Genomic DNA, 56,870 nt, shown 5'->3' on the forward strand with positions numbered 1-56,870 from the left:
CAACGGCCCGATCACCGCCCAAGCCTGATCAGTCACTTCATGACGACGCACCACGAACGGACCAACGACCCACCGACATTGCGGACACGCCCTAGGGGCCGTTGTCCGCGTGCCCGGTCCCGCCGCGGGCCGCCGCCACGACCGGTGACTCGCGGAGCGCGATGGACATACGGACGAGATCGCGCGGGCCCTCGCCGTGCACGGACGAGGCGTCGGAGCCGCCCGGGACGGTCGCCGTGTTCGCCGAGCTGATGACCCGGCCCTCGGGGTCGGCCGCCTTGGCGCGCACCGCCGCCGTCACCATCGCGGCGTCCGCCTCGGCCTGCGCGTCCCCGGGCGAGGAACCGGCGGCGACGGCGGCGTCGTAGGCCCGGGAACGCAGCGCGGAGTCGAAGTAGGGGTAGAGACTGAGCATGCCGTCGTGGATGTCGGACTCCCGCTGGGTGACCTGGAGTTCGACGGGCGACCACCAGGAGATGCGCACCGCCCGCTCCTCCGGCGCGGCGACCGGGCGCAGTTCACGCCACAGCGGCCCGAGCCGGCGGTACGTCGACCAGGTGTGCCAGGTGTCCCCGATGCGCTGGCAGGCCGGCGGCACGCAGAAGCCGACGGCGGTGAACTGGGCCCCGACCGAGGCCAGTACGGGCGCCACGTCGGTGCTCAGCACGTCCAGGTCGGCGCCGTGCCAGCGGGCCACCACCGCCGTGAACTTGGCCGCCGAGTAAGGGATGTTGAACAGCGAGCCGAGCGCGATGATCACCAGCCCGGCGCGCAGCCGGCCGCGGACCTGCGCCGCCCAGCGCCAGCACATGACGTTCATCGCGATGCCCGCGACGGACAGCGAGGCGAGGTAGAGCACGATCATCTCGCGGATGTACGGGGTGTTGGCGTAGTAGGTGTCGAGGTCCCGCAGCCGTTCGACGGGGGTCTCCCCGAGGGCGAACAGCGCGATCAGGGTGACGCCCACGACCGTGTACCCGAGGATCCAGCGGCGGGCGAGGCGCCGGGTCACCTCGGACGGGCCGTCGCGCCAGTTGATGATCAGCACCAGGCAGGAGGCGCTGAAGGCGCTCAACAGGCAGTAGACGATGGGCGCGGAGACGTTCCGTATCCCGGTGGCCCTGTTCACGGCGGCGATGGTCGGCGGGGCCGCGAAGAGGAAGACCAGGCCCGCGAGGGTGAGCAGGGCGCCCACGGAGCGCAGCAGGGGATCGCGCCGTCCGCGCAGCAGCGCGGGCGCCTTGAAGGCCATCGCGGCGCCCATGGCGGCGGCAGGGATGTAGTAGCTGGACCCGTCCATGGTCGCCGGACCTTCAGCGCCGCGGTCCGTGGCAGCCCAGGGAGGCCTCGATGCGGCCGGCCAGACCGTCGCGCCGTACCGGGCCGCGCCGCGACGAACCGGCCAGCCAGGTACGGCACTTGCTGGCGAGGAGCAGGCCGAAGCTCTCGGCCTCCTTCTCGTCGGCGAGCCGGAAGCGGGTGCGGGCGGCCACGGCGAGGACGGTCGCAGGGAGGTCGGCGCCGTCGCTCAGTAAGCGGGCCGCGACGGCGGCGCCCGCCACGTCGTGGCCGCGGTGGCCTGCCTTCATGTGCCACAGCTCGTGGCCGAGGATGACCAACTGGTGGTCGGGCGCGGTGCGTTCCTCGATGACGACGAGGTCCTGTTCGGCCATGTCCAGCCACAGGCCGCTGGCGGTGCCGGGCGGGAAGGCAGCCGTACGGAAGCGGACGGGACGGCCCCGGCGTCTGCTCATCGCGCCGCACAGGGCCGCGTACAGCTCGTCGGGCTGCGCCGGTGCCGGCAGCGACAGCTCCGCGACCAGTTCGCCGCACAGACGGCGCATGTCCCTTCGGATGCCCACGGCTTTCCCCCGGCTCACGACTCGGGCCGTTTGACGCTCTCCAGGAGCATGTCCAGCCACTCGGCGACCTTGTCCCGGTGCTGGTCGGTGGGCAACTGGGCGGCCCGCCAGGCGATTCCGCGCACCCCGTGGTCGAGGAGCAGCCGGTCCAGCGGATCGTCGTCGGCGGGGGTGGCCGCCGCGCGTTCGCGGTCGGCGAGTCGTTGCAGGAGTTCCTGCTCGGAGCGCTGGAGGGCGCCCACGAGGGCCTCGGAGTCCTCGGCGGTCAGGAATCCGGCGTGCACCCGGAAGAAGCGCTGGATGGCGTCGCAGTGCTCCATGGTGGGGCGCCGGTCGCCGTTGATGAGGGCGCCCGCCTGCTGGCGGGACATGCCGGCGCCGTCCGCGATCTCCTGCTGGGTGTAGCGGCGCCCGTTGGGCTTGAGCCGGGTGCGGCGCAGCAGGTCGAGACGTTGCAGGAAGCGGGCCTGCAAGTCGTGTTCACCGGCCGGGCGGCCGGCGAGCAGGGTCTTGACCACGGGCTCGGGGACACCGGATTCGGCCGACAGCCGCCGGACGTCGAAGACCTCGGCGTGCCGTACGCCGAGCCGGTCCGCGAGTGTGGTGACCCGGGCCACGACGGCCTGCAGCAGAACCGTCGCCGTGGCGCCCGGAACCTCGAAGCCATCCGTCACCGACAGATCTCCTACGTCTCTCTCAGGTCGCTCTCACGAAGGTCGGGAACCAGTCCGGACGCGAAGGCCGGGACGCGTCCCGGCGCGAAGACCGGGGACCATCCGGAGCGTAGCCCGTCGCTCGAACTCACATCCAGGTCTCGCCACAACTGTGGCGAGATTCAGCCGTCAACAAGCGCCAAATGCCACGATAGTTGACACGCGAGTGCGCTGGGCAGCAGGATCGGTCCGCCGCGTGAAGGCCGCAGAGGCAAGAGGGGTGACCTCCCGATGGCGTACCAGGCAGGAAGGCAGCGGTCCCAGCCGCGACCTGTCCCCGAGAGCCTCGAAGCTCAGGCGTACCTCCAGGACTACGCGACCCTGATCGAGGCCGTCCCGTTCCCCTCCGTGGTGTTCGACCACCGCTGGGACGTCGTGCTGTCCAACGTCGCGTTCGAGACACTTTTCGGCGGCGTCGGCGCGCACCCCACCGCCATGCCGGGGGACAACTTCCTGCGCTTCGTCCTCTTCCACCCCGACGCGGCCACCGTCCTCGGCGAGCACGAGTCGAGCTGGTGCCTGCCCATGCTCGCGCACTTCGCGGCGGCCGTCGAGCGGCATGGCCAGGACCGCGGACTGGCGTCGATCCGCCGGGACATCGCCCAGGACCCGATCATGGACGCCGCCTATCGGCACGGTCTGCCGCACTGGATCCGCGCGGTCGGCCCGGGCGCGGTGGAGCACGACGGCGCGGTGCGCCAGGTCGTCCACCCGGACCCGCGCTGGGGCAGCACCGAGTGTCGTATCGTCGACGACACCCCCAAGACCCTCCAGGACATGGGCTACACGCGGCTCACCCTCGTCCTGCGCGAGGCGGCCCGCCCGGCCCCCGGCGGCCCCGGCAAGGCCCGCACCACCCGCAACGGCGCCGCGGAACTCCGCGCGGTCTGACCCGCCGGCCCCCGCGTTCACCTCGGCTCTCCGGTCACCGGCGGCCAACTGGAGATCTTTGACGAGTCCACCGAACTCCGGTTCGTCCCGCCCGAAGAGATCGGGCGGTTGTCGATGCGCCACACCCAACGACTCAGGCTCCAGCACTTCCCGGAACACCGCGAGAAGCCGTACCTGGGCTGAGCCGGCCCAGCGGCTGTCCGCGGACACCGCGGCCGAGAGCGGGATCTGACCGGGGCGGGGTCCGCCGCCGCTGATCACCGGTGCTGTGGCTGCTGCCCCGGCCGGCCGGGGCCCGCCCCGTTCGAGGCGGGGGAACCGGGGGCCGCCGGTGTCGTGGCGAGGAGGTCCCGCATACGCAGCAGCCCGCGCCGGCCGCGCTGCCCGGCGATGACCGCCCAGGTCAGGAAAGCGGCCGTGAGCAGTCCGAACCCGAGCGTCCGCCACGGTCCTGCCGTCAGCGCGGTCAGCACCACCACACCACCGAAGAGCAGGAAGAGGAAGACCAGAGCCGCCCCACGGTGCCGCGTCCGGTGCAGTCTGCGGTCCACCAGCTCCCGCATGGCCTCCCGCCGCTCCGGGTCCGCCGGCACCTCACCCCGGCGCAACTGCCCCTCCAGGGTGACCAGCGCATCGGTCGAACCGCCAACCGCCCGTTTCTCCCGGGAACGCGCGCGCAGGGTGAGCCAGACGGCACCGACGGACGTGGCCGCGACCCGGATCAGTACGGAGGCCACGGAACGCCCCGGATAGAGCAGCAGCACGACGGCGGTGGCCGCCAGCCACGACAGGACGAACTGGAGCCACAGGTGCCGGGCCAGGACGTCGGAGAGCTTCGCCAGCATCGGTCTCCCCTTCCCGCGCCGGCCTCCCTCGGAGCCCGGGCGCTCCGCGCACAGGGTGTGCGCCGAGCATTCCGGCTACCCCCGGAAAGAACCCGTATGCGGGCGAACTGCCTTACCTGGGAGGCCTATTGGCGACGCGGGTCCTGCCTCGCCGTGGCTGTTTCCCCGCACAGAAGCATGTGACATAGTACTGGCGTGAGCAAGCCCCTTACCTGCGATGTCGTGGTCGTCGGCGCCGGGATGGTGGGCGCCGCCTGTGCCCTGTACGCGGCCCGCGCCGGTCTCGACGTGGCCGTGGTGGACCGTGGCCCGGTGGCCGGCGGCACGACCGGCGCGGGGGAGGGGAACCTGCTGGTCTCCGACAAGGAGCCAGGACCCGAACTCGAACTCGCCCTGCTCTCCGCGCGGCTGTGGACCCAACTCGCCGAGGAACGGGCGGAGTCGATCGAGTACGAGGCGAAGGGCGGGGTCGTCGTGGCCGCCACGCCTGACGGGCTCGCCGCGCTGGAGCGGTTCGCGGCGGGCCAGCGCGCGGCGGGAGTCCTGGCCGAACCCGTCGCCGCCGACCGCCTGCACGACCTCGAACCGCACCTGGCCCCCGGCCTCGCGGGCGCCGTGCACTACCCCCAGGACAGCCAGGTGATGCCCGCCCTGGCCGCCGCCCATCTCCTACGGGCCTCGGGCGCACGGCTGTTCACCGGACACGCCGTCACCGAGGTGCTGCGCGCCCGGGACGGATCGGTGCGCGGGGTGCGCACCGACCGGGGCGATCTGCACGCCCCGGCCGTCGTCAACGCGGCCGGCACCTGGGGCGCCGAGATCGCCGCGCGCGCCGGCGTCGGCCTTCCCGTCCTGCCCCGCCGCGGCTTCGTGCTCGTCACCGAGCCGCTGCCGCGCCGCGTACGGCACAAGGTGTACGCGGCGGACTACGTCGCGGACGTCGCCAGCGACTCGGCCGCCCTGCAGACCTCACCGGTAGTCGAGGGCACCGCCGCCGGGCCGGTCCTGATCGGCGCGAGCCGGGAACGGGTCGGCTTCGACCGCTCGTTCTCGCTGCCCGTCGTCCGCGCGCTCGCCGCCGGCGCCACCCGGCTATTCCTACATCGAGGTCTCCGGCTACCTCCCGATGTGCGGGCACGGCACGATCGGTGTCGCGACCGTGCTGGTGGAGACCGGCATGGTCGAGGCCGTCGAGCCGGTCACCACGATCCGGCTGGACACCCCGGCCGGTGTCGTCGTCGCCGAGGTCGTCGTCGAGGACGGCGCGGCGAAGGAGGTGACGCTGCGGAACGTGCCGTCGTTCTCCGCCGGCCTCGACCGTAAGGCCACGCTCGCCGACGGCCGTACGGTGACCTACGACCTCGCGTACGGCGGGAACTTCTACGCGATCCTGCCGCTGGACCGGTTCGGTCTGCCCTTCGACCGCGCCCACAAGGACGAGATCCTCGCGGCGGGGCTCGCCCTGATGGACGCCGTCAACGCCGAGGACGAGCCCGTGCACCCCGAGGACCCGTCCATCCACGGCTGCCACCACGTGCACCTCTACGCACCCGGGTCGACCGCCCGGCTCTCCCGGCACGCCATGGTGATCCACCCCGGCTGGTTCGACCGGTCGCCCTGCGGCACGGGCACCAGCGCGCGGATGGCGCAACTGCACGCGCGCGGCGAACTCCCTTTGCGCACCGAGTTCGTGAACGAGTCCTTCATCGGGACACGGTTCACCGGACGGCTGCTCGGCGAGACCGAGGTGGCCGGTCTCCCCGCCGTGCTGCCCAGCTTCACCGGACGCGCCTGGATCACCGGGACCGCCCAGTACCTGCTCGACCCCACCGATCCGTTCCCGGCCGGGTTCGTCCTGTGAGCGGCCCGTCCCCGGGGGCGTAGATACTGGTGGACCCGATAACACGTGACATGGCACCCGGCCGGGGCGGCGACCAGACCGCGCACCGGCCCGTACGAGGAGACCCCGATGGCCGCCCAGCGCAGCAGCGCACCCTCCGCCGCGCCCGCCCTGCCCTCGCTGGGCGGGCGGCGCAGCAGCTACCGCGAGCGGGTGGCCGACGCGCTGCGTGCTGCCCTGATCGCGGGTGAACTGCGGCCCGGCGAGGTCTACTCGGCGCCCACCCTGGCGGCCCGTTTCGGGGTCTCGGCGACGCCGGTCCGCGAGGCGATGCTCGACCTGTGCAAGGAGGGGCTGGTCGACGCGGTGCCCAACAAGGGGTTCCGGGTCACGGCCGTCTCCGAGAAGCAGCTCGACGAGTACACCCACATCCGCTCGCTCATCGAGATCCCCACGGTGGCCGGGCTGGCCGCCACGGCGGACCCGGTTTCGCTGGAGGCACTGCGCCCGGCGGCCCGGGAGATCGTGACGGCGGCCACCGCCGGGGACCTCATCGCGTACGTGGAGGCGGACATCCGCTTCCACCTCGGCCTGCTCGCGCTCGCGGGCAACGCCCATCTGGTCGAGGTGGTGGGCGACCTGCGGAAGCGCTCCCGGCTGTACGGGCTGACGGCGCTGGTCGAGGCGGGCCGGCTGGAGGCGTCCGCCGAGGAGCACCTGGAACTGCTCGACGCCCTGCTGGACCGGGACGAGCGGGCCGTGCGTACGGTGATGACCCGGCACCTGGGCCATGTGCGCGGACTGTGGGCGGCTCCCTGACGGCTCCGCGGGGATGTCGGGGGCTTCCGCGGGCGTCGGTCGGCCGGCCGTCGCGGGTTCCGGGGCGCCGCTCGCCCGGCCGTCGCGAGCCCCTGAAATGGCCTTCCGGGAACTGGCCGGACGGTTACGCAAGCGCCTTGCATTTCTTGCGCTATTCTTGCGGGCATGACGCGACGACTTGCTCAGGTGGCGAAGAAGGTCGGGGTCAGCGAGGCCACGGTCAGCCGGGTGCTCAACGGCAAGCCCGGAGTCTCCGATTCCACCCGGCAGGCGGTGCTCTCCGCCCTCGACGTTCTCGGCTACGAGCGGCCGACCCAGTTGCGCGGCGAGCGCGCGCGGCTCGTCGGCCTGGTCCTGCCCGAGCTGCAGAACCCGATCTTCCCGGCCTTCGCCGAAGTGATCGGCGGAGCGCTCGCACAGCTCGGCCTCACCCCCGTGCTGTGCACCCAGACCAAGGGCGGCGTCTCCGAGGCGGACTATGTGGAACTGCTGCTTCAGCAGCAGGTCTCCGGCGTGGTCTTCGCCGGTGGTCTCTACGCCCAGGCGGACGCCCCGCACGACCACTACCGGCAGCTCGCGGACCGCAACATTCCGGTGGTGCTGGTCAACGCGGCCATCGAGCACCTCGGCTTCCCCTGCGTCTCCTGTGACGACGCGGTCGCCGTCGAGCAGGCCTGGCGCCATCTCGACTCCCTCGGCCACGAGCGCATCGGCCTCGTCCTCGGCCCCGGCGACCACATGCCCTCGGGCCGCAAGCTCACCGCCGCGCGCGCCCTCGCGCCCCAGCTGCCCGACGAGCACGTGGCCCGGGCGATGTTCTCGCTGGAGGGCGGCCAGGCCGCGGCCAGCCGGCTCCTGGACCGCGGGGTCACCGGCATCATCTGCGCGAGCGACCCGCTCGCGCTCGGTGCCGTACGCGCCGCCCGCCGCAAGGGACTCAGCGTCCCGGGCGAGATCTCCGTCGTCGGCTACGACGACTCGGCGTTCATGAACTGCACCGAACCCCCGCTGACCACCGTCCGCCAGCCCATCGAGGCCATGGGACGCGCCGCCGTGGAACTGCTCAACGCGCAGATCGGCGGCAGCAGTGTCACCGCCGAAGAGCTGCTGTTCGAGCCCGAGTTGGTGGTGCGCGGGTCGACGGCGCAGGCCCCCCGCGGCTGAAGGTTCCCGCAACCATACGCCACAGGGACCCCTGTCACTGTCAAATAATTACAGATTCTGCGCGACATCTTGCGGACGGATGTCGTCGGTGCTTGAGTGTGCGGCGCCAGAACACGGCGGCGCGCCCGCCGTGGGCCTTCCTCGCTCCAGCCCGAAGGGGTCCACCAATGAGAAGTACCGGGTTCCGCCGTACCTTCGTCACGCTCATGGCGTCGTCCGTCGTGCTCACCGCCGCCGCGTGCGGATCGAGCGACGACGACGGCAAGGCGGCCGACGGAAAGACCCGCATCACCGTCAACTGCGAGCCGCCCAAGAGCGCCAAGGTCGACCGCTCGTTCTTCGACGCCGACACCAAGGCGTTCGAGAAGGCCAACCCGGACATCGACGTCGTCACCCATGACGCGTTCCCGTGTCAGGACCCGAAGACCTTCGACGCCAAGCTCGCCGGCGGCCAGATGGAGGACGTGTTCTACACGTACTTCACTGACGCCAAGCACGTCGTCGACGTCAACCAGGCCGCCGACATCACGAGTTACGTCAAGGACCTGAAGAGCTACAACACCATCCAGCAGCAGCTCCGCGACATCTACACCGTCGACGGCAAGATCTACGGCGTGCCGCGCACCGGCTACTCGATGGGCCTCATCTACAACAAGGCGCTCTTCAAGAAGGCCGGCCTCGACCCCGACAAGCCCCCGGCCACCTGGGAGGAGCTGCGCGCGGACGCCAAGAAGATCGCCGCGCTCGGCAACGGCACCGTCGGCTACGCCGACTACAGCGCCCAGAACCAGGGCGGCTGGCACTTCACCGCCGAGCTGTACTCGCAGGGCGGCGACGTCGTCAGCGAGGACGGCAAGAAGGCCAACATCGACACCCCCGAGGGCAAGGCCGTCCTGCAGAACCTCAAGGACATGCGCTGGACCGACAACTCGATGGGCAGCAAGCAGCTCCTCGTCATCAACGACGTCCAGCAGATGATGGGCTCCGGCAAGCTCGGCATGTACCTCTCCGCCCCGGACAACATCCCGATCCTGGTCAAGGAGAAGGGCGGCAACTACAAGGACCTCGCCCTGGCCCCGATGCCCGGCGGCAAGGGCACGCTCATCGGCGGCGACGGCTACATGTTCAACAAGAAGGACTCGCCGGCCCAGATCAAGGCGGGCCTGAAGTGGCTCGAGCACATGTTCCTGACGCCCGGCAAGGGCTTCCTCGGCGACTACGCCCGCGCCAAGCAGAACAACGCCCCGGTCGGCCTGCCCGAGCCGCGCCTGTTCACCGGCGCCGCGGACGCCAAGGACCAGGAGGTCAAGAAGGCCAACGCGAACGTGCCGGTGGAGAACTACCAGGCCTTCCTCGACGGCAACCAGAACCTGGCGATGAAGATCGAGCCGCCGCAGGCCCAGCAGATCTACTCCGTCCTCGACGGCGCGGTGTCCGCGGTCCTCACCAAGAAGGACGCCGACGTCGACAAGCTCCTCAAGGACGCCTCCGGCAAGATCGACTCCATCCTGGCCCGAGGCTGACACCGTTCATGAAGACCGCATCGAAGCCCCCCGCAGCGTTCCCTCCGGCCGCCGTCGGCGCGCCGGAGGCGCCGCGGTCGGCGGGACGCCGGCCCCAGGCCCCCTGGCGCCGGCGTCTGGCCGACCAGTCCCGCGCCTACGCGTTCCTGCTCGGCGGTGTGCTGTGCTTCGCGCTGTTCTCCTGGTACCCGGCGATCCGCGCGGTCGTGATCGCCTTCCAGAAGTACACGCCCGGCAGCGGCGGTGAATGGGTCGGCACCGCCAACTTCACCCGGGTCTTCCACGACCCGGAGTTCACCGCCGCCTGGCGCAACACCCTCGCCTTCACCGTCATCGCCCTGCTCATCGGCTTCGCCGTCCCGTTCGTGCTGGCCCTGGTGCTCAACGAACTCCGGCACGCCAAAGCGTTCTTCCGCGTCGTGGTCTACCTGCCGGTGATGATCCCGCCGGTGGTCAGCGCCCTGCTGTGGAAGTGGTTCTACGATCCCGGAGCGGGCCTCGCCAACGAGACGCTGCGCTTCCTGCACCTGCCGACCTCGAACTGGTCCAACGGCGCCGACACCGCCCTGGTGTCCCTGGTCATCGTGGCCACCTGGGCCAACCTCGGCGGCACCGTCCTCATCTACCTCGCCGCGCTCCAGAGCATCCCCGGCGAGCTGTACGAGGCGGCCGAACTGGACGGCGCGAGCCTGCTCCAGCGCGTCCGGCACGTGACGATCCCGCAGACCCGCTTCATCATCCTCATGCTGATGCTCCTTCAGATCATCGCCACCATGCAGGTGTTCACGGAACCCTTCGTGATCACCGGCGGCGGCCCCGAGGACAAGACCGTCACGGTGCTCTACCTGATCTACAAGTACGCCTTCCTCTACAACGACTTCGGAGGGGCCTGCGCGCTGAGCGTCATGCTGCTCGTCCTGCTGAGCGCCTTCTCCGCGGTGTACCTGAGGCTGACCCGCTCGGAAGGGGACGACGCATGAGCACGCGCACCCTGGTCTCCCCGCTCACCCTGGCCCGCCCCCGCGGCAAGGCCGCGTACTGGACCGTCTTCTGCGGTGTCGTCGTGCTGTTCGCGCTGGCCTTCCTCTTCCCCGTCTACTGGATGGTCACCGGCGCCATGAAGTCGCCGGACGAGGTGACGCGCACCCCGCCGACCCTCGTCCCGGACAAGTGGCACCTGTCCGGATACACCGACGCGTGGGACCTGATGGACCTGCCCACGCACCTGTGGAACACGGTCGTCCAGGCGGCGGGGGCCTGGCTCCTCCAGCTCGTCTTCTGCACCGCCGCCGCCTACGCCCTGTCCAAGCTGAAGCCGGCCTTCGGCAAGGTGATCCTCGGCGGCATCCTCGCCACCCTGATGGTCCCGGCGCAGGCCCTGGTCGTCCCGAAGTACCTGACGGTCGCCGACCTGCCCCTCATCCACACCAGCCTGCTGAACGACCCGCTCGGCATCTGGCTGCCGGCCGTCGCCAACGCCTTCAACCTCTATCTCCTCAAGCGGTTCTTCGACCAGATCCCGCGCGACGTCCTGGAGGCCGCCGAGATCGACGGCGCCGGGAAACTGCGCACCCTGTGGTCGATCGTGCTGCCGATGTCCCGGCCGGTCCTCGGCGTCGTGTCGATCTTCGCCCTGGTCGCCGTCTGGCAGGACTTCCTCTGGCCGCTGATGGTCTTCTCCGACACCGACAAACAGCCGATCAGCGTGGCACTCGTCCAGCTCTCGCAGAACATCCAACTGACCGTGCTCATCGCCGCGATGGTGATCGCGAGCATCCCCATGGTCGTGATGTTCCTGGTCTTCCAGCGGCACATCATCGCCGGGATCAGCGCGGGCAGCACCAAGGGCTGACGCCTGTACGTGACCTCCTCGAACGAAAGGCATCGCACCGTGGGACAGCCCCGCCCTGCCCGAAATCAGTCCGCGTGGTGGCGATCCGCCGTCATCTACCAGGTGTACGTCCGCAGCTTCGCGGACGGCGACGGCGACGGCACCGGCGACCTCGCGGGTGTCCGAGCCAGACTGCCCTACCTCGCCGAACTCGGCGTGGACGCATTGTGGTTCAACCCCTGGTACCGCTCGCCCATGGCCGACGGCGGCTACGACGTCGCCGACTACCGCTCCATCGACCCGGCGTTCGGGACGCTCGCCGAGGCGGAGAAGCTCATCGCGGAAGCGCGCGAACTGGGCATCCGCACCCTGGTCGACATCGTGCCGAACCACGTCTCCGACCAGCACCCCTGGTTCCAGGCGGCGCTGGCCGGCGGCCCCGAACGCGAACTGTTCCACTTCCGCCCCGGACGCGGCGAACACGGCGAACTCCCGCCCAACGACTGGCCCTCCCAGTTCGCCGGCACCACCGACCCGGTGTGGACCCGGCTGCCCGACGGCGACTGGTACCTCCACCTGTTCACCCCCGAGCAGCCCGACCTGAACTGGGACCACCCGGCCGTGCGCCAGGAGCACGAGGAGATCCTGCGGTTCTGGTTCGACCGGGGCGTCGCCGGCGTCCGCATCGACTCCGCCGCGCTGCTCGCCAAGGACCCCGACCTGCCCGACTTCGTCGAGGGCCGCGACCCGAACCCGTACGTCGACCGCGACGAACTCCACGACATCTACCGTTCCTGGCGCGCGGTCGCCGACGCCTACGACGGGGTCTTCGTCGGCGAGGTGTGGCTGCCCGACGCCGAGCGCTTCGCCCGCTACCTGCGCCCGGACGAGCTGCACACCGCCTTCAACTTCTCCTTCCTGTCCTGCCCCTGGGACGCCGAACGGCTGCGCGCCTCCATCGACGACACCCTCGCCGAGCACGCCCCCGTCGGCGCGCCCGCCACCTGGGTGCTCTGCAACCACGACGTGACCCGCACGGTCACCCGCTACGGCCGCACCGAGACCGGCTTCGACTTCGCGGCCAAGGCCTTCGGCACCCCCACCGACCTCGCCCTCGGCACCCGCCGGGCACGGGCAGCCGCCCTGCTCTCGCTCGCCCTGCCCGGCTCCGTCTACATCTACCAGGGCGAGGAACTCGGCCTGCCCGAGGTCGAGTTGCCCCCGGAGAGCATCCAGGACCCGATGTATCTCCGCTCCGGCGGAACGGACCCCGGACGCGACGGCTGCCGTGTCCCGCTGCCCTGGACGGCGGACGCGCCGCACGCCGGCTTCGGCGGCGACCCGTGGCTTCCCCAGCCCGCCGACTGGCCCGGCTACGCCGCCGACCGGCAGGCCGAGGACCCGGCGTCGATGCTGAGCCTGTACCGGGCCGCCCTCGCCGTCCGCCGCGCCGAACCCGGCTTCGGCGACGGCCCGCTCACCTGGCTGCCCGCCCCCGCGGGTGTCCTCGCCTTCGCCCGCACGGACGGACTCCTGTGCGTCGTGAACCTGGCGGACGGACCGGTCGAGATCCCCGGACACTCCGAACTCCTGCTCGCCAGCAGCCCGTTGGACGCCGACGGGTTCCTGCCCCCGGACACGGCGGTGTGGCTGCGCGCCTGACCACCGCCGGAACGAGCACCGCTATCCCCACCCCCCACCCCGAAGGGATCAGCACATGCACAGCAGCACCACCTCCCGGCGCATACCCCTCGCGTGCGCCGCGGCCGTCGCCCTCGCCGCCGGCACGCTCAGCGCCACCACGGCCCACGCCGCGGTGGCCGCGGCCGGCGCGAGCCTCCCCTTCACCTCGGTCGAGGCGGAGTCGGCCACCACCACCGGCACCAGGATCGGCCCCGACTGCACGCAGGGCAGCCTCGCCTCGGAGGCCTCCGGACGGCAGGCCGTCCGGCTCGCGGCCGGCCAGCGCGTCGAGTTCACCGCCCCGCGCGCGGCCAACGCGGTCAACGTCTCCTACAGCGTCCCCGACGGCCAGTCGGGGACGCTCGACGTGTACGTCAACGGCACCAGGATCTCCAGGACGCTCGCGGTCACCTCCAAGTACTCCTATGTGGACACGTCCTGGATCGCCGGCGCCAAGCAGCACCACTTCTTCGACAACGCCCGCCTGTTGCTCGGCCAGAACGTCCAGGCGGGCGACAAGATCGCCTTCCAGGCCACCTCGACCCAGGTCACCGTCGACGTGGCCGACTTCGAGCAGGTCGCCGCCGCCGCGTCCCGGCCCGCCGGATCGGTTTCGGTCACCGACAAGGGCGCCGACCCCAGCGGCCAGGGCGACTCCACCCAGGCCTTCCGGGACGCCATCTCCGCGGCCCAGGGCGGAGTCGTCTGGATCCCGCCGGGCGACTACCGGGTGACGTCCTCGCTCAGCGGCGTCCAGAACGTGACCCTCCAGGGCGCGGGCAACTGGTACTCCGTCGTCCACGCCTCCCGCTTCATCGACCAGGGCGGTTCCTCCGGCGGCGTCCACCTCAAGAACTTCGCGGTCGTCGGCGAGGTCACCGAGCGCGTCGACTCCAGCCCGGACAACTTCGTCAACGGCTCGCTCGGACCCGGCAGTTCGGTCTCCGGGATGTGGATCCAGCACCTCAAGGTCGGCCTCTGGCTGACCGGCAACAACGACAACCTCGTGGTGGAGAACAACCGCATCCTCGACACCACCGCCGACGGACTCAACCTCAACGGCAACGCGCGCGGCGTCCGCGTGAGCAACAACTTCCTGCGCAACCAAGGCGACGACTCGCTCGCCATGTGGTCGCTCAACGGTGCCGACAGCAACTCCAGCTTCGAGAACAACACCATCTCGCAGCCCAACCTCGCCAACGGCATCGCCATCTACGGCGGCACCGACATCAGCGTCAAGAACAACCTGATCTCCGACACCAACGCCCTGGGCAGCGGCATCGCGATCTCCAACCAGAAGTTCCTCGACCCCTTCTCCCCGCTGGCCGGCACGATCACCGTCGACGGCAACACCCTCGTACGCACCGGGGCGATCAACCCCAACTGGGGCCACCCGATGGGCGCCCTGCGGGTCGACTCCTACGACAGCGCGATCAACGCGACCGTCAACATCACCAACACGACGATCACCGACAGCCCCTACAGCGCCTTCGAGTTCGTCTCGGGCGGCGGCCGGGGATTTGCCACCGCCAACATCAACGTGACCGGGGCGACCGTACGCGACACCGGCACGGTCGTCGTCCAGGCCGAGACGCCGGGCTCCGCGAAGTTCACCAACGTACAGGCCACCGGAGTCGGTTCGGCCGGCGTCTACAACTGCCCCTACCCGACCGGTTCGGGCACCTTCACCGTCACCGACGGCGGCGGCAACTCCGGCTGGAGCAGCACCTGGGCGAACTGCTCGGCCTGGCCGCAGCCCGGCCAGGGCACCCCGCCGCCGGAGCAGAACCCCAACCTGGCCAAGGGCCGCCCGGCCACCGCCACCGGCTCCCAGGACGTCTACACCCCCGGCAGAGCCGTCGACGGTGACGCGGGCACCTACTGGGAATCCGCCAACAACGCCTTCCCGCAGGCCATCACGGTGGACCTCGGCTCCGCCCAGACGGTCCGCCGGGTCGTCCTGAAGCTGCCGCCGGCCACCGCCTGGGCGGCCCGCACCCAGACCCTCTCGGTCCTCGGCAGCACCAACGGCTCCAGCTACTCCACGGTGGCCGGCTCGCAGGGCTACCGCTTCGACCCGGCGAGCGGCAACACCGTCACCATCGCGCTGCCCGCCGGTACGAGCCTGCGCTATCTGCGGCTGAACGTCACGGCGAACACCGGCTGGCCCGCCGCCCAGCTCAGCGAAGTGGAGGCGTACCAGACCTCCTGAGAGCGGACCTCCTGAGAGCGGACCTCCTGAGAGCGGACCTCCTGAGAGCGGACCTCCTGAGAGCGGACCTCCTCAGAGCGGACCTCCTGAGAGTTGGCCCTGTGAGCCGCTCTCCACCGACAGCGCGACCGTCGGGGCATAGAAGATGCGCCCCGGCGGTTGCCGCTGCGTGACCGACTCCAACATCATCGCCGTGCTCGCCCGTGTCTTCGTCGACGACCTCGACGCCTCCCTCGCCCTGTACCGGCGCCTCGCCGGCGGACAGGAGCCGGCGCGCTTTCGCTTCGGGGCCGTCGAACTGGCCCGTGTCGGACCGTTCCTGCTGCTCAGCGGGGACACGGCGGCCTACCGGGACCGGGTGGCGACCCTCCTGGTGCGTGACCTGGCTCCGGTGGTGGCCGACATCGAGCGGGCCGGCGGGCACCTCCTGGAGGGTCCGGCACCGGCCCCCAACGGGCGGCGGCTCATCGCCCGTCACCCGGACGGGGCGGTCTTCGAGTACATCGAGGAGACCGGATGACCGCACCGGCCCCGCGGCGAGCGGCCCCTCAGCGCTCCCGGCGCCCGGCCCGGCGCCGCACCGCCGCCGCCACCGACGGCAGTTCCTCGTGCACGAGCCGCCCCACCAGCGCGCCGCCGAAGACGACGACCCCGACCCCGACCAGCCAGGACTGCACGACCAGGGCGGTGCCGAAGGGGCCGTAGGTGACCGCGCTGGAGGCGATCAGCGGGGAGAAGACGAGACGGGAGAAGACGCGCAGCCCGAGCAGCCCGACGGCGGTGAGCACCGCGCCGGGCAGCACGGCGGCCCAGGAGACCCGGCCGCCGAGCAGCACCCACTGCGACCACCAGAAGAACAGGACGGCGCTCAGCGCGGCGGCCAGCGTCCCGGCGGCCGAGTGCCGCCACTGGGTGGTGGTGGCGGTCAGGAAGAGCGAGCCGACGAGCACGGCGAGCCACAGCACATGGCGCCACCGCCCGTACCAGCGGGCCGGGGCGAGGTCCCAGATCTTCTCGTAGCCCGTCTGCACCGCCGCCCCGAAACCGAGGCCGAAGACGGCGAGGGCGGCGAGACCGAAGGCGGTCGTGGTCTGCAGGACCTGACCGGGCCGGGTGAAGAGCCGCGCGACCTGCTCCCGGGCGGGCTTCGACACCCCGAGCCCGTCACCGACCCACTCGGCGAACCCCCGCCCGTGCGCCGGATCGGCCGCGGAGACCACGATCAGCAGCGGGACCAGCGTGAGGAATCCGAGGGCCGCGAAACTCAGCGACCTCGACGCCAGTTCGATCTCCGTGCTCCACCGCCAGCCGCGTCCGACGGGAGAGTCACGCAGCGCGCGCCCCAGCCGGGTCCGCGCGGTCGGGCGGTCGGCGTCGGCGTCACCGGGGGACATCTTCGGCATGCAGGTCGACTATCACAGAAGCCGGTCCGGCCGACAGGGCCGGGAGGCGACCGGATCGCCCGTTTCCCGCCGGAACAGCCCGGAGAAAGGCCCGCGTCGACGCCCGCCCGCTACTGGAGCGCGCGGACCGCCGCCGCGAACACCGGGGGCATCCGGGACGCCGCCGGGACGATGAGCCGGGCCGCGCCCGGCCGGCCGCTCGCGCTCAACAGGGCGGTGGTGAGCAGACGGTGACGGCGCGTCAGTGCGGCCCAGGCGCGCTCGTACTCCGCCGGGCGGCCCGCCGCCAGACAGCGGACGGCGGCCCCGGCCGTGCCCACCGCGAGCGCCACCCCCTCGCCGGTGAGCGCGTCGAGGTAGCCGGCCGCGTCCCCGACGAGCAGCACCCGGCCCGCGACCCTGCGCCGCACCCGCTGGAGCAGCGGACCCGCGCCCCGCACCCGCGTGTCGGCGGGGCCGCGCAGGGACGCCGTGAGCGCGGGGAACGCGGCCAGGTGATCGTCGTACGGGCGGCGGGCGCGGCTGAGGACGGCGACGCCCACCAGGTCGTCGGCGACCGGTGTCACATACGCCTCGCCGTGCCGCGACCAGTGGACCTCGACGAAGTCCGTCCACGGCTCGACACGGAAGTGCCGGCGCAGCCCGTAACGGCCGTGCGGGCGGGCCGGGCGCTCCAGCCCGAGGGCGCGGCGCACCGGCGAGTGCAGTCCGTCGGCGGCGATCAGCCAGCGGGCGGTGAGCCCGGCGGCCGTGACCGAGTCCGCGTTCTGCCGCACCTCGCCGACCTTGCCCGGCAGCACCCGCACCCCGAGCCCGAGCGCGCGGCGGTGCAGCGCGGCGTGCAGCGCCGTACGGCGGATGCCCAGCCCCGGGCCGCCGCTGAAGGGCGCCTCGGCGCGGGCGGTGCCGTCCAGGTACCGGATGCCGCGCAGTTCGCGTCCCGCCACCTCGACGCCCAGCGCCCGCAGCGCCGCGACACCGCTGGGCATCACGCCTTCCCCGCACGCCTTGTCCACGGGCGGGATCCTGGGCTCCACGACCACGGCCTCCAGCCCCGCGAGCGCGGCGTGCGCCGCCGCGGCGAGACCGGCCGGACCACCGCCCGCCACCAGGACGTCGATCACGCCGGTACCGTCACGGCCGGCGCGGTGGCGGCGGCCAGCGCCCGGTTCTCGCAGCGGATACGCACCGTGAGCAGCGCCGCGTTGAGCACGCTGAAGACGACCGCGGTCACCCACGCCGTGTGGACGAGCGGCAGCGCCACCCCCTCGGCGACGACCGCCACGTAATTGGGGTGCCGCAGCCAACGCCACCGGTAGGGCCCCCTCGCCACCAGCGGCAGCCCCGGCACGACGATCACCCGCGTGTTCCAGCGCGGCCCGAGGCTGCGGACGCACCACCAGCGCAACGCCTGGGCGCCCACCAGCACGGCCAGCATCGGCCAGGCCAGCGCCGGGACGAACGGCCGCCAGGCCAGCGCGACTTCGGCGACACAGCCCGCCAGCAGGCCGGTGTGCAGGGCCACCATCACCGGGTAGTGGCCCTGCCCGGCGACGGTCGCGCCGCGTGCGGTGCTCCAGCGTTCGTTGCGCCGCGCGACGACGAGTTCGGCGACGCGCTCGGCCGCGACGGCGGCCACGAGAAGTCCGTACCAGATCATGATCCCTGCGTCCTGTGTCCTTCGGCGGGCCGGGCAACTACCAGCGCAGCAGGACCAGTTCGCAGGCGAAGCCCGGTCCCATCGCGAGCAGCAGTCCCGGGGTGCCCGGTGCCGGGCGGCGGTCGGCGAGGGTGTCGCGCAGCACGTGGAGCACCGAGGACGAGGACAGGTTGCCCACATCCCTGAGGTGACGCCATGTCACATCCAATGCCCCGTCCGGCAGTTCGAGAGCCTCCGTGACGGCGTGCAGCACCTTCGGGCCGCCCGGATGGCACACCCAGGCGGTCACGTCCTTCGGCTTCAGACCGTGATCCCCGAGGAACCCCTCGACGTCCTCGGCGAGATAGCGGCGCACCACGTCGGGGACCTTCGGATCGAGGACGACCTGGAAGCCGGAGGTCTTGATCTCCCACCCCATGACCCGTCCCGTGTCCGGGTACAGACGGCTGCGCGTGGCCACGATGGTCGGACCGGCACTCCCGCCGCTCTCCGGGCTCCCGGCACCCTCGGCCCGTGCCGCCGCCCGGTCCGCGCCGCACGCCACGACCGCGGCGGCCCCGTCCCCGAAGAGCCCGGTCGCCACCAGGTTGGCCATCGAGGCGTCGTCGCGCTGGAAGGTCAGCGTGCACAGTTCCACCGAGAGCAGGACCGCGACCTGATCGGGGCGGCCGAGCAGGAAGTCGTGCATCCGGGCCAGCCCGGCGGCGCCCCCGGCACAGCCCAGACCGAACAGCGGAAGCCGTTTGACGTCCTCGCGCAGCCCGAGCCGGCCGACCAGCCGGGCGTCGATCGACGGGGTGGCGATCCCGGTGACCGAGGTGAAGATCAGCAGATCCACGTCGGCGGGGGAGAAGCCCGACTGGCGCAGCGCCTCCCGGACCGCCTTGGCGCCCAGGTCGGTGGCCGCCGTGATGAACACGTCGTTGGCGGCACCGAACCCGTCCAGCTCCCCGTACCGTTCGAGCGGCAGCGTCATATGGCGCGAACGGACCTGGGCGCCGCTGTGCAGCCGGTCCAGGACCCGGCGGTCGCCACCCTGGGGCAGACAGGTGCGCGCCACTATGTCGGTGATCTCGGACTGGGTGTGACGGTGCGCTGCGAGGGCGCCGTGAACGGCGGCGATCCGCGTCATGAGGTTCCCGTCCGGTGACCGACTGCTGGGGGTGGTTGCCCAGCACCTTTCCCCGGACGGGAACATCGCCACCAGGGATCGCCCGTCCGGCGGCGCGCACGGGCGTTCGCATCGACGGGCCGATCACGGCAGCCGAGCCCGCTCCACAGGTCTCCGGCGCGCGTCCGCTCCCGGCCCGGGCGGCGCGGATGCGGTCCGGGCGGGGCCGGCGCGCCTACGATCGGCCGCGTGGGTACTCCCGGGCAGTCGACAGCGGGCCGCCCGGAGGCGCGGTGGGCCGGCCGGGCGGCCGGTCTGGCCGGGTCCTGTCACCCCGGGCCGGTCGTCGCGGTCACCGCGCTGACGACCGCGCTCGCCGCCACGGCGGGACAGAGCGCGGCACGCTGCGTACTGACCGCCCTCGCCGCGCTGACCGGCCAGTTGTCCGTCGGCTGGTGCAACGACGCGTTCGACGCGCGCCGCGACCTCGCCGCCGGCCGGCACGGCAAACCCGTCGTCGACGGCACCGTCCGGGTGACGGAGGTGTGGGCCGCCGCGTACACGGCCCTCGCGCTCTGCGTGCCGCTGTCGTTCGCGTGCGGCCTGCTCGCCGGCACGGTCCATCTGACCGGCGTCGCGGCGGCGTGGGCGTACGACCTGCGCCTGAAGTCGACCGTATGGTCCTGGCTGCCGTACGCGACGGGGTTCGCGGCGCTTCCGGCCTTCGTCGCGCTGGGACTGCCGGACCGGCCCTGGCCCGCCTGGTGGGCCGTCACCGCCGGGGCGCTGCTGGGGATCGGCGCCCACCTGGGTGACGTACTGCCGGACATCCGCGCCGATCTGGCGCTGGGCGTCCGGGGATGGCCGCAGCGCCTCGGCCCCGACCGCGCCCGGCTGCTGCTGCCGGTGCCGCTGGTCGCCGCCTCCGCCGCGCTGGTGCTGGGGCCCTCGGGACCGCCCGGAGCCGCTGGACTCGCGGCGCTCGGGTCGGCCGCGTCGGCGGCGGTGGCGGGGACGGTGCTCGGGCGCCGCCGCGAACGGGCCGCGTTCGCGGCGGCGGTCGCCGTCGCCGCGATCGACGTGACACTGCTGCTCGTCCGCGGCACGGGCATCGCGTGACCGCCTGACCGTCATACGTGGGACAGGCATCGCGTGATTGCCCGGACGCTCGAACGCCTTACGCGACAGAGGCATCAGGCGACCGCCGGACCGCTTGGCCGCCTCACCGTCCGGCCCCGCCGGCCCCACGCCTGCCGTGAACCGCGCAGCCGCTGGGGGCTGACGTGCGGCACTGTCCCCAACCCCTTGTCGGGGTTACGCTGTTGGGACAGGCCCCGGCCCCCGGCAGTGACGCTTCGCTCCGTCCCGGGAAGGCCCGCCGTGTTCGTCCTTCTGCTCCTACTCATCGTGGTCGTGTTCGCGCTCGGTTTCCTCCACCCCGTCTGGTGGCTGATCGCGGGCGTCCTCGTCTTCGGCCTGGCGCGCAACAGCCGCGACCGGGGCGGTGGTTGGGGGAGGGAATCGCGTTCCGACCTCGACGAGTACCGCGAGTACCGGCAGCGCCGGAACCGGCAGGAGCGGTGGGACCGGCGCTACCGCCGTCAGCACCGGGCCCAGTGGAGGCGCGAGGACCGCCGGGACCGGGGACGCTGAGGCGACCGCCGTGAACCCGGTGAGCACCCCCCGGGAAGGCCGGCTCCGGCCGCCGGCCGCCGGATCGGCGCGCGACCCGGAACCCGCCGCCGGATCGGCCCGTGACCCGGAACCGGCCGCCGGATCGCCGCGCGACCCGGAACCGGCCGCCGGAACGGCGCGCGACCCGGAACCGGCCGCCGAGCTGCGCCGACTACGGCTGGAGAAGGCGCAGTTGACGCGCGCCCTGCTCAGCCGGCCGGTGATCGACCAGGCGCTCGGCATGGTGATGGCCCTCGCCCCGTGCACCGGCGAGCAGGCCTGGAGCGCGCTGGTGGACCTGTCGCAGCACTCCAATGTGAAGCTGCGGGACGTGGCCGCGGCCCTTGTCGCCACCACGGAGGGGGTGGCCCTCCCGGACCCGCTGCGTGAGCAACTGCGCCGCGTCCTGAGGGAACTGCGCGAGCCCGACCCGCGCTGAGCCCGACCCGCCCTGAGCCCGACCCGCCCTGAGCCCGCCGGCGCCCCGTGCCGCCGGTGGACGTGCCCGAACCCTCCGCGGGCAAGGGGGCCGCACCGTACCCCCGGTGAGGGAGGACCCACCGCTCCGCCGGAACCGTTCGTCTCGCGTACCTCCGAGTTTCACGCAAGAGCCGCAGGACCCTTCCCTGACGTTTGGTGCTCTTGGAACACTCGCTTCGCGCACGTTCCATCAAAACCGGCCGCACGGGCCCGTCAGGACGAGAGGTCACTCACCCATGCCCCACGTGAATCGGCGCCGATTCCTCCAGCTCGCCGGTGGCACAGCGGCGTTCACCGCGCTCTCGAGCAGCATCGAGCGCGCCGCCGCCCTGCCCGCCCTGCAGCGTTCCGGCACGATCGAGGACGTCGAGCACATCGTCGTCCTGATGCAGGAGAATCGTTCCTTCGACCACTATTTCGGCTCACTGCGGGGCGTCCGCGGCTTCGGCGACCCGCGCCCCGCCACGACGACCGGCACCAAGTCGGTCTGGTACCAGTCGGACGGCACCAAGGACGTGCTCCCCTTCCACCCCCAGGCTGACGACCTCGGCCTGGCCTTCATCCAGGACCTCCCGCACGGCTGGAGCGACGGGCACACCGCCTTCAACAAGGGCAAGTACGACAAGTGGGTGCCCGCCAAGTCGGCCACCACGATGGCCTATCTGACCCGCCAGGACATCCCGTTCCACTACGCGCTGGCCGACTCCTTCACCGTCTGCGACGCGTACCACTGCTCGTTCATCGGCTCGACCGACCCGAACCGCTACTACATGTGGACCGGGTACACCGGCAACGACGGCAAGGGCGGCGGCCCGGTCCTCGGCAACGCCGAAGCGGGCTACAGCTGGACGACGTACCCCGAACGCCTGGAGGCCGCCGGGGTCTCCTGGAAGATCTACCAGGACATCGGCGACGGCCTCGACGCAGGCGGCTCCTGGGGCTGGATCTCCGACGCCTACCGCGGCAACTACGGCGACAACTCGCTGCTCTACTTCAACCAGTACCGCAACGCCAAGCCCGGCCAGCCGCTCTACGACAAGGCGCGCACCGGCACCGACGCGAGCAAGGGCGAGGGCCTCTTCGACCGGCTGCGGGCCGACGTGAAGGGCGGCAAGCTGCCGCAGATCTCCTGGATCGCCGCCCCCGAGGCATTCACCGAGCACCCCAACTGGCCCGCGAACTACGGCGCCTGGTACATCTCCCAGGTTCTCGACGCGCTCACCTCCAACCCCGAGGTGTGGGGCAAGACGGCGCTGTTCATCACCTACGACGAGAACGACGGCTTCTTCGACCACTTGGTGCCGCCGTTCCCGCCGCAGTCCGCCGCGCAGGGCAAGTCCACCGTCGACGTCGGCCCCGACCTCTTCAAGGGCGACGCGAGCTATGCCGCCGGACCCTACGGGCTCGGCCAGCGCGTGCCGATGCTCGTCGTCTCGCCCTGGAGCAAGGGCGGTTACGTCTGCTCCGAGACGCTCGACCACACCTCGATCATCCGCTTCATGGAGACCCGGTTCAAAGTGCGCGAGCCCAACATCTCGCCCTGGCGCCGCGCGATCACCGGCGACCTGACCGCCGCCTTCGACTTCGCGCAGCAGGACACCAAGCCGGCCGCGCTGCCCGGCACCGACGGCTACCGGCCGCCGGACCGCAACCGTCACCCGGACTACGTGCCGACCCCGCCGGCGAACCCGGCGCTGCCCAAGCAGGAGCGCGGCTCGCGCCCGGCCCGGCCGCTCAAGTACGCGCCCCTCGTGGACGGTTCGGCCGACACCGCCGCCGGAACCTTCACGCTCACCTTCGGCTCCGGGGCGAAGGCGGGCGCGGCCTTCCTCGTCACGTCCGGAAACCGCACCGACGGCCCCTGGACGTACACCACCGAGGCGGGCAAAACGATCGCCGACACCTGGAACTCGGTGTACTCCGGCGGCTCGTACAACCTCACCGTGCACGGCCCGAACGGCTTCCTGCGCACCTTCAAGGGCGCCAACAAGACCGCCGGCCCCGAGATCACCGCCCGCCATGTGGGCGACAACGTGGAGCTGACGTTCACCAACAAGGCGACGGTCGCCGCGAACCTGACGCTGACCAGCGGATACGGCGGTCAGACGCAGGTCTTCCGGGTGGCGGCGGGCGCGACCGTGAAGCACACGGTGGACCTGCGGGCGAGCAAGCGGTGGTACGACCTGAGTGTGGCCTCCGACACGGACGCGGGCTTCCTGCGGCGATTCGCCGGACATGTCGAGAACGGCCGGCCCGGTGTCAGTGACCCGGCTCTCATCACCGTCTGATGGGTACCCCGCCGCCGGTTGGTTTCCGGCCATGTCACGGTAGTGTGCCCCGGTGACCACGCATTCGAACACACCTGCAGGCTGGTACCCGGATCCCAACGGAACGCCCAAAACGTTGCGTTACTGGGACGGTTCGCAGTGGACCGAGCACACCAACGCGGAGCAGCAGGCGCCGGCCGCGCAGCAGGTTCCGCAGCAGGCCCAGGCGCCTCAGCAGGCGTTCGCCCCGCAGGGCGCTCCGGCCGCCGACCCGCGCGTCCAGCGTCAGGTGCAGCAGCAGGCCGGCGTCACCGGGGGCGGCGTCGGCGGCGGCAGCCTGTTCACCGAACCGGTCCTGGTGGTGAACCAGAAGGCCAAGCTGATCGAGCTGACCAACGAGTACAAGGTCATGGACCAGCAGGGCAACCTGATCGGTTCGGTCGTCCAGGTCGGGCAGAGCGCGCTCAAGAAGATCCTGCGCTTCGTCTCCAGCCTCGACCAGTTCATGACGCACAAGCTGGAGATCCGTGACGCGCACGGACAGCCGCAGTTGCTCCTGACGCGGCCCGCGAAGTTCCTCAAGTCGCGGGTGATCGTCGCGCGTCCGGACGGTTCGCCCGTCGGCGAGATCGTCCAGCAGAACATGATCGGCAAGATCAACTTCGCGATGAACGTCAACGGCCAGCAGGTCGGGGCGATCAAGGCGGAGAACTGGCGGGCCTGGAACTTCGCGATCGTCGACCACGCAGGCAACGAGGTGGCCCGGATCACGAAGACCTGGGAAGGTCTCGCCAAGACCATGTTCACCACCGCGGACAACTACGTCCTGCAGATCCACTTCCAGCTCCCCGAGCCCCTGCTGAGCCTGGTCGTCGCGACGGCGCTGACCGTCGACACGGCGCTCAAGCAGGACTCCCGCGGACTGGGATGAACCGACCGGGCCCCGGCCCGGACGCACAAAAGGGCGGTCGCGGATCTCTCCGCGACCGCCCTTCCGTCTGCCTGTCGGGGGTGTGAGATACCCCCCCGCCCACCAGAACGCGGGATGGCTTCGGTCACAGGGACGTGAGATGTCCCGGGCTGGGCTGCTGGGGCAGCAGCGAGGGTTCGTATGTCGCCGTCGCCGGTTCCAGGGCCAGCACCGCGGCGACGGGATGGTCGCCGTCCGCCAACGGGTCGGCGCCGAGAGCGTCGGTGCTCGTGCCCGTGCCCGTGTTCGTGTCGGTGGCCGTGGCCGTGGCCGTGGCCGTTTCCGGGGCGGGTGGTGGTGTCGAGCGTGACAGGGTCACCACGCCCCAGCCGGCGATGGACGCTCCGGCGAGGGCGAGCAGGATGCCGGCGGCTCCGCCCTGGAGGCGCTCGCCGAGCAGGGACAGGCCGATCGCGGCGGCGGCCAGCGGGTTGGCGAGTGTCACGACGGCCAGCGGGGCGCCGAGGCCGCCTTGGTAGGCGGTCTGGGACAGCAGCAGGCCGCCCGCGGCGAAGACCGCGACCAGCAGCGCCACCACGATCACCTGGGCGCTGAGTACCGGTTCCGATCGGTCCGTCGCGGCCACCGTCACGGTCTGGGTGAGGGCGGAGGCGACCCCCGAGGCGAACCCGGAGGCCGTCGCGTGCCGCAGTCCGGGCCGGGCGCCGCGTGACAGGGCGCCGATGACCACGGCGGTCGTGCCGGCCACGCCCACCGCCTGGGGCAGGCTCAGCACGTCGTCGGGGGCGGGCCCGGACGCGGTGACGAGGAGCGCGGCGAGGCCGATGAGGGTGAGGGCGGTTCCGCGCCACTCGACGGTGCTGACGCGCCGGCCGGCGACCCGCGCGCCGAGGGGGACGGCGGCCACCAGGGTCAGTGCGCCGAGCGGCTGGACGAGGGTGAGCGTTCCGTATTTGAGGGCGGCGACGTGCAGGAGCGCGGCGGAGGCGTTGAGCACCACCGACCACCACCAGGCGCCGTGGGCGAGCAGGCTCAGGGTGCCCGAGCCGGACGACCGTGCGGCGAGGCGTTCCTGGGCGACGGCCGCGGCGGCGTAGGCGACGGCGGAGAACAGGGACAGGACGATGGCGGCGAGGGTCGGGTTCATCGTCCCGCTCCGACGAGTTCGGGCCGGTCCTGCGCGGGGATGCGGGCGTGTGCGTGTCCCTGGCCGCGCGGGGCGGTCGTCCTCGTGCGGCGCGGGGCGTGGACCACGGCCAGCGCGATCCCCAGCAGCGCGGCGGCGACGGCCGAGTCCAGCCAGTAGTGGTTGGCGGTGCCCACGATCACCGTCAGCGTCAGCAGCGGATGCAGCAGCCACAGCCAGCGCCAGCGTGACCGGGTCGCCGCGATCAGCCCGATCGCGACCATCAGCGCCCAGCCGAAGTGCAGCGAGGGCATCGCCGCGAACTGGTTCGCCATCGCGTCCGCCGCCGGGTGCGCGCCGTACACCGAGGGCCCGTAGATCCGCCCGGTGTCGAGCAGTCCGCTCTCCGCGAGCAGCCGCGGCGGCGCGAGCGGGAACGTGAGATGCCCGACCAGGGCGGCGGCGGTGACCAGCGCCAGGACGCGGCGCGCCCACACGTAGTGCGCGGGGCGGCGCAGATACAGCCAGACCAGGAAGGCCGCGGTGGCCGGGAAGTGCACGGTCGCGTAGTAGGTGTTCGCGATGTGCACCAGGGTGTCGCTGTGCAGCAGGACGCTCTGCACGGCGCCCTCGCCCGGCAGGTGGAGTGCGCGTTCCGCGTCCCACACCCGGTGCGCGTTGCCGAACGCCTCCGCGGTGTGCCCGGTCGCCAGCTGCCGGCCGACCTTGTAGACGAGGAACAGCCCCACGACGAGCAGCAGCTCGCGCACCAGCGGCGGACGCGCCGCGGTGTCCCGCGAGCCCGTCCCAGGGCGGGGTGCGTGGGCGCGCGCCCACGCGAGCGCGCGGGAGGGCCCGGACACGGTGGTGGCCGTGTCGGGCGGCTCCGGATCGGGCGCCGACTCGGACGCGGACGTGGACAGGGAATCTGCAGGCTCGGTTCGGGAATCCATCCCCCGGCCCCCTTGCTGACGATCGTGCGTGGGGTGGTGCGCGGTGAGCCCAGGACAGGATCCACTCGGAATCCGGTGCGGAGAACTGGATCCTGTCCAAGGCTCATCGATACGACAGTGTACCGATACGCCAGTGTACCGATACGGATTCGTACCGGTACACTGGCGTATCGATTAGAGTGTGTGCAGCACGCCACCCCACGAGCCGGAAGCAGCGAGGAGAAGCGTCATGACGTCGCAGGCCGCGGACGGACCGGAGACGGTCGTCGCCTCGCGCCGCTCCAAACTCACGCCCGAGCGTGAGCAGGAGTTCTACGACGCCGTGCTCGAACAGATCCGTGAATGCGGCTACGAGGCGCTCACCATGGAGGGCGTCGCCGCCAGCACCCGCTGCAGCAAGTCCACGCTCTACCGCCAGTGGAAGACCAAGCCCCAGTTCGTGGCCGCCGCGCTGCGCAGCAACCGCTGCCCGCGGTTCACCGGCATCGACACCGGCTCGCTCGCCGGCGATCTGCGGGAGGCGGCCCGGGCGGCGGGGGAGTGGTCCACGGCACGGGACAGCACCCAACTCCTCCAGGGCTTCGGCAACGCCGTGATGCAGGACAAGGAGCTTCAGCAGGCGCTCCGCGACGCGCTGGTCGAGCCCGAGGTCGCCGAGCTGCGGAAGATGATCGACCGGGGTATCGAGCGCGGCGAGATCGCCGCCGACCATCCGGCGCTCCCCTTCGTGCCGGCCCAGATACTCGGCGTGCTGCGCGTCCGCCCCCTCCTGGAGGGGACGTACGCGGACGCGTCGTATCTCACAGAGTTCGTGGAGGCGGTCGTGCTGCCGGCCCTCGGCCTGACCTGAGACCCAGGCCGCCGTCCGCGGGATGACCGGACGACGGCCTGTCACGCGCCGCACCGTGGGGACGGGGGCGGCGCGCACCCCCCGGCCGGGTGGGGTTCCCCTTGAGCGGAGGGGCGCTCCACCCGGCCGATTTGTTTGCCGGGCGACCGGGCGGCCGATTTGGTTGCCGACCGACCGACCGACCGACCGACCGACCGACCGACCCGTGCCGGTGCGTGCCGGTGCGGGCCGGTGCGGGCCGGTGCGGGCCGGTCCTGTCTGGAGTGTCTGGAGAAGGACCGCTAGACGTTCTGCCCGTCGCCGCCGGTCCCCGCGGCCACCTTGATGCCCTTCGTGATCGTGTCGATCATCGACTGCTCGGGCGCCTTCGAGCTGACGTCGACGCCGAAGCGGACGACGACGAGCGAGGCGGGTTCGGCCGGGGAGGGGAAGACCAGCGACTCCACGTAGCCGTCGTCGCCCTTGCTCGTCACGACCTTCCAGCGGACCAGGTAGCCCTTCCGCCCGGCCACCGTGACCGCCCTGGACGCCAGCTCCTTGTGCGAGGTGATCGAGCCGTAGCCCTTGCCGTACGACTCGGCGGCGTTCTTGGAGATGTCCTCCTTGGCCGCCGCCTCCGGCGTCTTCGCCTTCAGGCCCTGCAACTTGGCGGGAGCCGAATAGGCGCCCCCGCGCTGGCACTTCTGCGAGGTGTCGCCGGGGCACGGGTAGGTGTCCTTGGTCGACACCGAGGCGGTGCCCGTGCCGTCCCGGCCACTCCAGCCGTCCGGCACCGGGATGCTGATGCCGTTGTAGACGTCCGTGGCGTAACCGGCCTCGATCCGCGGCTGCCCCGACTCTCCGGGCGCCGGCGACTCGTCACCGAAGCCCCCGGATCCCCCCGAACCGTCAGAACCCCCGGAGTCTCCCGGGGCCCCGCCCGGACCGCCGGAATCACCGGAACCGCCGGACTTTCCGTCCCCGTTCGGCCCGTCGCCCGGTCCCCCCTGCCCGTCGGGCCCGCCCGGTCCACCCGGGACCCGGGAAGCGGAACCGCCGCCGCCGTCGTCCTTGGTGAGGGCGTACACGCCGCCGCCGATCGCCCCGAGAACCGCGAGCGCCGCGACGACGGCTATGGCGGTACGTACCCCGCGCCGCCGGGGAGCGGATGCGGTCGGCGGATACGGTCCGAAGCCCGGCGGCTGCGCCGGAGGGCCCCAGGCGCCGGCCGACCCGACGGGACGGACCTGGTCCGTCCATGCCTTACCGTCCCACCAGCGCTCGGTGGCGGGAGCGTCATTTGTCTGCCCGGGGTCGGGATACCAGCCGGGGGGAGTCACCTGCGTCATGGCCCCACCGTATGAGCCGCGGGTGAAAGGCGGATGAGAGGGTTCCCCCGGCGCCCGCCGGGCCAGAGACAAAAGCCCGCCGAGCGGGAGACAAAGGTTCCCCGAGCGGGAGGGGAAGACCCGCCGAGCCGGAGGGGAAGACCCGCCGAGCGGGGGTGAAGGGCCCGTCGGCTCAGGGTGGAAGCCTCCGCCGGTTCAAAGAGGAAGCCCCCGAACCACGGTCGAAGCCGGCGGCACTTCTCGGGCGGCCGAGGAGTCGGCGGCTTTCGGGACGGCGGCACTTCTCGGGCCGCCGAGGAGCCGGCGGCTTTCGGGACGCTCGTCGCGGACCCCGGCGCGTCGCCCCCATACATCGCCGTCACCCGTCTCGGCAACTGCTGCCAGGTCCCTCCACCACAGCGGCTCCCGGGCGGCTACGCTCGTTCCCTGTACGTCGTTTGGGCGACCTGGGGAGGTAGCGGGATGACGGAGGTACGGCCCGGAGCGGGCGCCTCGGCCTCCCTGTGGGAGCGCGACGAGGAGATCGCCACCCTCGAAGCGGCGATCACCGCACTGGGCGCGGACTCCGCGACCTCGGGCAGCCTGCTCGTCCTCAGCGGTGACGCGGGCCTCGGCAAGACGGCGCTGCTCGCCGAGGCGCGCCGGATCGCGGAGCGCAACGGCTGCTCGGTGTGGTCGGCGCGCGGCGGCGAGACCGTCACGTCCGTCCCCTTCCACGTCGTACGGCAGTTGCTTCAGCCCGCCCTCGTCTCGCTGCTGCCGGAGGAGGCGCGCGAGTACCTCGGCGACTGGTACGACATCGCCGGTCCCGCTCTCGGCATAGTCGAACCGGGCGACCGGCAGCCCGATCCGCAGGGCGTCTGCGACGGCCTGGTCGTCGCGGTGCGGCGGCTCGCCAAGCGCGACTGGCCGCTCGTGCTGCTCATCGACGACGCGCACTGGGCCGACCAGGAAACCCTGCGCTGGCTCGCCGCGTTCACCGAGCGCCTCGACGACCTGGCCGTCCTCGTCGTGGTCGCCCGCAGGCCCGGCGGGGTCACCGGTGAGAGCGCCCGGCTGCTCGACGCCGTCACCGCCGCGGCCCTGCCGATCTCCACGCTCAGCGCGCTCACCCCGGGCGCGACCGAAGGCCTCACCCGCGCCACACTCGGCGAGCACGCGGACGACCCGTTCTGCCGCGAGGTCTGGGCGGTCACCGGCGGCAACCCCTACGAGACCGTCGAACTGCTCGCCAAGGTCCAGGACAGCGAACTCGAACCGGCCGAGGGCTCCGCCGCCGAACTGCGCGCCCTGAACCGCTCGGCGCGCGGGCGCGGACTCGTCGCCCGCCTCGAAACCCTCGGTATCGACGCCACCCGCTTTGCCTGGGCCGCCGCCATCCTCGGCACCGGCATCTCCATCGACCTCGCCGGCCAACTCGCCGGAATTCCCGAGGAAGAGGCCCGCCAGTGCGCCGAACTCCTCAGTGCCGCACGCATCCTGACGGCCACTCAGCCCACCAACGGCCATGAGCCGGACGGTGACCTGGAGTTCGTGCACCCGCTGATCGCGACCGCCGTCTACCGCTCGATCCCCGAAGCCCTGCGCACCGCGATGCACGGGCAGGCCGCCTGGGCGGTCACCGAGTCGGGACGCGGCGCGGCGGCGGCCTCCCGTCACCTCCTCGAAGTGCACCCGGACGACGATCCCGAACTGGTCGAGCAGATGCGCGAGGCCGCCCGCGAACATCTCGCCGTCGGCGCCCCGGACGCCGCCCGCCGCTGTCTGGAGCGGGCGTTGCGGGAGCCGCCGCTGCCCGAGGTGCACGCGCTCCTGCTCTACGAACTGGGCTGCGCCACCCTGCTGACCGCGCCGTCCACGACCATCGGCCACCTGCGCGCCGCGCTCGACCGGCCAGGGCTGGAGGACACCGTCCGCGTGGACGCCGTCTTCCGGCTGTCCCAGGCGCTCATGCACAACAACCAGCTGGACGAGGCCGTCCGCACGGTCGACGCCGAGGTGGAGCGGCTGACACCGGGGCCCGCCCGGATGCGGCTCCAGGCCGTGCACTACATGTGGGAGGGCATCCACGCGGGCGAGGAGCGCGCGGGGCACTCCAGCGGTCTCGCCGAACTCGCCGCGATCTGCACCGGCCGCGACAACTCCGAGCGCGCCGTGCTCATACTGCGCGGCTTCGACGCGATGACCCGCGGCGAGAACGCCGAGGAGGTGGTCGAACTCTGCGACCGCGCCCTCGTCAACGGCCGGCTCGCACCCGGACTCGGCTGGACCGACACCGAGTGGGGCGTCGAACTCCTGCTGATGCTGGGCAGCGCGTACGCCTACGCCGACCGGCTCGACCGGGCCGAGAGCCTGTTCAGCGAAGCCCTGCACGCGTATGTGAAGGCCGACTGGAGCGGCGGCCACCAGTCCCTGGCCAACGCCTACCTCGGACTCGCCCACCGCCGCCGGGGCCGTCTGGCCGACGCCGAGCACTACCAGCGCGAGTCCCTGCGCCTCGCGGAGCGCGTCGGCCGCGGACTGCCGCTGTACTGGTCGGCGACCTGCGGACTCATCGACACCCTGCTTGCCCGGGGCCATGTCGATCAGGCCGCCGAGATCGCCGAACGCTACGGCTTCGCACCGCCTTACCCCTCCACGATCGTCCTCCCGGACACCCGTTCCGTCCGCGGCCGGCTGCTCCTCGCCCTCGGCCGCACCAAGGAAGGCGTCAACGAACTGGAGGCGGCGGAGAAGGCGGCCACCGCGCGCGGTCACCACAACACGGTGCTCGCGCCCTGGGCCGTCGACCTCGCCCGGGCGCTCGCCGCGGAGGACCCGTCCCGTGCCGCCGCCCTCGCGACCGAGGCGCGCCGGCAGGCCGAGCGGTTCGGCACCGACACGGCGATCGGCGAGGCCCTGCGCTGCGCCGCCGGCCTGGAGACCGGGCAGCGCGCGGTCCGGCTCGCCGCGCAGGCGGTCACGTATCTGGAGTCCTCACCCTGCCAGTACGAGCACGCGGCGGCCCGGATCGAGTACGGCATCCTCTCCCGCTCGGTGCCGGAACTGAACAAGGGCCTGACGCTCGCCCGTACCTGCGGCGCCGACGGACTGGTGGCCAAGGCGGAACAGGCACTGGCGGGCCTGTAGGCCGAGTTCCGGCACACCTCGCCACGGGCACCGCCCGCCGCCGCCGCACGCCTGCCGCCGCACACCTGCCGCCGCACACCTGCCGCGGCACGCCTCCCGCCTCACGCCTTGGCGAAGACCACCCAGACCTGCCCCCGGGCGAAGTTCATCGGCGCCCCGTCCCGCGTCGTGAACTCCGTGCCGTCCGACGCGTCGGACCGCTTCCAGTCGGCGTCGTAGGCCCGGCCGTCGCGCAGTACCGTCGCCGTCCCCGTGCCGACCGACTCGGTGTACGGCGAGTTGTTGCCGAGGACGTCGTGGTACTCGGACTTGCGCACCTTGACGTACTGGACGACCACCGTCGCCGGCGCCACCGGTCTGCCCTCCGTGGTCACGGTCGGCGTGCCGTCCATGGCCACCGTCCAGCGCTCGCGCTCGGCGGACCAGGTGAACGTGAACCGGGCCGACGGGAACCTCACCGTGCGGGAGGCCTGCGCGGTGCCCCCGGCGGGCGCGGGGCCGAAGTGGAAGCCCGTGCTCAGCGCGGCGGCGCCCGGCGCGTCCCCGACCAGCCGCCGTGGCCGCAGATAGAGGTTGTGCGGCGCCGCCTTGTCGTTGCCCCGGTACCAGGCGTCCGGCACCTTGCCCGGGAGCTGCGGGTGCAGCGGCGCCTTGTCGATCAGCGGCAGCAGCTTGCGCTGGGCCCCCGAGAAGGCGAGGGTCGGCTCGTCGAACTGTCTCAGCAGCTCCAGATCCGACTCGCGGGCGCTGCGCACCGGTCCGACGGCCTGCGGGAAGGTGCTCGCGAAGACCGCCATCAGCCGGCTGAGACCGCCCTCGACCTGTTCCGCGTACACCACGTCCGCCGCGTCCAGACCGGTCTGCGGGCGGGCCGCGGCCACGTTGTCGATCTTCACCGCGAGGACGGAGCCGGCGCTCGCCGTGGCGCTCGCGCTGTCGCTCGGGCGGGCGCTCGGCACCCTGGCCCGGCCGTCGTCGGTGGGCCCGCCGCCCTTGCCGCTCCCCGCGGTGCAGCCCGTCATCAGGGAGCCCGCCACCGCGCCGGCCAGCAGTGCCGCCGTCCACGCGCCGCGCCGCGCCCGCGCCATCTCTCGCATGCCCACCGTGCCACCCGTCCCGTGCCATCGATTGTGCGTTCATCAGTTCATCGGTTGCAGTACCCGATCGTTTCTGATTGCGCTCGTCGACTGGGCTGATCGGCTCAGCGAGATGCCGGGGGAGGGTGAACCGGAACCGCGGAGGCCGCCGTTCCGTGCTCCGGGGTCAGTCCCGCGCCCCGAAGATCTCCGCCAGGTCGTAGCCCACCGGCTCCTCCAGTTGTCCGTACGTACAGCTCCGCGCGGTCCGGTCCGGGCGCCACCGGCGGAACCGCGCGGTGTGCCGGAACCGTGCCCCGTTCTCCATGTGGTCGTACGCCACCTCCGCCACCCGTTCGGGTCTGACCGGCACCCATGACAGGTCCTTCTTCGCCGACCATCTGCTCGGCGCGCCCGGCAGCCGCGCCGACTCGTGCGCCGACTCCTCGGCCCAGGCCGCCCACGGATGCTCCGAGACGTCCGCCAGCCGCAGCGGCTCCAGTTCCTCCACCAGCTCCGCGCGCCGCTTCATGGTGAACGCCGCGCTCACGCCGACGTGCTGGAGCGTGCCCCGGTCGTCGTACAGGCCGAGCAGCAGCGACCCCACGACCGGGCCGCTCTTGTGGATGCGGTACCCGGCCACGACGACATCCGCCGTCCGCTCGTGCTTGATCTTGAACATGGCGCGTTCGTCCGGCAGATACGGCAGCGTGAGGGGCTTGGCGACCACCCCGTCGAGTCCCGCGCCCTCGTACTGCTCGAACCACCGCTCCGCCACCGCCCGGTCCGTCGTCGCCGGCGCCAGGTGCACCGGCGCGGTCACCCCCGACAGCGCCGTCACCAGCAGCGCGCGCCGGTCGGCCAGCGGGACGCCGAGCAGCGACTCGTCGCCGAGGGCCAGCAGGTCGAACGCCACGAAGGAGGCCGGGGTCCGCTCGGCGAGCGTCCGCACCCGCGAGTCCGCCGGGTGGATCCGCTCGGTGAGCGCGTCGAAGTCCAGCCGCCCATCCCGGGCGATCACGATCTCGCCGTCCATCACGCAGCGCTCGGGCAACCGGTCGAGGAGCGCCGCGACCAGCTCCGGGAAATACCTGGTCAGCGGCTTCCCGGTGCGGCTGCCCAGCTCCAGCTCGCCGCCGTCCCGGTACACCAGGGCCCGGAACCCGTCCCACTTCGCCTCGTAGTGCATGTCCGGGGGGATCTTCGCCACGGACTTGGCGAGCATCGGCTTCACGGGCGGCATCACCGGCAGGTCCATGCTCCGATTCTCCGCGCAACCGGGGCCGTCCGCCCGGTGTGCGCGGCCCCGGCACTGCGCCTACCGTGGCTCGCATGGGCGATGCGGTGGAACTCGAGGCAGCCGGCAGGACCGTACGTCTGTCCAGTCCCGGCAAGATCTTCTTCCCGGAGCGCGGCTTCACGAAGCTGGACCTCGCCCAGTACTACCTGGCCGTCGGCGACGGCATCCTGCGCGCCCTGCGCAACCGCCCCACCACGCTGGAGCGCTACCCCGACGGAGTGGCGGGCGAGTCCTTCTTCCAGAAGCGGGCGCCCAAGAACATGCCCGACTGGATTCCGACCGCCCACATCACCTTCCCCAGCGGTCGCAGCGCCGACGAGATGTGCCCGACCGAACCGGCCGCCGTGCTGTGGGCCGCGCAGTTCGGCACGCTCACCTTCCACCCCTGGCCGGTGCGCCGCGACGACGTCGACCGGCCGGACGAACTGCGCATCGACCTCGACCCGCAGCCCGGCACCGACTACGAGGACGCCGTGCGCGCCGCCCACGAGCTGCGCGAGGTCCTCCACGAGTACGGCGGGCTGCGCGGCTGGCCCAAGACCTCAGGAGGCCGGGGCCTGCACGTCTTCGTGCCGATCCAGCCGCGCTGGACCTTCACGCAGGTACGCCGGGCCGCCATCGCCGTCGGACGCGAACTCGAACGCCGGATGCCCGACCACGTCACCACCGCCTGGTGGAAGGAGGAGCGGGGCGAGAAGATCTTCGTGGACTACAACCAGACCGCGCGGGACCGCACCATCGCCTCCGCCTACTCCGTACGGCCCCGGCCGCACGCGCCCGTCTCCGCGCCGCTGCGCTGGGACGAGGTGGAGGACGCCCGGCCGCGCGACTTCGACCTGGCGACGATGCCGGCCCGCTTCGCCGAACTCGGCGACGTACACGCCGACATGGACGACCACGCCTTCTCGCTGGAGGCCCTGCTGGAACTCGCCAGCCGTGACGAGCACGACCACGGCCTCGGCGATCTCCCGTATCCGCCCGAGTACCCGAAGATGCCCGGCGAGCCCAAGCGGGTCCAGCCGAGCCGGGCCCGGCACGAGGACGCGGAATCGCCGGGCGCCTGAACGGCGCCGTCCCTCCTACCCGAGTCGCCCACCACCCGAGTCGCCCACGCGAGCCACCGACCCGAGTCGCCCACGCGAGCCACCCACGCGAGCCACCCACGCGAGCCACCCACGCGAGTCGCCCACGCGAGCCGCCCGGCCGACCGGGGCGCCCGCCCTCGGCCGCCGCCGTCGAACGCCCGCTCCACGCGCGGGGGTTCACGGTGATCCGTGCGACACCTCCGCTCCACACCCGCATACGGCGGCGCGGCTATCCTGGCCGCATTCGCCGAGGAGGTGCCCCGCATGACCGAGACCGTGTCGCGCCCCACGCTGGAGGCCGTGGCCGCGCGAGCCGGGGTCTCCCGGGCCACCGTGTCCCGGGTCGTGAACGGCGGCGACGGAGTACGCGAACCGCTGGCCGAGCGGGTGCGCCGGGCCGTCGAGGAACTCGGCTACGTGCCCAACCAGGCCGCGCGCAGCCTGGTCACCCGGCGCCACGACGCCGTGGCCGTCGTGATCGCCGAACCGGAGACCCGGGTCTTCGCCGACCCCTTCTTCGCCCACCAGCTCCGCGGCATCAGCAAGGAACTGACGGCGCACGACTCCCAGCTCGTACTGCTGCTCACGGAGGGCCGCGACGACCACGCGCGCGTCGCCCGCTATCTCGCCGGCGGCCATGTCGACGGGGCGCTCGTCTTCTCGCTGCACCTCGACGACCCGCTGCCCGGCCTGATCCACGGCGCGGGCGTGCCCACCGTGTTCGGCGGGCGGCCCGAATGGGGCGAGGGCCCGCGCGACTCCGTGTACGTCGACTGCGACAACCGGGGCGGTGCCCGCGAGGCAGTCCGCCACCTCGTCGGACTCGGGCGCACCCGTATCGCCCACATCACCGGCGCCCTCGACCAGACCTCCGCGGTCGACCGTCTCGACGGCTTCCGGGACGTCATGGGCGATGTCGACCCGGCGCTCGTGGCGCGGGGCGACTTCACCCCGGCCGGCGGCGAACGCGCGATGCGGGAGCTGCTGGAGCGGCGCCCCGACGTGGACGCCGTGTTCGTGGCGAACGACCTCTCCGCCCTCGGTGTGCTGCGCGTCCTGCGCGAGGCGGGCCGCCGGGTCCCCGAGGACGTGGCGGTGATCGGCTTCGACGACATGCTGCCGATCGCCGAGCAGACCGACCCACCGCTCACGACGGTCCGTCAGGACATAGAGGAGATGGGCCGGTTGATGGCGCGGCTGCTGATCCGCGGCCTGGAGGGCGGCACCGGCACGGCGACCCCCGACCCCGAACGCTCCGGCGTGGTCCTGCCGACGACGGTGGTGGTACGGGGCTCGGCGTAGCGTCCGGGCGGGGGACGGTGTACGCCTGACGGCGGACGCCGGGCGGCATCCGGCGTCCGCCGTCCGGCGTCAGGCCGATGGCGTCCGGTGGACGGCCGTCGGGCATCCGGCGCCGGCAGTCGGTCGCGGGTACCCCGCTCCTGCCCTCGGGCGCCAAGCCGTCGACACCCGGCCCCGCCTTCGGACACCTGACGTCGGGAGCGATCGAGGGCGGCCGGGGTGTACTGCGGGGCCGCCCCACCGCATCGCCGCCCCACCGCATCGCCGCGCCCCGGGCCGCCGGGTCCCTCCGGCCATCCCGGTCCCCGGCCATCCCGGTCCCCGGTCATCCCGGTCCCCGGCCGTTCCGGCCGGGAAACTCAGCCCTGTTGCGCGCTTCTGATCACCGCGAAGCGCGCCCCGTACGGGTCGGCGAGCCTGGCCGTGCGGCCCACGCCCTCCATGTCCATCGCGGGCATCCGCACCGTACCCCCGAGTTCCCGCGCCTGCGCGACCACGGCGTCCACGTCCGCGACCTCGATGTACGGCAGCCAGTACGCGCCGGAACCGGCCTCGACCGGGTCGTCGGCGAGCGGGACCACACCGCCGAACATGTCCTCCGCCTCCGTACCGGCCGGGTTGATGCAGGTGTAGACGCCGCCGGGGAAGGGGACCGCCGAAGTCTCCCAGCCGAACACCGCGTTGTAGAACGCGGCCGCCGCCGCGACGTCCGGGGTGTACAGCTCGACCCAGCGCAGCGAGCCCGGGTCCGTCGCGAGATCCAGGCCCTTCCTCCGGCCCGGCTGCCAGACGCCGAACGGCACGCCCGCCTCGTCGGCCAGCACCGCCATGTGGCCCTTGTCCAGCACGGCGGTGGGCGGCACCAGCACGGCGCCCTTGGCCTGGCCGGCCGCCTCCGCCGTGGACTCGGCGTCCGCGCTCTGGAAGTACACGGTCCAGGACGGCGGGCCCTGGTCCGCGGTGATCCGCACGCCGCCGGCCACGGTCTTCCCGTCGAGCTGGAAGAAGCCGTAGCCGCCGCCGTCGGGCCCCGCCGACTGGAAACGCCAGCCGAACAGGGCCCCGTAGAAGGAGATGGCTCCGTCGAGGTCGGATGTGCCGACATCCAGCCAGTTCGGCGAGCCGTTCACGAAACGGGTGGTGAGCATCATTGCCCTCCTTTGAGGGGTCCCGTTGCCTTTGCCGCCGAGTCTTCCACCGCCCACTGACAATCGCGGCCGGGACGCGCGTCCCGGCCCGGCGGCACGGGCCTGCGCACGCTCGGTCGCCGGGCGGGTCCGCGGGGTTTTCGGCCTTCTCCGCGCGCCGCCGTGCCCCGGGCCGTCCCGTGGGGCCATCATCGGGGCCGCCGGAGGCGTCGGAACACCGCGTTGATCCCGCGTTGATCGAACGTTTTTCGCGCCGGGGCACGATCCTGACCATGTCTTTGGAAACGATCACTCCGGCCGACATCGCCTGGCAGCAGCAGGCGCTGTGCGCGCAGACGGGGGCGGACTTCTTCTTTCCCGAGCCCGGCAGTTCGGTGCGCGAGGCGAAGCGCATCTGCGGGATGTGCGACATGCGGACCGCGTGCCTCGACTACGCGCTGAGCAACGACGAACGCTTCGGCGTGTGGGGAGGCCTCTCCGAGAAGGAGCGCCTCGGCCTGCGCCGCGCCCGCGAATGACCGGACCCGCCCCGCTCGTTGACGCCCCTGACACGCGAGAGCCCCCGTCGTCCGCCCCCGCGCGAGGCGGGGACGGGCAACGGGGGCCGGGCGCGATACGCGCCTACGCGTTGGCGCGCGCCGCCATGCGGGCCTTGCGGGCCGCGAGCTTCTCGTCGAACTTCGACGCCTCCGCGTCCAAGCCGCCCATGAAGAAGCCGAGTTCCTCCTGCGCCTGGAGACCCTCGGGGCCCAGGCCCTCGATCTCCAGCACCTTCAGGTGGCGCAGCACCGGCTGGAGCACGTCGTCGTGGTGGATCCGCATGTTGTAGACCTCGCCGATGGCCATCTGCGCGGCCATCCGCTCGAAGCCGGGCATGCCGTGACCGGGCATCCGGAAGTTGACGACGACGTCACGCACGGCCTGCATGGTCAGGTCGGGGGCGAGTTCGAACGCGGCCTTCAGCAGGTTGCGGTAGAACACCATGTGCAGGTTCTCGTCGGTCGCGATGCGGGCCAGCATGCGGTCGCAGACCGGGTCGCCCGACTGGTGGCCGGTGTTGCGGTGCGAGATACGGGTCGCCAGCTCCTGGAACGCGACGTACGCCACGGAGTGCAGCATCGAGTGGCGGTTGTCCGACTCGAAGCCCTCGCTCATGTGCTGCATACGGAACGCCTCGAGCTTGTCCGGGTCCACGGCGCGCGAGGCCAGCAGATAGTCGCGCATCACGATGCCGTGCCGGCCCTCCTCCGCGGTCCAGCGGTGCACCCAGGTGCCCCAGGCGCCGTCACGGCCGAAGAGGGACGCGATCTCGTGGTGGTAGCTCGGCAGGTTGTCCTCGGTCAGGAGGTTGACGACCAGCGCGATGCGGCCGATCTCCGTGACCTTGGACTGCTCCTTGTCCCAGGCCTCGCCGTCCTCGAAGAGTCCGGGGAAGTTACGGGCGTCGCTGAACGGCACGTACTCGTGCGGCATCCAGTCCTTGGCCACCTTCAGGTGGCGGTTCAGCTCCGTCTCGACCACTTCCTCCAACGCGTACAGCAGGCGTGCGTCGGTCCAGGCGGCTGACGGACTGCTGAGGTGAGGGGAAGTGATCGTCACGGTTGCTCCAGGGGGACGGGGACTGCATACGAGCGGTGAAGCCAACCTACGGCATCGTAGGCTACGTATCCGTAGGTTACGTTGCCGTAGGTTAAGAACTCCGTAAAGACCGCTGATCAGCACGGTTTCCGGCATGATCGCTCACTCCCCGGAGCCCTCCGGAAGCGCAGCGCAGCGCACACGAAGCACTCGGGAAGCGCAGGTCGACGGGTACCCGCGAGCGGCTCGGTCACTCGGTCAGGCGTGCAGCTCCCGGAGCCGGACCGAGAGACACGTCACACAGCCTTCGAGCTTTTCGAACTCGCCGATGTCCACCAGGACCGGTTCGTGGCCGAGACCGGCGAGCAGTTCGGCGGTCCGCGGGGCGCTCCGCGCCATCAGCAGCCGGCCGCCGCCCAGCAGCACCACATGCGCCCCGGACTCCTCCGGCACCGACAGGAAACGCGGAAAGAGGCCGGGGGAGTCCACGAGCGGCGGATATCCGATCACGGTTCCGTCGGGCAGCGCGGTGACCGCCGACTTCAGATGGAGCACCGTGCTCACCGGGACGGCCACGACCCGCGCCCCGAGCGGCTCGAAGACGGCCCGGAGCTGCCGGACGCCGGCCGCGTCGGTCCGCCCGCCCCGGCCCACGTAGACCGTGTCGCCGACCTTCAGGACGTCTCCGCCGTCGAGGGTGCCCGGTTCCCGGATCCGGTTCACCGAGCAGCCGAGGCGGGTCACGGCCTCCTCGACCGCGGCGCTCTCGCCGCGCCGGGACCCGGCGCCGGAACGGGCGAGCAGGGCCACGTTGCGGAAGACGACGACGGCGTCCTCCACGAACACCGCGTCCGGGCAGTCGTCGGCCGCGTCGACCTCGACGGTCCGCCAGCCGTGCGCCCGCAGCGCCTCGACGTACGCCTCCCACTGCTCGACCGCCCGGCCGAGGTCGACGGGGTGCGCTCGATGTGGGTCACCAGTCCCTCGGCGAGGCGGGGGCCGGGACGGCGTACGAGGGCGGTACGGCTGGGCACAGGCGGAACTCCGATTCGGCAGGGGGCAGCCGGCGCGCCGCGTGCGGCGTGCCCGGAGCGCGCGCAAGCCCCCCGCCGCACGTGGGGCGCCGTCCCGTCCGACGCTAGGCGCCCCCGTCATCCGCACTAGAAGGGATACCCGACAGTTTCCGGCGCGATTTCTTTCAGTTCTCCTCCTTCCAGCAGCAGCCGGCGCGTGATGCCGATCGACTCCAGGAACGGCATGTCATGGCTCGCGACGATCAGCGCCCCCTCGTAGGACTCCAGGGCGGTGGTGAGCTGGCGGACGCTCGCCATGTCGAGGTTGTTCGTCGGCTCGTCGAGCATCAGCAGTTGCGGCGCGGGCTCGGCGAGCATCAGGGCCGCGAGCGCCGCCCGGAAGCGTTCGCCGCCGGAGAGCGTCGCCGCCGGCTGGTCGGCCTTCGCGCCCTTGAACAGGAAGCGGGCGAGCCGGGCCCGGACGCGGTTGTTGGTGGCGGTGGGCGCGTACCGGGCGACGTTCTCGGCGACGGTCAGCTCGTCGTCGAGCACGTCGAGGCGCTGCGGGAGGAACCGCAGGGGCACATGGGCGTCGGCGTGACCGGACACGGCGTCCAGTTCCCCGGCGATCGTGCGCAGCAGCGTCGTCTTGCCCGCTCCGTTGCGCCCGGTCAGCGCGATCCGCTCCGGGCCGCGCAGATCGAACAGGCCGTCCACCCGCGCGCCGTACCGCAGCTCCAGCTTTTCGAGCGTCAGGACCTTGCGCCCCGGGGGTACGGCCGTGTGCGGCAGGTCGACGCGGATCTCGTCGTCGTCCCGTACCGCCTCCACCGCCTCGTCCAGCCGCTCCTTCGCCTCGCTGAGCCGCTCCTCGTGCAGGATGCGGTGCTTGCCCGCGGACTCCTGCGCCGCCCGCTTGCGCGCCCCCATGACGATCTTCGGCTCGCGCTTCTGGTCGTTCATCTTCTGCCCGTACCGTTTGCGCCGGGCCAACTTGACCTGTGCGTCGACCAGTTCACGCTTCTGCTTCTTCAGGTCGGACTCGGCGACGCGCACCATGCGCTCGGCCGCCTCCTGTTCGCCGGCGAGGGCCTGTTCGTACGCCGAGAAGTTCCCGCCGTACCAGGTGACCTCGCCCGAGTGCAGGTCGGCGATCTGGTCGACCAGGTCCAGGAGTTCGCAATCGTGGCTGACCACGACCATGACCCCGGGCCAGGCCTCCACTGCCGCGTACAGCCGCTGCCGCGCGTACAGGTCGAGGTTGTTGGTGGGTTCGTCGAGGAGGAGCACGTCCGGGCGGCGCAGCAGCAGCGCGGCCAGCCGCAGCAGCACCGACTCGCCGCCGGACACCTCGCCGATCGTGCGGTCCAGGTCGATGTGGCCGAGACCGAGTTCACCGAGGGTGGCGCGGGCCCGCTCCTCCACGTCCCAGTCGTCGCCGACGGCCTCGAAGTGCTCCTCGGCGGCGTCGCCCGACTCGATCGCGTGCAGGGCGGCCCGCCGCTCGGCGATCCCGAGCGCCTGGTCGACCCGCAGGGCCGTGTCCAGGGTGACGTTCTGCGGCAGATGGCCGATCTCGCCCGCTACCCGGACGGTGCCCTCGGCGGGGCTGAGCTGTCCGGCGATCAGCTTCAACAGGGTTGATTTTCCCGATCCGTTGGCCCCGACGAGGCCGGTTCTGCCGGGGCCGAACGCGACCTGGAGGCCGTCGAAGACGTCGGTGCCGTCCGGCCAGGCGAAGGACAGGGACGTACAGGTGATGGAGGTGGGGGAGGTTGACACGAGGGCCTCACGGTTGCTGGAAACGGTCGGGGGTACGCGTTTCGGGACACCGCGAGGCGACGACGGTCCAGTACGGAGGGGAGCGGGAGGAAAGGCCCAGGCCCTGCGCCAGAGGACGGCTCGAATGCCGAGGTCGCACGCTGCGCACACGGATGGCCGGACAGAACCGGCTGTGTGTGACGCGGTGTCTCAGACCTCAGACGAGCAACGTCCTTCTCCATTCGACGGCAACAGAAGCGATGTCCACGCTACGGACGGCCCCGGGGGCTGTCAAAGGATTAACGTGGCCCCGACGACCCTAAGGAGATCCCGTGCCGCACGGCCCGCTCTCGCTGCCCGCCCGGCTCTACCTCCTGGCCTGGGACACCTCGAAACCCAGGCTCACCGGGTCGAGCCACCTCCACCATCTGGTGCGCGCCGGTGCCCTCACCGAGCTGGCCCAGCGCGGTCTGCTCGTGGACGACGACGGCATCGTCACCCCGGTGGACCCCGACTCCCGCACCGGTGACCTGGTCCTCGACGGGCTGCTGGAACTCGTCGCGGAGTCCCGGCCCCGCAAGTGGAAGGCCTGGGTCACGCTGCGCGCCCGGGTCACCCTGGACGCCCTGCGGGCCCAGCTCGCCGCCGAGGGGTATCTGCGGGCGGAGAAGAAGCGGGTCCTCGGCCTCTTCCCCTCCGTCGACTACACGCTGGACCGGGTGCCCGTCGTGGACGCGCTCCGCGCCGAGGCGCGAGCGGTCCTGGAGGGGCCGGTGCCGGTCGCCGAGATCGGGGACCGCGACGCAGCCCTGGTCGCCCTCGCGACCGCGGCCGAGCTGCGTACCGTCGCCTCCGCCAAGGAGCGCAGGCTGTACAAGGCCCGTATCGGCGAACTCACCGAGCGCGGCGGCGCGGCGGCCCCGGCCCTGAAGAAGGTCATCCAGGAGGTCAGGACCGCGGTCGTGGTGGCCGCGACGACCGCCTCGACCACGGCGGCAACGACCGGAGGCTGAGCCGCCCGCCTCCCCCGGCAGCCGGGGCCCGCCCTTCGCCCCCGGGTCCGGTGCCCGGCGGCCCGTGCACCGCCGCTCCCGGAGGCCGCGCCGGGCCCGCACGTCCCTGTCGGATTCCTGCCAGCGCACCGCGCCGGGCCGGTGTTTGCTCGTCCCCATGACGAACACCGAACCGCTCACGACGACCCCGGACCGGCTCCGGCCCCCGACGACCCCGGACCGGCTCCGGCCCCCGGGAGACACGGACCGGCTCCGCGCGACCGCGCTCGCCTTCCGGGCCCTGCACGTGCCCGGCCGGCCGCTCGTCCTGCCGAACGCCTGGGACACGGTGAGCGCCCGGATCGTGGCGGAGGCCGGGGCGGCGGCGGTGGCGACGAGCAGCGCCGGACTCGCCTGGGCGCTGGGCGCGCCGGACGGCGACCGGCTGGACCGGGAGAGCGCGCTCGCCGCCGTCGCCCGGATCGCCGCCGCGGTGGACGTGCCGGCCAGCGCGGACATCGAGAGCGGCTACGCGCCGGACGCCGCGGGTGTGGGCGACACCGCGCGGGCGGTGCTCGCGGCGGGCGCGGTGGGCGTGAACATCGAGGACGCGCTGTACGACGGCGGCTCCGTGCCGCTGCGCCCGGCCGCCGAGCAGGCGGGCCGTATCGCGGCGGTCCGCGCCGCCGCCGACGCGGTGGGGGTGCCGCTGTTCGTCAACGCCCGCGTCGACACGTTTCTGCGCGGCACGGGAGACGTGCGGGAGACCCTGGAGCGCGCCGCCGCGTTCCTGGCCGCGGGGGCGGACGGGGTCTTCGTCCCCGGGGCCGCCGACCCGGCGACGGTCAGGGCACTCGTCGGGGGCATCGAGGGACCCCTGAACATCATGGTGGGCCCCGGCGCGCCCACCGTCGCCGAGCTGGCCGCCCTCGGGGTGGCCCGGATCAGCGTGGGCTCGGGCATCGCCCAGGCCGCGCACGCCCTGGTCCGGAGTGCCGCGCGGGAGCTGCTGGACACGGGGACCTACGAGACGCTGGCCGACGGCTTCGACTACGGCCGGCTCAACGCCCTGCTGGGACAAAGAAGCTGACGGAACATCAGTACCTCAGCAGGGGCCGCGCATCAGCTCCGCGAGGTCGTGGTCCAGGTCCACCTGGAGGTGCTCCAGACCGACCGGGACCAGCTCGGTCGTCCGGTGCAGGAAGTCCCGTACCTCTCCCGAGCGCACATGCACCACGGCGGTGCCCTCGGGGGCGTGGAACTCCAGCACGGTGCGGTCGTAGCCGTACGGCCGCACCCGGACGTCGCCGACCCCCACCGAGTCGTCGAGGCCCGCCACGAGCAGCTCGCGGGCGAAGGTCCAGCAGACCTCAACGCCTTCGAGCGTCGCGGGGGCGGGGAAGGTCATGCGGACGGCGAACGGGTCGGTCCGGTCGTAGTGGAGTGTGGCGGGAATACTCGGCATCCGCGGCGCGGCGGCGACGAGGCGGGCCTCAACGGGCTGCTCGATGACGGTGGACAACGCCTTTGCTCCCTTGTGACGACTGGACGGACTCCGGGTGGATGACGCCGGTCAATGAAAGAGACGGAAAAACGGCACGGCGCGTGCACCCGTGACCCGAGTGACCTCTGTCACCGGGGTCATGCACCGGGGTCATGTACCGGGGAGATCCACTTTCCCCGACCACGGCCGTCCCACTCCGCCCCGCGCACGCGGCACACCCCTGAGGACACCCGTACGGGCCCCTGAGGTTCCCGCCGGAGGCCATCCGGACGGCCCGGCGCGATGGATGTCCCGATTGTCACCGCCGCCGGCGGTCGTACCCGGCGCGCCCCGGACAGCCGGGGAGCGGCGCCGCTCAGCCGAGCCGTTCAGCCGGGCTGCTCCCTGTAGCGCTCCAGGCCGGGCGCCGTTTTCGTCGCGACGAACTCCGTGACGCGGTACGCGCACACGCCCGCGGCGACGAACGGATCACCTTCGGCGATCTCCTCGATCCGCGCCCTGCTCTCCGCGACGGCCAGGATCACACCCCCGTCGCGCGGGTTCTTGCGCCCCGAGGCGAGGAAGTGGCCGGCCGCGTACTGCTCGTCCAGCCAGGCGACATGGGCCTCCAGGACGGCGTCGACGGCATCGAGCGGCGCGGTGTAGGACAGCTCCAGTACGAACATGATCGCGAGCCTACTCCCGGCCCCCGCCGTCCGTCCCGGCTACGGCTGCCCTAGGCTCGTGCTCCCCATGACGACCGTGAGGGTCCCACCATGACGACCGTGAGGGTTCCGACGACCGTGCGGGTTCCGGCGACCGTGCGGGTTCCGGCGGATTGGCCCGGCACCGAGGAGCAAGCCCGGGCCGTGCAGGACGAGTCGCGCGAGCGGGTCGTCCTCGGCGAGCCGGGCCCGCCGCCCGGCGCAGGCCATGTCACGGGCGTCGACGTGGCCTACGACGACGAGCGCGATGTCGTCGCGGCGGCGGCCGTAGTCCTGGACGCGGTGACCCTCGACGTCGTGGCGGAGGCCACCGCGGTCGGCCAGGTCTCCTTCCCTTACGTGCCGGGCCTCCTCGCCTTCCGCGAGATCCCGACCGTCCTCGCCGCGCTGGAGGCCCTGCCCTGCCCGCCCGGCCTGGTGGTCTGCGACGGCTACGGCCGCGCCCACCCGCGCCGCTTCGGCCTGGCCAGTCACCTCGGCGTCCTCACCGGCCTCCCCACCATCGGCGTCGCCAAGAACCCCTTCACCTTCGCGTACGAGGAGCCGGGCGCCCGGCGCGGCAGCGCCACGCCGCTCCTCGCCGGCCACGAGGAGGTGGGCCGCGCCCTGCGCACCCGGGACGGCGTCAAGCCCGTCTTCGTCTCCGTCGGCCACCGCGTGGACCTCGACAACGCCTGCGCCCACACCCTCGCGCTCACCCCCAAGTACCGCCTGCCGGAGTCCACCCGGCGCGCGGACTCCCTGTGCCGGCGCGCCCTCCGCGAGGCAACGGCCTGACGGGACCGCCCAGTTGATCGCGCCAACCCCGAACAGGCCTCACGGGGAGCCCGGTTGAGCCCCGGTTCCGGTCACCGCTCTCCCTCCGTGTGAGTCGTCCGCCGCTCACGCCTTCCGAGCGCGGGCCCCGAGTGGGCTGTTCTGAGTACCTGCTCTGAGTACGCGCACGGATGCGAGGGCGCCGGCATGCTCGGCAGGCTGGGCCGCATGACCTCACACCGCGCCCCGAAGGCCGCAGCCACCCCCGCCCAGCCCGTCGAGCGCGCCGTCCTCGCGGCACTGACCCTCGCCGTCCTGGCCGGCCTGGCCTGGATCGGCGGGATGATCTGGACGGTGACGGCCTGGGCGGCGTGAGGCGAGGCCGAGCGGCTGGGCGGCGGATCGGCGGCCCCGGCCGGGTCGGGCAAGGGGCTGATGGCCCCGGCGGTGCCTGCCGTCCGGGCGCACGGCGGGGGCGACCGGGCGGAAGGACGCTGATCCCCGCCTGTTGGACCGTACGCCGGGCACCCTTCCGTGCCACGCCTCCCCGGCGGATGGCCCACCCGGCAGGTACAACCGCGCCACCCGGCAGGTACATCCGCGCCGCCCGGTGGCGCCTACCGCACCGCCGCCACCCGGAACGTGATGCCGGCGGCGCGCAGCCGTCCGGTCAGGGCGTCGCCCATCGCTGCCGCCGGTGTGACCTGGCCGGACGTTGCCGGCAGGTCGTCCAGGGCAAGGGCCAGGGCGGACTCCGCGAGCATCTTGGCGGTCTCGTCGTAGCCAGGGTCACCGCCCGCGACCTCGGTGAACACACGCCGGCCGCCGCCCTCGCCCACGAAGCGCACCGAGAACCAGCTCTTCGCGCGCCGCGCGGCACTCGGCCCCTCGCCCGGCTTGAAACGGTCGGACAACCAGCGGCGCGCGGGCGGCAGTTGGGCCGCCGCGAAGATCGCGCCGACCCCGGCCACCCCGCCGAGGGCCACGGGCAGCCGCCGTACCGCCGCGTAGTGGCGATAGCGGAAGTCGGGCCCGTACCGCTCCAGGGCCCGCGCCGAGCGCCGCACCACCTGCGCGTCGATCGTCGGCAGCGGCAGTGCCCAGGCACCGACCTCCCCGGCGAACCGCGGCGCGCCCAGCGGTGCCACGGACCGGCGGCCCATCAGGCGCGGCTCGTGGTGGCGGCGGTCCCGTGCCGCCGCGATCATCTGCGGGCCCCGGGCGAACTGGTTCAGCGCGGAGTTGAAGGTGCCGCCCGAGAACATCGCCCGGGAGCGGACGAATCCGTCCACCCGCAGCGGCACCCCCTCCGGGAGTTGCCGCACGGTGAAGTAGGCGCCCAGGTCGTGCGGGATCGAGTCGAAGCCGCAGGCGTGCACCAGCCGGGCGCCCGTCTCCCGCGCGCGTGCGTCGTGCCGCACGTACATCAGGTCCACGAACTCCGGCTCGCCGGTGAGGTCCAGATAGTCGGTCCCGGCGTCCGCGCAGGCCGCGACCAGGCTTTCGCTGTAGGTGACGTACGGGCCCACCGTGGTGGCCACCACGCGCGCGTGCCGGGCGAGTTCGCGGACCGAGTCCGGGTGCGTCACATCGGCCCGCAGCACGCCGGGCGCGCCGCCGAGCCGTCCCCGCAGACGCTCCAGTTTCTCCGCGTCGCGTCCGGCGATCGCCCACCGCAGCCCCTCGGGCGCGTGCGCGGCGAGGTACTCCGCGGTCAGCTCCCCGACGAACCCGGTGGCTCCGAAGAGCACGACGTCGTACGCGCGGTCCGTCCCGTTCAGCCTGCTCATGACACCTTCCCCAGTGGGCTGCGCTCGACCGGGCGGGGGCCCCACGTCGTGCGCGAAGCGCCGTTGTCGGTGGCCGAGGCTAGCGTGAGGGACGAGCAGCCGGACGACGAGGGCGTACGAACAGGCCGGAGGTAGCCGTGGCCGTCCAGAGAAACGCGCTGAAAAAGTGGCAGAAGGTGCGCGAGTTCGCGCTCGGCCTGCCCGGCGCCACGGAGGAGTTCCCGTGGGGCGAGACCGTGGCCAAGGCCAACGGGAAGGTCTTCGTCTTCCTCGGTCTGGACGACGGCAGTCATCCGCTGGCCGTCACGGTGAAGCTCACGGACGAGGCGGCGCACGCCCACGCGCTCACCTCGCCCGGAGCCCAGCCCGCCGGATACGGCCTGGGCCGGTCCGGCTGGGTGCGGATACCCCTGGAGGAGCAGGGGGCTCCCCGCGCGGAGCTGCTCTGCGACTGGGTCGAGGAGAGCTACCGGGTCATCGCCCCCAAGCGGCTGATCGCGGAGCTGGACCAGGGCCAGGACCAGCGGTGACCGCGCCGGTCGGCGGGCGGCCCGGCCCATGGCCGCCGCGGCGGGCGCATCTGGACCAGCCCTGATCGCGGCTCCGGGCGGTCCTGGGAGGCACGGTTCGCCGGGAATTTAACTAAGCGCTTGCTCGCTGAGGGCTTGCCCGGAGTGGAACGCGTTCTTAACATCGCTGATGTCACATCAGTAGTGTCACAGTGCTGGGGGCTTGATGGCAGAGGCACGAACGCCGGGGCACGGCCCCCTCGCCGGGGTGCGTGTCGTGGAGCTGGCGGGCATCGGGCCCGGCCCGTTCGCCGCCATGCTCCTGGCCGACCTGGGCGCGGACGTCGTCCGGGTGGACCGCCCCGGCGGCCCCGGCCTCGCGATCGACCCGGCCCACGACGTGACCAACCGCAACAAGCGGTCCGTGATCATCGACCTCAAGGCGGAGGGCGGCCCCTCCCGCGTCCTCGACCTGGTCGAACGCGCGGACGTCCTCATCGAGGGCTACCGCCCCGGCGTCGCCGAGCGCCTCGGGGTCGGCCCTGACGCCTGCCACGCCCGCAACCCCCGGCTCGTCTACGGCCGGATGACCGGCTGGGGCCAGGACGGGCCGCTCGCCGACCGCGCCGGACACGACGTCGCCTACATCGCGCTCACCGGCACCCTCGGCATGATCGGCAGGCCCGACGAGGCCCCCGCCGTCCCCGCGAACCTCCTCGGCGACTACGCGGGCGGCTCGCTCTACCTGGTCGTCGGTGTCCTCGCCGCCCTCCACCACGCGCGCGAGAGCGGCGCCGGACAGGTGGTGGACGCCGCGATCGTCGACGGCACCGCCCATCTGTCCGCGATGATCCACGGCATGATGGCCGCCGGCGGCTGGCAGGACCGGCGCGGCGCCAACCTCCTCGACGGCGGCTGCCCCTACTACGGCACCTACGAGACCGCCGACGGCGGCTACCTGGCGGTGGGCCCCCTGGAGGAGCGCTTCTACGACACCTTCGTCGACCTCCTCGGCGTCCCGGAGCTGCGTCCCGCCCGCAAGGACCTCGCCCGCTGGCCGGAACTGCGCGAGACGGTCGCCGCCCGCTTCAAGACCCGTACCCGCGACGAGTGGGCCGCCGTGTTCGACGGGTCCGACGCGTGCGTGGCGCCGGTCCTGTCGCTGCGCGAGGCACCGGCCCACCCGCACCTCGCCGCCCGCGGCACCTTCGTGGACCACGGGGGCATCACCCAGCCGGCCCCCGCGCCGCGCTTCTCCGCCACCCCCACCTCCGTGCGCGGCGGCCCCGCGCTGCCGGGGGCCGACACCGCGGACGTGGCCCGTGACTGGGACGTGCCCCGGCTGACCGAGGACGCCGACTGATGGAACTCTCCCGCCCGCTCGGCCACCCGGGTGACGCACGGCGGACCGCCCGCGAGGTCGCCGCCCCGCAGGCCGCCGGCCTCGACGCCGCCCGGGTCGCCGAGGCCCCCGGCCTCGGCTCGCCCACGATCACGGACCACCCGGCCACCCGCACCCACCACACGAAGAAGACCGGCGCCGCGATCCCGAACCTCCACTCCCGGACCCCGGCCCGCGTCGCCCGGACGGCCGCAGGCCGCGCCGCCGGCTGGGCAGCCGCCCCCGACCGACGCCTGGACCGAACGCCCCGCCCCGCCCCCGTGCCCCGTACGCCCACCAGGAAGGCCGTTCCCGCATGAAGCGGCAGATCTTCACCGCCGAGCACGACGCGTTCCGCGAGACCGTCCGCACCTTCCTCGCCAAGGAGGTGCTGCCGCACTACGAGCAGTGGGAGAAGGACGGCATCGTCTCGCGCGAGGCCTGGCGCGCGGCCGGCCGGCAGGGCCTGCTCGGGCTCGCCGTGCCCGAGGAGTTCGGCGGCGGCGGGAACACCGACTTCCGCTACAGCGCCGTCCTCGCCGAGGAGTTCACCCGCGCGGGAGCCGCGGGCCTCGCCGTCGGCCTGCACAACGACATCATCGGCCCCTATCTCACCGGCCTCGCCACCGAGGAGCAGAAGCGGCGCTGGCTGCCCGGCTTCTGCGACGGCTCGCTCGTCACCGCGATCGCCATGACCGAACCCGGCGCCGGCTCCGACCTCCAGGGCATCGCGACCCACGCCGAGGACAAGGGCGACCACTTCCTGCTCAACGGCTCCAAGACCTTCATCTCCAACGGCATCCTCGCCGACCTCGTGATCGTCGTCGCGAAGACCACCCCCGAGGGCGGCGCCCACGGACTGTCCCTGCTGGTGGTCGAGCGCGGCATGGAGGGCTTCGAGCGCGGCCGCAACCTCGACAAGATCGGCCAGAAGGCGCAGGACACCGCCGAGTTGTTCTTCCACGACGTCCGCGTGCCCAAGGAGAACCTTCTCGGCGAGCGCAACGGCGCCTTCGTCCACCTGATGACGAACCTCGCCCAGGAACGCATGGGCATCGCCGTCGCCGCCATCGCGGGCGCCGAACACCTGCTGGAGATCACCACCCGGTACGTCAAGGAGCGCGAGGCGTTCGGCCGGCCGCTCGCCCGGCTCCAGCACATCCGCTTCGAGATAGCCGAGATGGCCACCGAGTGCGCCGTCACCCGCACCTTCCTCGACCGCTGCATCACCGACCACTCCGACGGCGGACTCGACGCCGTGCACGCCTCGATGGCCAAGTGGTGGGCCACCGAACTGCAAAAGCGCGTCGCCGACCGCTGCCTCCAACTGCACGGCGGATACGGCTACATGACGGAGTACCCGGTCGCCCGGGCCTTCACCGACGGACGCATCCAGACCATCTACGGCGGCACGACCGAGATCATGAAGGAGATCATCGGCCGTTCCCTGCTCGGCTAACCCTCCCCGAAAGGCTTACCAGTGAGCACCGAAGCGTACGTGTACGACGCGATCCGCACCCCGCGCGGACGCGGCAAGCAGAACGGCGCCCTGCACGGCACCAAGCCCATCGACCTGGTCGTCGGGCTCATCCACGAGATCCAGGCCCGCTTCCCGGACCTCGACCCGGCCGCCATCGACGACATCGTCCTCGGCGTCGTCGGCCCGGTCGGCGACCAGGGCTCCGACATCGCCCGCATCGCCGCGATCGCCGCCGGACTGCCCGACACGGTGGCCGGAGTACAGGAGAACCGCTTCTGTGCCTCGGGCCTGGAAGCCGTCAACCTGGCCGCGATGAAGGTCCGTTCGGGCTGGGAGGACCTGGTTCTCGCGGGCGGCGTCGAGTCGATGTCGCGGGTGCCGATGGCCTCGGACGGCGGCGCCTGGTTCGCCGACCCGATGACCAACCTCGACACCAACTTCGTCCCGCAGGGCATCGGCGCCGACCTGATCGCCACCATCGAGGGCTTCTCGCGCCGTGACGTGGACGAGTACGCGGCCCTCTCCCAGGAGCGCGCGGCGGGCGCGGTGAAGGACGGCCGCTTCACGCGCTCCGTCGTCCCGGTCAGGGACCGCGCCGGTCTCACCGTCCTCGACCACGACGAGTTCCTGCGCCCCGGCACCACCGCCGACTCGCTCGCCAAGCTGAAGCCGTCGTTCGCGGACATCGGTGAGCTGGGCGGTTTCGACGCGGTGGCGCTGCAGAAGTACCACTGGGTCGAGCAGATCGACCACGTCCACCACGCGGGCAACTCCTCCGGCATCGTGGACGGCGCCTCCCTCGTCGCCGTCGGCTCGCGCGAGGTAGGCGAGCGCTACGGCCTGACCCCGCGCGCGCGGATCGTCGCCGCGGCCGTGTCCGGCTCCGAGCCCACCATCATGCTCACCGGCCCCGCCCCGGCCACCCGCAAGGCGCTGGCCAAGGCGGGTCTGACCATCGACGACATCGACCTGGTCGAGATCAACGAGGCCTTCGCCGCCGTCGTCCTGCGCTTCGTGAAGGACATGGGCCTGTCCCTGGACAAGGTCAACGTCAACGGCGGCGCCATCGCGCTGGGCCACCCCCTCGGCGCCACCGGCGCCATGATCCTCGGCACCCTCGTGGACGAACTGGAGCGCCAGGACAAGCGCTACGGCCTCGCCACCCTGTGCGTGGGCGGCGGCATGGGCATCGCCACCATCGTCGAACGCGTCTGACCTTCCCAACGGATCACGGATCTACGGAGCATCCCCTGATGAGCACTGAGCCCACAACCATCCGCTGGGAACAGGACGAGACCGGCGTCGTCACCCTCGTCCTGGACGACCCCAACCAGTCCGCGAACACGATGAACCAGGCGTTCAAGGACTCGATCGCGGCCGTCGCCGAGCGTGCCGAGGCCGAGAAGGACTCCATCCGCGGCATCATCTACACCTCCGCCAAGAAGACCTTCTTCGCGGGCGGCGACCTCAAGGACATGATCCAGGCGGGCCCCGAGGACGCCCGGCAGGTCTTCGAGGCCGGCACCGCCATCAAGTCCGCGCTGCGCCGCATCGAGACCCTCGGCAAGCCGGTCGTCGCCGCGATCAACGGCGCGGCCCTCGGCGGCGGTTACGAGATCGCCCTCGCCTCCCACCACCGGGTGGCCCTCGACGCGCCCGGCTCCAAGATCGGGCTCCCCGAGGTCACCCTCGGCCTGCTGCCGGGCGGCGGTGGCGTCACCCGCGCCGTCCGCCTCATGGGCATCGCCGACGCCCTCCTCAAGGTGCTCCTCCAGGGCACCCAGTACACGCCGCGGCGGGCCCTGGAGAACGGCCTGGTCCACGAAGTGGCCGCCACCCCCGAGGAGATGCTCGCCAAGGCGCGGGCCTTCATCGACGCCAACCCCGAGTCGCAGCAGCCCTGGGACAAGCCCGGCCACCGCATCCCCGGCGGCACCCCCGCCAACCCCAGGTTCGCCGCGAACCTGCCCGCCTTCCCCGCCAATCTGCGCAAGCAGCTCGGCGGCGCGCCCTATCCGGCCCCGCGCAACATCCTCGCCGCGGCCGTCGAGGGCTCCCAGGTCGACTTCGAGACCGCGCTGACCATCGAAGGCCGCTACTTCACCGATCTGGTCATCGGCCAGACCGCGAAGAACATGATCCAGGCGTTCTTCTTCGACCTCCAGGCCGTCAACTCCGGCGCCAACCGGCCGCAGGGCATCGAGCCCCGCCCGGTCCGCAAGGTGGCCGTGCTCGGCGCGGGCATGATGGGCGCGGGCATCGCCTACGCGTGCGCCCGCGCGGGCATCGACGTCGTGCTGAAGGACGTGACCGCCCAGGCGGCCGCCAAGGGCAAGGCGTACTCGGAGAAGCTGTGCGCCAAGGCCGTCTCCCGGGGCCGTACCACCCAGGAGAAGGCGGACGCGCTGCTCGCCCGCATCACGCCCACCGCCGACCCGAACGACCTCGCGGGCTGCGACGCCGTCATCGAGGCCGTCTTCGAGGACACCGCCCTCAAGCACAAGGTGTTCCAGGAGATCCAGGGCATCGTGGAGCCCGACGCGCTGCTCTGCTCCAACACCTCGACGCTGCCGATCACCGCGCTCGCCGAGGGTGTCGAGCGGCAGGACGACTTCATCGGACTGCACTTCTTCTCGCCCGTCGACAAGATGCCGCTGGTGGAGATCATCAAGGGCGAGCGCACCGGCGACCAGGCGCTGGCCCGCGCCTTCGACCTCGTCCGGCAGATCAAGAAGACGCCCATCGTCGTCAACGACTCGCGCGGCTTCTTCACCTCGCGGGTCATCGGGCAGTTCATCAACGAGGGCGTGGCGATGGTCGGCGAGGGCATCGAGCCCGCCTCCGTCGAGCAGGCCGCCGCCCAGGCCGGTTACCCGGCCAAGGTCCTCTCCCTGATGGACGAGCTGACGCTCACCCTGCCCCGCAAGATCCGCAAGGAGTCGCAGCAGGCCGTCGAGGAGGCGGGCGGCACCTGGCAGACCCATCCCGCCGAGGCCGTCATCGACCGCATGGTCGACGAGTTCGGCCGCCCCGGCCGCAGCGGCGGCGCCGGGTTCTACGAGTACGGGGAGGACGGTAAGCGCGGCAGGCTGTGGCCGGGCCTGCGCGAGCACTTCACCAAGGCGGGGCACGAGATCCCGTTCGAGGACATGAAGGAGCGGATGCTCTTCTCCGAGGCGCTGGACACCGTCCGGCTTCTGGAGGAAGGCGTCCTGACCTCCGTCGCCGACGCCAACATCGGCTCCATCTTCGGCATCGGCTTCCCCGGCTGGACCGGAGGCGTCCTCCAGTACATCAACGGCTACGAGGGCGGACTGCCCGGATTCGTCGCCCGCGCACGGGAGCTGGCCGAGCGCTATGGCGACCGCTTCCTGCCGCCCGCGCTGCTCGTGGCGAAGGCGGAGAAGGGCGAGCGCTTCACGGACGCCGCCTGAGGCCCGTACGCGCAGGGTTCAAGTCGCCCCGTGACAAGGGGCCTTGCACCACGAGGGCGGGCACCGGACGCCGACCGGCGAACCGGTGCCCGCCCCACCCCGACCGGCGAACCGGTGCCCGCCCCACCCCGGCCGGCGGACCGGCGGACGCCGACCGGTAAACCGGGTGGCCGCCACGTACCGGCCGGCGGGTACCGGCGGACGCCGACCGGCGGACCGGGTGTCCGCCCCGGCCCGGCGCTCACGACTCCTTGAGCCACTCCCGCAGTTCCTCCCGCAGGGACCGCTGGAACGTGGTGAGCAGCGCCTGCACCACCAGCGGCTGCATATGCGCCGACAGCGACTTCACGGCCGCCACGGACTCGCCCTCGCCCACCGCGTCCCGCAGCAGGGCGGACAACTCGCGGGCCGCCGCCCGGGAATGCTCCAGCAGGACGGCTCGCGCGGCGAGGATCGTCTCGTGCGCGAACGGCACGTCCAGGAGTTCCACCCCGAGCCGCAGCAGCCCCGGGTCGAGCCGTACGGGGTCGTCGGGTCCCTCGCCGGTCCGCTCGACGACGCTCATCGCGGCGAGCCGTTCCAGCTCCTCGTCGCCGAGGGCGCGTCCGGCACGCCGCTCCAGCTCCTCGCGGGTCACCTCCTCCGTCGCTCCCGGCGCCCAGGAGGCGACCACGGCACGGTGCAGGGCCAGGTCCTGCGCGCTCAGACCGGGCGGGAGCTGCGTGAGGTGCCGTTCGATCGCGGCCAGCGTCATGCCCCGGTGCTGCAGTTCCTCGATGAGCGCGAGCCGCGCCAGGTGCTCCTGGCTGTAGTGGCCGACCCGCCGGGGTCCGATCACCGGGGGCGGCAGCAGACCCCGGGCACTGTAGAAGCGGACCGTACGGACCGTGACGCCCGCCCGCGCGGCCAGTTCGTCGACCGTGAGCGTCGGCTCCTCGGTGCCCGTCGTCATGGCAGCTCCCCGCCTCTCGCGTCGTACCACGCGCGCCGGTGACCGGTGCTCGCGCGGTGCAACAGTATTGCTGTCCCACCAGTGTTGTGAAAGCGCCCGTCCCGGAGGGGGAGGGGAGGGGGAGCGTGAGAGGGGCGAGGGGCCCGGTGCCGGGGGCGGCAGGGGGTGGTGTGCGGGCGGGCGCAGGACGGTCACGTGTCGCGCACGGCGTGATCATCGGGTGAGAGTTCCCTGATGTGACGCGTGCCACCGCATGGGCGGTGATCCTCCTGGGAAGGCGCCGCCTTGGTCCGCGCATCCTCCGACTCGGTGCGGGGCCGGCACATCCGGACACCCGCGCACCCCGTGCGCCGGCGCACCAGAAGGTAGATCCACCCGTGAGCAAGGAAGCCGTAGACACGGCCGGGGCCGCTTCCCGCACCGGCGTGACCCCGTCGCCCGCCGACGCGGGCGACGCCGGTTACAGCAAGGGTCTCAAGGCCCGCCACGTCAACATGATCGCCATCGGCGGCGCGATCGGCACCGGGCTCTTCCTCGGCGCCGGAGGCCGCCTGCACGACGCGGGCCCGGCGCTCGCCGTCGCCTACCTGGTCTGCGGAGCCTTCGCCTTCTTCGTGGTCCGCGCCCTCGGCGAGCTGGTCCTGTACCGGCCCTCCTCCGGGTCCTTCGTCTCGTACGCGCGTGAGTTCCTCGGCGAGAAGGGCGCCTACGTCGCCGGGTGGATGTACTTCCTGAACTGGTCCACGACCGGGATCGCCGACATCACCGCCATCGCCCTCTACACCCACTACTGGAGCTTCTTCACCGACA

At 72.4% G+C, this 56,870-nt stretch carries 50 protein-coding genes and 4 pseudogenes (1 of these 54 running past the window's edge); 33 read left to right on the forward strand and 21 right to left on the reverse strand.

All coding sequences use genetic code 11. The features are described from left to right. Positions 1-91: 91 nt before the first annotated feature. The 3 genes from AB0912_RS21385 to AB0912_RS21395 are packed head-to-tail and all read right to left on the reverse strand — an operon-like array spanning position 92 to position 2,536. Positions 92-1,300, reverse strand: a complete 1,209-nt coding sequence (locus tag AB0912_RS21385) for an MAB_1171c family putative transporter (protein WP_366702010.1) — start codon at positions 1,298-1,300, stop codon at positions 92-94. A 13-nt stretch (positions 1,301-1,313) separates the two neighbouring features. Next, positions 1,314-1,844, reverse strand: coding sequence for a toxin-antitoxin system, toxin component (locus AB0912_RS21390; protein ID WP_366702147.1), 531 nt, complete (start codon positions 1,842-1,844; stop codon positions 1,314-1,316). Between the two features lie 32 nt (positions 1,845-1,876). Then, entirely contained in the window at positions 1,877-2,536 is a 660-nt protein-coding gene (locus tag AB0912_RS21395) for a helix-turn-helix transcriptional regulator (protein ID WP_366702012.1), read from the reverse strand. Between the two features lie 270 nt (positions 2,537-2,806). Here AB0912_RS21395 and AB0912_RS21400 point away from each other — a divergent pair, with 270 nt between their 5' ends. Both AB0912_RS21400 and AB0912_RS21405 read left to right on the forward strand, forming a co-directional pair. Then, positions 2,807-3,466: a hypothetical protein gene (locus AB0912_RS21400; protein ID WP_366702014.1), complete on the forward strand. Its 660-nt coding sequence runs from the start codon at positions 2,807-2,809 to the stop codon at positions 3,464-3,466. A gap of 27 nt (positions 3,467-3,493) precedes the next feature. After that, positions 3,494-3,649, forward strand: a pseudogene (locus AB0912_RS21405) (DNA mismatch repair protein MutT); the annotation flags it as partial. Between the two features lie 74 nt (positions 3,650-3,723). On the opposite strand, the gene AB0912_RS21410 reads toward AB0912_RS21405, so the two are convergent. Further along, positions 3,724-4,311, reverse strand: a complete 588-nt coding sequence (locus AB0912_RS21410; protein ID WP_366702016.1) for a hypothetical protein — start codon at positions 4,309-4,311, stop codon at positions 3,724-3,726. 195 nt (positions 4,312-4,506) lie between these two features. Here AB0912_RS21410 and AB0912_RS21415 point away from each other — a divergent pair. From AB0912_RS21415 to AB0912_RS21460, 10 genes and pseudogenes are all read left to right on the forward strand, one after another. Continuing rightward, a pseudogene (locus AB0912_RS21415) lies at positions 4,507-5,409 on the forward strand (FAD-dependent oxidoreductase); the annotation flags it as partial. 1 nt (position 5,410) lies between these two features. Then, positions 5,411-6,172 (forward strand): annotated as a pseudogene (locus tag AB0912_RS21420) (proline racemase family protein); the annotation flags it as partial. Between the two features lie 108 nt (positions 6,173-6,280). Further along, positions 6,281-6,970, forward strand: coding sequence for a GntR family transcriptional regulator (locus tag AB0912_RS21425; RefSeq protein WP_366702149.1), 690 nt, complete (start codon positions 6,281-6,283; stop codon positions 6,968-6,970). Positions 6,971-7,135: 165 nt separating this feature from the next. Then, positions 7,136-8,134 carry a LacI family DNA-binding transcriptional regulator gene (locus AB0912_RS21430; RefSeq protein WP_366702018.1) on the forward strand — a complete coding sequence of 333 codons (999 nt, stop codon included), beginning with the start codon at positions 7,136-7,138 and terminating at the stop codon, positions 8,132-8,134. A 167-nt stretch (positions 8,135-8,301) separates the two neighbouring features. After that, a complete protein-coding gene (locus AB0912_RS21435) occupies positions 8,302-9,657 on the forward strand; it encodes a sugar ABC transporter substrate-binding protein (protein ID WP_366702020.1) in 1,356 nt (451 codons plus the stop codon). An 8-nt stretch (positions 9,658-9,665) separates the two neighbouring features. Beyond that, a complete protein-coding gene (locus tag AB0912_RS21440; protein WP_366702022.1) occupies positions 9,666-10,637 on the forward strand; it encodes a sugar ABC transporter permease in 972 nt (323 codons plus the stop codon). Beyond that, entirely contained in the window at positions 10,634-11,509 is an 876-nt protein-coding gene (locus AB0912_RS21445) for a carbohydrate ABC transporter permease (protein ID WP_366702024.1), read from the forward strand. The genes AB0912_RS21440 and AB0912_RS21445 overlap by 4 nt, the downstream gene beginning before the upstream one ends. A 39-nt stretch (positions 11,510-11,548) precedes the next feature. After that, on the forward strand, positions 11,549-13,150 hold the full coding sequence (locus AB0912_RS21450) for a glycoside hydrolase family 13 protein (protein ID WP_366702026.1): 1,602 nt from the start codon (positions 11,549-11,551) through the stop codon (positions 13,148-13,150). A 55-nt stretch (positions 13,151-13,205) separates the two neighbouring features. Next, positions 13,206-15,383, forward strand: coding sequence for a discoidin domain-containing protein (locus AB0912_RS21455; RefSeq protein ID WP_366702028.1), 2,178 nt, complete (start codon positions 13,206-13,208; stop codon positions 15,381-15,383). A 169-nt stretch (positions 15,384-15,552) separates the two neighbouring features. Next, complete coding sequence (locus tag AB0912_RS21460) at positions 15,553-15,903, forward strand: VOC family protein (RefSeq protein ID WP_366702030.1); 351 nt, start codon at positions 15,553-15,555, stop codon at positions 15,901-15,903. Between the two features lie 28 nt (positions 15,904-15,931). On the opposite strand, the gene AB0912_RS21465 is transcribed toward AB0912_RS21460, so the two are convergent. The 4 genes from AB0912_RS21465 to AB0912_RS21480 form a co-directional block, all read right to left on the reverse strand. Further along, entirely contained in the window at positions 15,932-16,786 is an 855-nt protein-coding gene (locus AB0912_RS21465) for a YhjD/YihY/BrkB family envelope integrity protein (RefSeq protein ID WP_366702032.1), read from the reverse strand. Between the two features lie 110 nt (positions 16,787-16,896). Continuing rightward, positions 16,897-17,910 carry an FAD-dependent monooxygenase gene (locus AB0912_RS21470; RefSeq protein WP_366702034.1) on the reverse strand — a complete coding sequence of 338 codons (1,014 nt, stop codon included), beginning with the start codon at positions 17,908-17,910 and terminating at the stop codon, positions 16,897-16,899. After that, on the reverse strand, positions 17,907-18,446 hold the full coding sequence (locus AB0912_RS21475; RefSeq protein ID WP_366702036.1) for an isoprenylcysteine carboxylmethyltransferase family protein: 540 nt from the start codon (positions 18,444-18,446) through the stop codon (positions 17,907-17,909). The genes AB0912_RS21470 and AB0912_RS21475 overlap by 4 nt, the downstream gene beginning before the upstream one ends. Positions 18,447-18,483: 37 nt before the next feature. Then, positions 18,484-19,578, reverse strand: a complete 1,095-nt coding sequence (locus tag AB0912_RS21480; protein WP_366702038.1) for a 3-oxoacyl-[acyl-carrier-protein] synthase III C-terminal domain-containing protein — start codon at positions 19,576-19,578, stop codon at positions 18,484-18,486. Between the two features lie 228 nt (positions 19,579-19,806). On the opposite strand from AB0912_RS21480, the gene AB0912_RS21485 reads away from it, so the two are divergent. The 5 genes from AB0912_RS21485 to AB0912_RS21505 all read left to right on the forward strand — a co-directional run bounded on the left by AB0912_RS21485 (position 19,807) and on the right by AB0912_RS21505 (position 24,909). Then, entirely contained in the window at positions 19,807-20,676 is an 870-nt protein-coding gene (locus AB0912_RS21485) for a UbiA family prenyltransferase (protein ID WP_366702040.1), read from the forward strand. Positions 20,677-20,937: 261 nt separating this feature from the next. Further along, positions 20,938-21,210, forward strand: a complete 273-nt coding sequence (locus AB0912_RS21490) for a hypothetical protein (protein WP_366702042.1) — start codon at positions 20,938-20,940, stop codon at positions 21,208-21,210. A 19-nt stretch (positions 21,211-21,229) separates the two neighbouring features. Next, positions 21,230-21,670 carry an ANTAR domain-containing protein gene (locus AB0912_RS21495; protein WP_366702044.1) on the forward strand — a complete coding sequence of 147 codons (441 nt, stop codon included), beginning with the start codon at positions 21,230-21,232 and terminating at the stop codon, positions 21,668-21,670. Positions 21,671-21,947: 277 nt separating this feature from the next. Continuing rightward, positions 21,948-23,999, forward strand: a complete 2,052-nt coding sequence (locus tag AB0912_RS21500) for a phosphocholine-specific phospholipase C (RefSeq protein ID WP_366702047.1) — start codon at positions 21,948-21,950, stop codon at positions 23,997-23,999. Positions 24,000-24,051: 52 nt separating this feature from the next. Further along, a complete protein-coding gene (locus tag AB0912_RS21505) occupies positions 24,052-24,909 on the forward strand; it encodes a phospholipid scramblase-related protein (RefSeq protein ID WP_366702049.1) in 858 nt (285 codons plus the stop codon). Between the two features lie 124 nt (positions 24,910-25,033). Here the strand turns inward: AB0912_RS21505 and AB0912_RS21510 are convergent, their stop codons facing one another. Together AB0912_RS21510 and AB0912_RS21515 are read right to left on the reverse strand one after the other, a co-directional pair. Beyond that, positions 25,034-26,056, reverse strand: coding sequence for a hypothetical protein (locus tag AB0912_RS21510; protein ID WP_366702051.1), 1,023 nt, complete (start codon positions 26,054-26,056; stop codon positions 25,034-25,036). Next, on the reverse strand, positions 26,053-26,988 hold the full coding sequence (locus AB0912_RS21515) for a phosphatase PAP2 family protein (RefSeq protein WP_366702053.1): 936 nt from the start codon (positions 26,986-26,988) through the stop codon (positions 26,053-26,055). Before AB0912_RS21515 ends, AB0912_RS21510 begins: the two co-directional genes overlap by 4 nt. A 229-nt stretch (positions 26,989-27,217) precedes the next feature. Here AB0912_RS21515 and AB0912_RS21520 point away from each other — a divergent pair, with 229 nt between their 5' ends. Next, positions 27,218-27,838: a TetR/AcrR family transcriptional regulator gene (locus AB0912_RS21520; RefSeq protein WP_366702055.1), complete on the forward strand. Its 621-nt coding sequence runs from the start codon at positions 27,218-27,220 to the stop codon at positions 27,836-27,838. Between the two features lie 281 nt (positions 27,839-28,119). Here the strand turns inward: AB0912_RS21520 and AB0912_RS21525 are convergent, their stop codons facing one another. Beyond that, positions 28,120-29,166, reverse strand: coding sequence for a DUF2510 domain-containing protein (locus tag AB0912_RS21525; RefSeq protein WP_366702057.1), 1,047 nt, complete (start codon positions 29,164-29,166; stop codon positions 28,120-28,122). Positions 29,167-29,628: 462 nt separating this feature from the next. Between AB0912_RS21525 and AB0912_RS21530 the strand changes: the two genes are divergently transcribed. After that, positions 29,629-32,295 carry an AAA family ATPase gene (locus tag AB0912_RS21530; RefSeq protein WP_366702059.1) on the forward strand — a complete coding sequence of 889 codons (2,667 nt, stop codon included), beginning with the start codon at positions 29,629-29,631 and terminating at the stop codon, positions 32,293-32,295. Between the two features lie 101 nt (positions 32,296-32,396). On the opposite strand, the gene AB0912_RS21535 is transcribed toward AB0912_RS21530, so the two are convergent. Continuing rightward, a complete protein-coding gene (locus AB0912_RS21535) occupies positions 32,397-33,392 on the reverse strand; it encodes a DUF3048 domain-containing protein (RefSeq protein ID WP_366702061.1) in 996 nt (331 codons plus the stop codon). Positions 33,393-33,558: 166 nt separating this feature from the next. Next, positions 33,559-34,629 (reverse strand): ATP-dependent DNA ligase, encoded by a 1,071-nt coding sequence (locus AB0912_RS21540; RefSeq protein ID WP_366702063.1) that lies wholly within the window; start codon positions 34,627-34,629, stop codon positions 33,559-33,561. 74 nt (positions 34,630-34,703) lie between these two features. On the opposite strand from AB0912_RS21540, the gene ligD reads away from it, so the two are divergent. Together ligD and AB0912_RS21550 are read left to right on the forward strand one after the other, a co-directional pair. Then, the gene (gene ligD / locus AB0912_RS21545) at positions 34,704-35,735 is read left to right on the forward strand and encodes a non-homologous end-joining DNA ligase (RefSeq protein ID WP_366702065.1); all 1,032 of its coding nucleotides are present in this window, start codon (positions 34,704-34,706) and stop codon (positions 35,733-35,735) included. A 285-nt stretch (positions 35,736-36,020) separates the two neighbouring features. Then, complete coding sequence (locus AB0912_RS21550; RefSeq protein ID WP_366702067.1) at positions 36,021-37,058, forward strand: LacI family DNA-binding transcriptional regulator; 1,038 nt, start codon at positions 36,021-36,023, stop codon at positions 37,056-37,058. Positions 37,059-37,417: 359 nt separating this feature from the next. Here the strand turns inward: AB0912_RS21550 and AB0912_RS21555 are convergent, their stop codons facing one another. After that, positions 37,418-38,206: a VOC family protein gene (locus tag AB0912_RS21555; RefSeq protein WP_366702069.1), complete on the reverse strand. Its 789-nt coding sequence runs from the start codon at positions 38,204-38,206 to the stop codon at positions 37,418-37,420. 272 nt (positions 38,207-38,478) lie between these two features. Between AB0912_RS21555 and AB0912_RS21560 the strand changes: the two genes are divergently transcribed. Further along, on the forward strand, positions 38,479-38,724 hold the full coding sequence (locus AB0912_RS21560; RefSeq protein ID WP_366702071.1) for a WhiB family transcriptional regulator: 246 nt from the start codon (positions 38,479-38,481) through the stop codon (positions 38,722-38,724). Positions 38,725-38,827: 103 nt separating this feature from the next. Here the strand turns inward: AB0912_RS21560 and AB0912_RS21565 are convergent, their stop codons facing one another. The 3 genes and pseudogenes from AB0912_RS21565 to AB0912_RS21575 form a co-directional block, all read right to left on the reverse strand. Then, the gene (locus AB0912_RS21565; protein ID WP_366702073.1) at positions 38,828-39,805 is read right to left on the reverse strand and encodes an acyl-ACP desaturase; all 978 of its coding nucleotides are present in this window, start codon (positions 39,803-39,805) and stop codon (positions 38,828-38,830) included. 237 nt (positions 39,806-40,042) lie between these two features. Further along, a pseudogene (gene ddaH / locus AB0912_RS21570) lies at positions 40,043-40,818 on the reverse strand (dimethylargininase). 126 nt (positions 40,819-40,944) lie between these two features. After that, the gene (locus AB0912_RS21575; protein WP_366702075.1) at positions 40,945-42,579 is read right to left on the reverse strand and encodes an ABC-F family ATP-binding cassette domain-containing protein; all 1,635 of its coding nucleotides are present in this window, start codon (positions 42,577-42,579) and stop codon (positions 40,945-40,947) included. A 311-nt stretch (positions 42,580-42,890) separates the two neighbouring features. Between AB0912_RS21575 and AB0912_RS21580 the strand changes: the two genes are divergently transcribed. Next, the gene (locus AB0912_RS21580; RefSeq protein WP_366702077.1) at positions 42,891-43,571 is read left to right on the forward strand and encodes a GPP34 family phosphoprotein; all 681 of its coding nucleotides are present in this window, start codon (positions 42,891-42,893) and stop codon (positions 43,569-43,571) included. Positions 43,572-43,728: 157 nt separating this feature from the next. Beyond that, the gene (locus AB0912_RS21585; RefSeq protein WP_366702079.1) at positions 43,729-44,640 is read left to right on the forward strand and encodes an isocitrate lyase/phosphoenolpyruvate mutase family protein; all 912 of its coding nucleotides are present in this window, start codon (positions 43,729-43,731) and stop codon (positions 44,638-44,640) included. Between the two features lie 15 nt (positions 44,641-44,655). Here the strand turns inward: AB0912_RS21585 and AB0912_RS21590 are convergent, their stop codons facing one another. Both AB0912_RS21590 and AB0912_RS21595 read right to left on the reverse strand, forming a co-directional pair. Then, a complete protein-coding gene (locus AB0912_RS21590) occupies positions 44,656-45,072 on the reverse strand; it encodes an SsgA family sporulation/cell division regulator (protein WP_366702081.1) in 417 nt (138 codons plus the stop codon). A gap of 350 nt (positions 45,073-45,422) precedes the next feature. Further along, positions 45,423-45,719, reverse strand: coding sequence for a YciI family protein (locus tag AB0912_RS21595; RefSeq protein WP_366702083.1), 297 nt, complete (start codon positions 45,717-45,719; stop codon positions 45,423-45,425). A 90-nt stretch (positions 45,720-45,809) separates the two neighbouring features. Between AB0912_RS21595 and AB0912_RS21600 the strand changes: the two genes are divergently transcribed. Together AB0912_RS21600 and AB0912_RS21605 are read left to right on the forward strand one after the other, a co-directional pair. Next, complete coding sequence (locus tag AB0912_RS21600; RefSeq protein WP_366702085.1) at positions 45,810-46,535, forward strand: endonuclease V; 726 nt, start codon at positions 45,810-45,812, stop codon at positions 46,533-46,535. A gap of 207 nt (positions 46,536-46,742) precedes the next feature. Continuing rightward, complete coding sequence (locus AB0912_RS21605; RefSeq protein WP_366702153.1) at positions 46,743-46,889, forward strand: hypothetical protein; 147 nt, start codon at positions 46,743-46,745, stop codon at positions 46,887-46,889. A gap of 242 nt (positions 46,890-47,131) precedes the next feature. Here AB0912_RS21605 and AB0912_RS21610 read toward each other — a convergent pair whose 3' ends face one another. Beyond that, on the reverse strand, positions 47,132-48,304 hold the full coding sequence (locus tag AB0912_RS21610; protein ID WP_366702087.1) for a saccharopine dehydrogenase NADP-binding domain-containing protein: 1,173 nt from the start codon (positions 48,302-48,304) through the stop codon (positions 47,132-47,134). Between the two features lie 137 nt (positions 48,305-48,441). On the opposite strand from AB0912_RS21610, the gene AB0912_RS21615 reads away from it, so the two are divergent. From AB0912_RS21615 to AB0912_RS21640, 6 genes are all read left to right on the forward strand, one after another. Continuing rightward, positions 48,442-48,834: an MmcQ/YjbR family DNA-binding protein gene (locus tag AB0912_RS21615; protein WP_366702089.1), complete on the forward strand. Its 393-nt coding sequence runs from the start codon at positions 48,442-48,444 to the stop codon at positions 48,832-48,834. Positions 48,835-49,039: 205 nt separating this feature from the next. Next, positions 49,040-50,176, forward strand: a complete 1,137-nt coding sequence (locus AB0912_RS21620; RefSeq protein WP_366702091.1) for a CaiB/BaiF CoA-transferase family protein — start codon at positions 49,040-49,042, stop codon at positions 50,174-50,176. Continuing rightward, positions 50,176-50,514 carry a hypothetical protein gene (locus AB0912_RS21625; protein WP_366702093.1) on the forward strand — a complete coding sequence of 113 codons (339 nt, stop codon included), beginning with the start codon at positions 50,176-50,178 and terminating at the stop codon, positions 50,512-50,514. Before AB0912_RS21620 ends, AB0912_RS21625 begins: the two co-directional genes overlap by 1 nt. After that, a complete protein-coding gene (locus AB0912_RS21630) occupies positions 50,511-51,653 on the forward strand; it encodes an acyl-CoA dehydrogenase family protein (RefSeq protein ID WP_366702095.1) in 1,143 nt (380 codons plus the stop codon). Before AB0912_RS21625 ends, AB0912_RS21630 begins: the two co-directional genes overlap by 4 nt. 21 nt (positions 51,654-51,674) lie before the next feature. After that, on the forward strand, positions 51,675-52,889 hold the full coding sequence (locus AB0912_RS21635) for an acetyl-CoA C-acetyltransferase (protein WP_366702097.1): 1,215 nt from the start codon (positions 51,675-51,677) through the stop codon (positions 52,887-52,889). A 38-nt stretch (positions 52,890-52,927) separates the two neighbouring features. Beyond that, on the forward strand, positions 52,928-55,108 hold the full coding sequence (locus tag AB0912_RS21640; protein ID WP_366702099.1) for a 3-hydroxyacyl-CoA dehydrogenase NAD-binding domain-containing protein: 2,181 nt from the start codon (positions 52,928-52,930) through the stop codon (positions 55,106-55,108). Positions 55,109-55,349: 241 nt separating this feature from the next. On the opposite strand, the gene AB0912_RS21645 is transcribed toward AB0912_RS21640, so the two are convergent. Further along, on the reverse strand, positions 55,350-56,060 hold the full coding sequence (locus tag AB0912_RS21645) for a MerR family transcriptional regulator (RefSeq protein WP_366702101.1): 711 nt from the start codon (positions 56,058-56,060) through the stop codon (positions 55,350-55,352). 377 nt (positions 56,061-56,437) lie between these two features. Between AB0912_RS21645 and AB0912_RS21650 the strand changes: the two genes are divergently transcribed. Beyond that, on the forward strand, positions 56,438-56,870 hold the beginning of the coding sequence (locus tag AB0912_RS21650; protein WP_366702103.1) for an amino acid permease. 1,034 nt of this gene lie beyond the right edge of the window; 433 of the gene's 1,467 nt are visible here — the first part of the coding sequence; it begins with the start codon at positions 56,438-56,440; the stop codon falls past the right edge of the window.

Origin of the sequence: Streptomyces sp. NPDC007084, from assembly GCF_040703595.1 — a bacterium.
GTDB lineage: Bacteria > Actinomycetota > Actinomycetes > Streptomycetales > Streptomycetaceae > Streptomyces.

Bases quoted from the DNA above. Each gene is read 5' to 3' on its own strand.
- AB0912_RS21620 (WP_366702091.1), top strand. From the start codon at position 49,040: ATGGCAGAGGCACGAACGCCGGGGCACGGCCCCCTCGCCGGGGTGCGT.
- AB0912_RS21630 (WP_366702095.1), top strand. From the start codon at position 50,511: ATGAAGCGGCAGATCTTCACCGCCGAGCACGACGCGTTCCGCGAGACC.
- AB0912_RS21440 (WP_366702022.1), top strand. From the start codon at position 9,666: ATGAAGACCGCATCGAAGCCCCCCGCAGCGTTCCCTCCGGCCGCCGTC.
- AB0912_RS21445 (WP_366702024.1), top strand. From the start codon at position 10,634: ATGAGCACGCGCACCCTGGTCTCCCCGCTCACCCTGGCCCGCCCCCGC.
- AB0912_RS21515 (WP_366702053.1), bottom strand. From the start codon at position 26,988: ATGGATTCCCGAACCGAGCCTGCAGATTCCCTGTCCACGTCCGCGTCC.
- AB0912_RS21390 (WP_366702147.1), bottom strand. From the start codon at position 1,844: ATGCGCCGTCTGTGCGGCGAACTGGTCGCGGAGCTGTCGCTGCCGGCA.
- AB0912_RS21500 (WP_366702047.1), top strand. From the start codon at position 21,948: ATGCCCCACGTGAATCGGCGCCGATTCCTCCAGCTCGCCGGTGGCACA.
- AB0912_RS21525 (WP_366702057.1), bottom strand. From the start codon at position 29,166: ATGACGCAGGTGACTCCCCCCGGCTGGTATCCCGACCCCGGGCAGACA.
- AB0912_RS21510 (WP_366702051.1), bottom strand. From the start codon at position 26,056: ATGAACCCGACCCTCGCCGCCATCGTCCTGTCCCTGTTCTCCGCCGTC.
- AB0912_RS21540 (WP_366702063.1), bottom strand. From the start codon at position 34,629: ATGGACCTGCCGGTGATGCCGCCCGTGAAGCCGATGCTCGCCAAGTCC.
- AB0912_RS21520 (WP_366702055.1), top strand. From the start codon at position 27,218: ATGACGTCGCAGGCCGCGGACGGACCGGAGACGGTCGTCGCCTCGCGC.
- ligD (WP_366702065.1), top strand. From the start codon at position 34,704: ATGGGCGATGCGGTGGAACTCGAGGCAGCCGGCAGGACCGTACGTCTG.
- AB0912_RS21475 (WP_366702036.1), bottom strand. From the start codon at position 18,446: ATGATCTGGTACGGACTTCTCGTGGCCGCCGTCGCGGCCGAGCGCGTC.
- AB0912_RS21645 (WP_366702101.1), bottom strand. From the start codon at position 56,060: ATGACGACGGGCACCGAGGAGCCGACGCTCACGGTCGACGAACTGGCC.
- AB0912_RS21550 (WP_366702067.1), top strand. From the start codon at position 36,021: ATGACCGAGACCGTGTCGCGCCCCACGCTGGAGGCCGTGGCCGCGCGA.
- AB0912_RS21410 (WP_366702016.1), bottom strand. From the start codon at position 4,311: ATGCTGGCGAAGCTCTCCGACGTCCTGGCCCGGCACCTGTGGCTCCAG.
- AB0912_RS21585 (WP_366702079.1), top strand. From the start codon at position 43,729: ATGACGAACACCGAACCGCTCACGACGACCCCGGACCGGCTCCGGCCC.
- AB0912_RS21595 (WP_366702083.1), bottom strand. From the start codon at position 45,719: ATGTTCGTACTGGAGCTGTCCTACACCGCGCCGCTCGATGCCGTCGAC.
- AB0912_RS21625 (WP_366702093.1), top strand. From the start codon at position 50,176: ATGGAACTCTCCCGCCCGCTCGGCCACCCGGGTGACGCACGGCGGACC.
- AB0912_RS21465 (WP_366702032.1), bottom strand. From the start codon at position 16,786: ATGCCGAAGATGTCCCCCGGTGACGCCGACGCCGACCGCCCGACCGCG.
- AB0912_RS21605 (WP_366702153.1), top strand. From the start codon at position 46,743: ATGACCTCACACCGCGCCCCGAAGGCCGCAGCCACCCCCGCCCAGCCC.
- AB0912_RS21400 (WP_366702014.1), top strand. From the start codon at position 2,807: ATGGCGTACCAGGCAGGAAGGCAGCGGTCCCAGCCGCGACCTGTCCCC.
- AB0912_RS21425 (WP_366702149.1), top strand. From the start codon at position 6,281: ATGGCCGCCCAGCGCAGCAGCGCACCCTCCGCCGCGCCCGCCCTGCCC.
- AB0912_RS21480 (WP_366702038.1), bottom strand. From the start codon at position 19,578: ATGACGCGGATCGCCGCCGTTCACGGCGCCCTCGCAGCGCACCGTCAC.
- AB0912_RS21435 (WP_366702020.1), top strand. From the start codon at position 8,302: ATGAGAAGTACCGGGTTCCGCCGTACCTTCGTCACGCTCATGGCGTCG.
- AB0912_RS21455 (WP_366702028.1), top strand. From the start codon at position 13,206: ATGCACAGCAGCACCACCTCCCGGCGCATACCCCTCGCGTGCGCCGCG.
- AB0912_RS21610 (WP_366702087.1), bottom strand. From the start codon at position 48,304: ATGAGCAGGCTGAACGGGACGGACCGCGCGTACGACGTCGTGCTCTTC.
- AB0912_RS21555 (WP_366702069.1), bottom strand. From the start codon at position 38,206: ATGCTCACCACCCGTTTCGTGAACGGCTCGCCGAACTGGCTGGATGTC.
- AB0912_RS21530 (WP_366702059.1), top strand. From the start codon at position 29,629: ATGACGGAGGTACGGCCCGGAGCGGGCGCCTCGGCCTCCCTGTGGGAG.
- AB0912_RS21430 (WP_366702018.1), top strand. From the start codon at position 7,136: ATGACGCGACGACTTGCTCAGGTGGCGAAGAAGGTCGGGGTCAGCGAG.
- AB0912_RS21600 (WP_366702085.1), top strand. From the start codon at position 45,810: ATGACGACCGTGAGGGTTCCGACGACCGTGCGGGTTCCGGCGACCGTG.
- AB0912_RS21385 (WP_366702010.1), bottom strand. From the start codon at position 1,300: ATGGACGGGTCCAGCTACTACATCCCTGCCGCCGCCATGGGCGCCGCG.
- AB0912_RS21535 (WP_366702061.1), bottom strand. From the start codon at position 33,392: ATGCGAGAGATGGCGCGGGCGCGGCGCGGCGCGTGGACGGCGGCACTG.
- AB0912_RS21560 (WP_366702071.1), top strand. From the start codon at position 38,479: ATGTCTTTGGAAACGATCACTCCGGCCGACATCGCCTGGCAGCAGCAG.
- AB0912_RS21640 (WP_366702099.1), top strand. From the start codon at position 52,928: ATGAGCACTGAGCCCACAACCATCCGCTGGGAACAGGACGAGACCGGC.